53 protein-coding genes and 1 tRNA gene (2 of these 54 cut by a window edge) are annotated in these 57,671 nt (G+C 37.5%); 43 read left to right on the top strand and 11 right to left on the bottom strand.

Annotated elements, in window-relative coordinates; genetic code table 11:
* From FC19_RS07235 to whiA, 9 genes are all read left to right on the top strand, one after another.
* Positions 1 to 995, top strand: the 3' portion of a protein-coding gene (locus FC19_RS07235) for a phospho-sugar mutase (RefSeq protein WP_057876319.1). Its footprint begins 733 nt before the window's first position; only the last 995 of its 1,728 coding nucleotides appear in the window; its start codon lies off the left edge, out of view; its stop codon occupies positions 993 to 995.
* 110 nt (positions 996 to 1,105) lie between these two features.
* Positions 1,106 to 1,621, top strand: coding sequence for a transcription repressor NadR (locus tag FC19_RS07230; protein WP_083488400.1), 516 nt, complete (start codon positions 1,106 to 1,108; stop codon positions 1,619 to 1,621).
* 85 nt (positions 1,622 to 1,706) lie between these two features.
* Positions 1,707 to 3,140, top strand: a complete 1,434-nt coding sequence (locus tag FC19_RS07225) for a nicotinate phosphoribosyltransferase (RefSeq protein WP_057876318.1) — start codon at positions 1,707 to 1,709, stop codon at positions 3,138 to 3,140.
* Positions 3,141 to 3,263: 123 nt separating this feature from the next.
* Positions 3,264 to 5,267, top strand: coding sequence for an excinuclease ABC subunit UvrB (uvrB, locus tag FC19_RS07220; RefSeq protein ID WP_057876317.1), 2,004 nt, complete (start codon positions 3,264 to 3,266; stop codon positions 5,265 to 5,267).
* A 33-nt stretch (positions 5,268 to 5,300) separates the two neighbouring features.
* Positions 5,301 to 8,144 carry an excinuclease ABC subunit UvrA gene (gene uvrA, locus FC19_RS07215; RefSeq protein ID WP_057876316.1) on the top strand — a complete coding sequence of 948 codons (2,844 nt, stop codon included), beginning with the start codon at positions 5,301 to 5,303 and terminating at the stop codon, positions 8,142 to 8,144.
* A 60-nt stretch (positions 8,145 to 8,204) separates the two neighbouring features.
* On the top strand, positions 8,205 to 8,678 hold the full coding sequence (locus FC19_RS07210) for an S-ribosylhomocysteine lyase (RefSeq protein ID WP_057876315.1): 474 nt from the start codon (positions 8,205 to 8,207) through the stop codon (positions 8,676 to 8,678).
* A 171-nt stretch (positions 8,679 to 8,849) separates the two neighbouring features.
* Positions 8,850 to 9,734 (top strand): RNase adapter RapZ, encoded by an 885-nt coding sequence (gene rapZ, locus FC19_RS07205; protein WP_057876314.1) that lies wholly within the window; start codon positions 8,850 to 8,852, stop codon positions 9,732 to 9,734.
* Entirely contained in the window at positions 9,734 to 10,759 is a 1,026-nt protein-coding gene (locus tag FC19_RS07200; RefSeq protein ID WP_057876433.1) for a gluconeogenesis factor YvcK family protein, read from the top strand. The genes rapZ and FC19_RS07200 overlap by 1 nt, the downstream gene beginning before the upstream one ends.
* A gap of 17 nt (positions 10,760 to 10,776) precedes the next feature.
* Entirely contained in the window at positions 10,777 to 11,715 is a 939-nt protein-coding gene (gene whiA / locus FC19_RS07195; RefSeq protein WP_057876313.1) for a DNA-binding protein WhiA, read from the top strand.
* Between the two features lie 185 nt (positions 11,716 to 11,900).
* On the opposite strand, the gene clpP is transcribed toward whiA, so the two are convergent.
* Positions 11,901 to 12,494: an ATP-dependent Clp endopeptidase proteolytic subunit ClpP gene (gene clpP, locus FC19_RS07190; RefSeq protein ID WP_057876312.1), complete on the bottom strand. Its 594-nt coding sequence runs from the start codon at positions 12,492 to 12,494 to the stop codon at positions 11,901 to 11,903.
* A 322-nt stretch (positions 12,495 to 12,816) separates the two neighbouring features.
* Positions 12,817 to 12,888 (bottom strand) — tRNA-Arg (locus tag FC19_RS07185).
* A 66-nt stretch (positions 12,889 to 12,954) separates the two neighbouring features.
* Here FC19_RS07185 and rpoN point away from each other — a divergent pair.
* The 9 genes from rpoN (at position 12,955) to smpB (ending at position 23,872) form a co-directional block, all read left to right on the top strand.
* Positions 12,955 to 14,298: an RNA polymerase factor sigma-54 gene (rpoN, locus tag FC19_RS07180; protein ID WP_057876311.1), complete on the top strand. Its 1,344-nt coding sequence runs from the start codon at positions 12,955 to 12,957 to the stop codon at positions 14,296 to 14,298.
* Positions 14,299 to 14,619: 321 nt separating this feature from the next.
* Complete coding sequence (locus FC19_RS07175; protein WP_057876310.1) at positions 14,620 to 15,648, top strand: sugar-binding transcriptional regulator; 1,029 nt, start codon at positions 14,620 to 14,622, stop codon at positions 15,646 to 15,648.
* A 61-nt stretch (positions 15,649 to 15,709) separates the two neighbouring features.
* Entirely contained in the window at positions 15,710 to 16,723 is a 1,014-nt protein-coding gene (gene gap, locus FC19_RS07170) for a type I glyceraldehyde-3-phosphate dehydrogenase (RefSeq protein WP_057876309.1), read from the top strand.
* Between the two features lie 117 nt (positions 16,724 to 16,840).
* Entirely contained in the window at positions 16,841 to 18,031 is a 1,191-nt protein-coding gene (locus tag FC19_RS07165) for a phosphoglycerate kinase (RefSeq protein WP_057876308.1), read from the top strand.
* 70 nt (positions 18,032 to 18,101) lie between these two features.
* On the top strand, positions 18,102 to 18,857 hold the full coding sequence (gene tpiA, locus FC19_RS07160; RefSeq protein WP_057876307.1) for a triose-phosphate isomerase: 756 nt from the start codon (positions 18,102 to 18,104) through the stop codon (positions 18,855 to 18,857).
* Between the two features lie 105 nt (positions 18,858 to 18,962).
* Complete coding sequence (gene eno, locus FC19_RS07155; protein WP_057876306.1) at positions 18,963 to 20,288, top strand: phosphopyruvate hydratase; 1,326 nt, start codon at positions 18,963 to 18,965, stop codon at positions 20,286 to 20,288.
* A gap of 378 nt (positions 20,289 to 20,666) precedes the next feature.
* A complete protein-coding gene (secG, locus tag FC19_RS07150; protein WP_057735804.1) occupies positions 20,667 to 20,903 on the top strand; it encodes a preprotein translocase subunit SecG in 237 nt (78 codons plus the stop codon).
* 117 nt (positions 20,904 to 21,020) lie between these two features.
* Entirely contained in the window at positions 21,021 to 23,366 is a 2,346-nt protein-coding gene (gene rnr, locus FC19_RS07145) for a ribonuclease R (protein WP_057876305.1), read from the top strand.
* 38 nt (positions 23,367 to 23,404) lie between these two features.
* Positions 23,405 to 23,872 (top strand): SsrA-binding protein SmpB, encoded by a 468-nt coding sequence (smpB, locus tag FC19_RS07140; RefSeq protein WP_057876304.1) that lies wholly within the window; start codon positions 23,405 to 23,407, stop codon positions 23,870 to 23,872.
* A gap of 146 nt (positions 23,873 to 24,018) precedes the next feature.
* Here smpB and FC19_RS07135 read toward each other — a convergent pair whose 3' ends face one another.
* The 3 genes from FC19_RS07135 to FC19_RS07125 are packed head-to-tail and all read right to left on the bottom strand — an operon-like array spanning position 24,019 to position 26,037.
* A complete protein-coding gene (locus FC19_RS07135; protein ID WP_057876303.1) occupies positions 24,019 to 24,585 on the bottom strand; it encodes a GNAT family N-acetyltransferase in 567 nt (188 codons plus the stop codon).
* 28 nt (positions 24,586 to 24,613) lie between these two features.
* Complete coding sequence (locus FC19_RS07130) at positions 24,614 to 25,129, bottom strand: LURP-one-related/scramblase family protein (protein ID WP_187327541.1); 516 nt, start codon at positions 25,127 to 25,129, stop codon at positions 24,614 to 24,616.
* A gap of 41 nt (positions 25,130 to 25,170) precedes the next feature.
* Positions 25,171 to 26,037, bottom strand: coding sequence for a Cof-type HAD-IIB family hydrolase (locus tag FC19_RS07125; RefSeq protein ID WP_057876302.1), 867 nt, complete (start codon positions 26,035 to 26,037; stop codon positions 25,171 to 25,173).
* 165 nt (positions 26,038 to 26,202) lie between these two features.
* Between FC19_RS07125 and FC19_RS07120 the strand changes: the two genes are divergently transcribed.
* From FC19_RS07120 to tsaE, 3 genes are all read left to right on the top strand, one after another.
* Positions 26,203 to 26,892, top strand: a complete 690-nt coding sequence (locus FC19_RS07120; protein WP_057876301.1) for a uracil-DNA glycosylase — start codon at positions 26,203 to 26,205, stop codon at positions 26,890 to 26,892.
* Between the two features lie 35 nt (positions 26,893 to 26,927).
* Positions 26,928 to 27,908, top strand: coding sequence for a phosphate acetyltransferase (pta, locus tag FC19_RS07115; protein ID WP_057876300.1), 981 nt, complete (start codon positions 26,928 to 26,930; stop codon positions 27,906 to 27,908).
* Positions 27,909 to 28,062: 154 nt separating this feature from the next.
* Complete coding sequence (gene tsaE / locus FC19_RS07110) at positions 28,063 to 28,545, top strand: tRNA (adenosine(37)-N6)-threonylcarbamoyltransferase complex ATPase subunit type 1 TsaE (protein ID WP_057876299.1); 483 nt, start codon at positions 28,063 to 28,065, stop codon at positions 28,543 to 28,545.
* A gap of 162 nt (positions 28,546 to 28,707) precedes the next feature.
* On the opposite strand, the gene FC19_RS07105 is transcribed toward tsaE, so the two are convergent.
* Entirely contained in the window at positions 28,708 to 29,283 is a 576-nt protein-coding gene (locus tag FC19_RS07105) for a TIGR01440 family protein (RefSeq protein ID WP_057876298.1), read from the bottom strand.
* A 275-nt stretch (positions 29,284 to 29,558) separates the two neighbouring features.
* On the opposite strand from FC19_RS07105, the gene nrdD reads away from it, so the two are divergent.
* Complete coding sequence (gene nrdD, locus FC19_RS07100) at positions 29,559 to 31,730, top strand: anaerobic ribonucleoside-triphosphate reductase (protein WP_057876297.1); 2,172 nt, start codon at positions 29,559 to 29,561, stop codon at positions 31,728 to 31,730.
* Positions 31,720 to 32,310: an anaerobic ribonucleoside-triphosphate reductase activating protein gene (gene nrdG, locus FC19_RS07095; protein ID WP_057876296.1), complete on the top strand. Its 591-nt coding sequence runs from the start codon at positions 31,720 to 31,722 to the stop codon at positions 32,308 to 32,310. Before nrdD ends, nrdG begins: the two co-directional genes overlap by 11 nt.
* A gap of 269 nt (positions 32,311 to 32,579) precedes the next feature.
* On the opposite strand, the gene FC19_RS07090 is transcribed toward nrdG, so the two are convergent.
* On the bottom strand, positions 32,580 to 33,137 hold the full coding sequence (locus tag FC19_RS07090; RefSeq protein ID WP_057876295.1) for a M15 family metallopeptidase: 558 nt from the start codon (positions 33,135 to 33,137) through the stop codon (positions 32,580 to 32,582).
* 107 nt (positions 33,138 to 33,244) lie between these two features.
* Positions 33,245 to 33,724: a hypothetical protein gene (locus FC19_RS07085; protein WP_057876294.1), complete on the bottom strand. Its 480-nt coding sequence runs from the start codon at positions 33,722 to 33,724 to the stop codon at positions 33,245 to 33,247.
* A 97-nt stretch (positions 33,725 to 33,821) separates the two neighbouring features.
* Between FC19_RS07085 and FC19_RS07080 the strand changes: the two genes are divergently transcribed.
* From FC19_RS07080 to pepF, 5 genes are all read left to right on the top strand, one after another.
* Complete coding sequence (locus tag FC19_RS07080) at positions 33,822 to 34,562, top strand: MBL fold metallo-hydrolase (protein ID WP_057876293.1); 741 nt, start codon at positions 33,822 to 33,824, stop codon at positions 34,560 to 34,562.
* Between the two features lie 369 nt (positions 34,563 to 34,931).
* Complete coding sequence (gene spxA / locus FC19_RS07075; protein ID WP_057876292.1) at positions 34,932 to 35,330, top strand: transcriptional regulator SpxA; 399 nt, start codon at positions 34,932 to 34,934, stop codon at positions 35,328 to 35,330.
* A gap of 187 nt (positions 35,331 to 35,517) precedes the next feature.
* On the top strand, positions 35,518 to 36,237 hold the full coding sequence (locus FC19_RS07070) for an adaptor protein MecA (protein ID WP_057876291.1): 720 nt from the start codon (positions 35,518 to 35,520) through the stop codon (positions 36,235 to 36,237).
* A gap of 148 nt (positions 36,238 to 36,385) precedes the next feature.
* On the top strand, positions 36,386 to 37,390 hold the full coding sequence (locus tag FC19_RS07065; protein ID WP_057876290.1) for a competence protein CoiA: 1,005 nt from the start codon (positions 36,386 to 36,388) through the stop codon (positions 37,388 to 37,390).
* Between the two features lie 77 nt (positions 37,391 to 37,467).
* Entirely contained in the window at positions 37,468 to 39,270 is a 1,803-nt protein-coding gene (gene pepF / locus FC19_RS07060) for an oligoendopeptidase F (RefSeq protein WP_057876289.1), read from the top strand.
* Between the two features lie 354 nt (positions 39,271 to 39,624).
* Here the strand turns inward: pepF and FC19_RS07055 are convergent, their stop codons facing one another.
* Positions 39,625 to 40,248: a DsbA family protein gene (locus FC19_RS07055; RefSeq protein WP_235809348.1), complete on the bottom strand. Its 624-nt coding sequence runs from the start codon at positions 40,246 to 40,248 to the stop codon at positions 39,625 to 39,627.
* 199 nt (positions 40,249 to 40,447) lie between these two features.
* Between FC19_RS07055 and yjbM the strand changes: the two genes are divergently transcribed.
* The 4 genes from yjbM (at position 40,448) to mgtE (ending at position 44,309) form a co-directional block, all read left to right on the top strand.
* The gene (gene yjbM / locus FC19_RS07050; RefSeq protein WP_057876287.1) at positions 40,448 to 41,080 is read left to right on the top strand and encodes a GTP diphosphokinase; all 633 of its coding nucleotides are present in this window, start codon (positions 40,448 to 40,450) and stop codon (positions 41,078 to 41,080) included.
* A 153-nt stretch (positions 41,081 to 41,233) separates the two neighbouring features.
* Complete coding sequence (locus tag FC19_RS07045; RefSeq protein WP_057876286.1) at positions 41,234 to 42,040, top strand: NAD kinase; 807 nt, start codon at positions 41,234 to 41,236, stop codon at positions 42,038 to 42,040.
* Positions 42,030 to 42,923: an RluA family pseudouridine synthase gene (locus FC19_RS07040; protein WP_057876285.1), complete on the top strand. Its 894-nt coding sequence runs from the start codon at positions 42,030 to 42,032 to the stop codon at positions 42,921 to 42,923. Before FC19_RS07045 ends, FC19_RS07040 begins: the two co-directional genes overlap by 11 nt.
* Before the next feature lie 15 nt (positions 42,924 to 42,938).
* Positions 42,939 to 44,309 carry a magnesium transporter gene (mgtE, locus tag FC19_RS07035; RefSeq protein ID WP_057876284.1) on the top strand — a complete coding sequence of 457 codons (1,371 nt, stop codon included), beginning with the start codon at positions 42,939 to 42,941 and terminating at the stop codon, positions 44,307 to 44,309.
* Positions 44,310 to 44,554: 245 nt separating this feature from the next.
* Here mgtE and FC19_RS07030 read toward each other — a convergent pair whose 3' ends face one another.
* A complete protein-coding gene (locus tag FC19_RS07030) occupies positions 44,555 to 45,580 on the bottom strand; it encodes a lactonase family protein (RefSeq protein WP_057876283.1) in 1,026 nt (341 codons plus the stop codon).
* A gap of 332 nt (positions 45,581 to 45,912) precedes the next feature.
* On the opposite strand from FC19_RS07030, the gene FC19_RS07025 reads away from it, so the two are divergent.
* Entirely contained in the window at positions 45,913 to 46,269 is a 357-nt protein-coding gene (locus FC19_RS07025) for a PTS glucitol/sorbitol transporter subunit IIA (RefSeq protein WP_057876282.1), read from the top strand.
* A 207-nt stretch (positions 46,270 to 46,476) separates the two neighbouring features.
* On the opposite strand, the gene FC19_RS07020 is transcribed toward FC19_RS07025, so the two are convergent.
* Positions 46,477 to 47,454, bottom strand: coding sequence for a GMP reductase (locus FC19_RS07020; RefSeq protein WP_057876281.1), 978 nt, complete (start codon positions 47,452 to 47,454; stop codon positions 46,477 to 46,479).
* Between the two features lie 206 nt (positions 47,455 to 47,660).
* Here FC19_RS07020 and FC19_RS07015 point away from each other — a divergent pair, with 206 nt between their 5' ends.
* From FC19_RS07015 to FC19_RS06970, 10 genes are all read left to right on the top strand, one after another.
* The gene (locus FC19_RS07015; RefSeq protein WP_057876280.1) at positions 47,661 to 48,158 is read left to right on the top strand and encodes an aminoacyl-tRNA deacylase; all 498 of its coding nucleotides are present in this window, start codon (positions 47,661 to 47,663) and stop codon (positions 48,156 to 48,158) included.
* 22 nt (positions 48,159 to 48,180) lie between these two features.
* On the top strand, positions 48,181 to 49,041 hold the full coding sequence (locus FC19_RS07010) for a methyltransferase domain-containing protein (RefSeq protein WP_057876279.1): 861 nt from the start codon (positions 48,181 to 48,183) through the stop codon (positions 49,039 to 49,041).
* A 209-nt stretch (positions 49,042 to 49,250) separates the two neighbouring features.
* Positions 49,251 to 49,763, top strand: a complete 513-nt coding sequence (gene trmL, locus FC19_RS07005; protein WP_057876278.1) for a tRNA (uridine(34)/cytosine(34)/5-carboxymethylaminomethyluridine(34)-2'-O)-methyltransferase TrmL — start codon at positions 49,251 to 49,253, stop codon at positions 49,761 to 49,763.
* A 148-nt stretch (positions 49,764 to 49,911) separates the two neighbouring features.
* Positions 49,912 to 52,248: a DNA translocase FtsK gene (locus FC19_RS07000; RefSeq protein WP_057876277.1), complete on the top strand. Its 2,337-nt coding sequence runs from the start codon at positions 49,912 to 49,914 to the stop codon at positions 52,246 to 52,248.
* 253 nt (positions 52,249 to 52,501) lie between these two features.
* On the top strand, positions 52,502 to 53,761 hold the full coding sequence (yfmF, locus tag FC19_RS06995; RefSeq protein ID WP_057876276.1) for an EF-P 5-aminopentanol modification-associated protein YfmF: 1,260 nt from the start codon (positions 52,502 to 52,504) through the stop codon (positions 53,759 to 53,761).
* Positions 53,761 to 55,062: an EF-P 5-aminopentanol modification-associated protein YfmH gene (gene yfmH, locus FC19_RS06990; RefSeq protein ID WP_057876275.1), complete on the top strand. Its 1,302-nt coding sequence runs from the start codon at positions 53,761 to 53,763 to the stop codon at positions 55,060 to 55,062. The genes yfmF and yfmH overlap by 1 nt, the downstream gene beginning before the upstream one ends.
* Positions 55,063 to 55,066: 4 nt before the next feature.
* Positions 55,067 to 55,792 carry an elongation factor P 5-aminopentanone reductase gene (gene ymfI / locus FC19_RS06985; RefSeq protein ID WP_057876274.1) on the top strand — a complete coding sequence of 242 codons (726 nt, stop codon included), beginning with the start codon at positions 55,067 to 55,069 and terminating at the stop codon, positions 55,790 to 55,792.
* A gap of 99 nt (positions 55,793 to 55,891) precedes the next feature.
* Positions 55,892 to 56,803: a helix-turn-helix domain-containing protein gene (locus tag FC19_RS06980; protein ID WP_057876273.1), complete on the top strand. Its 912-nt coding sequence runs from the start codon at positions 55,892 to 55,894 to the stop codon at positions 56,801 to 56,803.
* 27 nt (positions 56,804 to 56,830) lie between these two features.
* Positions 56,831 to 57,418 carry a CDP-diacylglycerol--glycerol-3-phosphate 3-phosphatidyltransferase gene (gene pgsA / locus FC19_RS06975; protein ID WP_057876272.1) on the top strand — a complete coding sequence of 196 codons (588 nt, stop codon included), beginning with the start codon at positions 56,831 to 56,833 and terminating at the stop codon, positions 57,416 to 57,418.
* 92 nt (positions 57,419 to 57,510) lie between these two features.
* Positions 57,511 to 57,671, top strand: the beginning of a protein-coding gene (locus tag FC19_RS06970) for a competence/damage-inducible protein A (RefSeq protein WP_057876271.1). 1,084 nt of this gene lie beyond the right edge of the window; 161 of the gene's 1,245 nt are visible here — the first part of the coding sequence; it begins with the start codon at positions 57,511 to 57,513; its stop codon lies beyond the right edge, outside the window.

Here is a 57,671-nt window from a genome sequence, read left to right as displayed (position 1 = left end):
TGCTTGGAGAGAAGGCCTTGAAACAGGCTGGATTTGCTAACTTCACGATGGTACCAGAACAAGCTAAGGCGGATCCTGAATTTTCAACGGTCACGAAACCTAATCCGGAAGACCCAGCAGCTTTTGATCTTTCAATTGCTCTAGGTAAAAAAGAAGATGCCGATCTTTTAATAGCTGTTGATCCTGATGCTGATCGTTTAGGTGCGGCTGTGCGACAACCTTCAGGTGAATATCAACTACTAACGGGAAATCAAATAGCTGCATTGATGCTGGATTACATTTTGACTGCACGTCAAAAAAACAATAAACTTCCTAAAAATGCAGCAGTTGTTAAATCAATTGTATCAAGTGAATTTGCGACAGCAATTGCTAAGAATTACGATACACAGATGATCAATGTTTTGACGGGCTTTAAATTTATCGCAGAACAAATCAAACACTTTGAAGAAACTAATGAACATACCTTTGTTTTTGGCTTTGAAGAGAGCTACGGTTATTTAGTTCGACCTTTTGTGCGTGATAAAGACGCTATTCAGTCACTCGTGATGTTGGCTGAAGTAGCAGCTTATTATAAAGAAAAAGGAAAGAATTTGTATGATGGCTTGCAAGCTTTGTTCGAGAAATATGGGTATTTTGCGGAAAAAACAATTGCACTGACTTTTGATGGTGTTGAAGGTGCACAGGAAATCAAGGATTTGATGACGAAGTTCCGTAAGCGCGCCCCTGAAAGTTTTGCAAACGTTGAAGTTTCGGCTATGGAAGATTTCTTAAATTCTGAAAAACATGCCAAAAATGGTAAAATAAGTCAGATTGATCTGCCAAAATCAAATGTGCTTAAATATTTGTTAGCTGACGGATCATGGATAGCCGTTCGACCTTCAGGAACTGAGCCTAAGATCAAGTTTTATATTGGAACTCAGGCCGATTCACAAACTGTAGCCTTTGAAAAAAGGCAAGCTTTTGAGGATGCAATTAACGCATTTATTCAAAAGTAATTTAGTTGTGGTAGTCGATCTGTCTATGCTTAGAAGAGGAAAACGAATTAAAGTTCGCATTTCCTCTTTTTGTTTGTATTTGAAAATGCTGAAAGAAGGGAAGTTAAAAATTGAATACTATCCAGAGAAGAGTAGCGATTAAAGACGAGTTGCATAACCAAAAGTTGCTTAGTGCTAATCAATTAGCACGAAAATATGGTGTTAGCCGTCAGACGATTGTTGGCGACATTGCGCTTTTACGGGCTCAAGGAGAACCAATTGTATCAACTGTAAACGGTTATAAGTATCAAGAAGAGAGTACATCGTACCATGGTGTTGTTGTGTGCCAGCATACATTTGATCAAACAAGGGAAGAACTGGAAGGCATCATTTCCTTGGGTGGCGAAGTTGTTGATGTGCTGATTGAACACAGCGTTTATGGGCAAATTGTTGGAACATTAGGACTAGCAACTCAATCGGATATCAATGATTTCATGAGCCGTGTAAAAAATGAGAACCATCGGTTGCTTGCAAGTCTGACTAATGGAATTCACTTGCATAATATTAGCTGCAAGGACGAAGAGACATTTAATAAAATTCAACTTCGACTGGATAAGCTGGGTTTCTTATACCATGACAAGACTTGACAAAGGTTAAATGCAGGTTTAATTTTAAACTAATTAATGTCTTGACACCCCTTTTTAGAAAGGGGCATGTTATTGGAGGAAATCGATGAAAACGAGAAATTTGTCTTTACTACTGGATTTGTATGAGCTGACAATGGCTAATGGCTTTTTTAGAGAACAGCCGGAAAAAATTGGTTATTTCGACTTGTATTTTCGCAAGATTCCTGATAAAGGTGGACTAGTGGTTTATGCAGGATTGGCACAAGTTATCAAGTATCTAAATGAACTTCATTTCAGTAACTCTGATATTGAATATTTGAAAGATTTGAATATTTTCGATGATGCTTTTCTAAAGTATCTTGGTAACTTTGATTTTAAATGTGATGTATGGTCAGTTGAAGAAGGAACTCCTGTTTTTCCGAATGAGCCGTTGGTAACTGTAAGAGGGCCTTTAGCGCAGGTACAGTTGCTAGAGACAATGTTGTTGAATATTGTCAACCATGAATCATTGATCGCAACAAAGGCACGGCGAATCTGTATGGTTGCGCGGAATCGGCCTGTTATGGAATTCGGTTCACGCCGCGCTCAAGGAGCGGATGCAGCTACTTATGGCGCTAGAGCAGCCGTTATTGGCGGTTGTTCAGGCACGGCTAATGTCTTAAGTGCTAAGCTATTTGGATTAAAACCACTTGGAACAATGGCACATAGTTGGATTCAATCGTTTCCAAGTGAACGTGCAGCTTTTGAAGCATGGATGAAGGTCTATCCACACAATTGTTTATTGCTGGTTGATACTTATGATGTTCTGAAGTCTGGTGTACCTAATGCTATTCGAATTTTTAAGAAATTAAAAGAAATGGGAATAAATGATCATCTTGGAATACGCATTGATTCGGGCGATATAACTGTATTAACACAGAAAGCACGTAACATGCTTGACAAAGCTGGTTTCAAAAACGCAACAATCACAGTTTCCAATGCGCTGGATGAAGATGTTATTCAAAATGTTCTGGAAGAAGGAGCATCAATTGATAGTTTTGGTGTTGGTGAAAAATTAATTACAGCATCCTCGGATCCAGTTTTAAGCGGTGTTTATAAATTAGTGGCCACGCAAGAAAAAGGTGTAGTAACACCTAAAATAAAATTGAGCAATACAGTTGAGAAAACAACTATTCCTGGTTTTAAAAGGCTATATCGACTATATGATGAGGAAAAAAGAGCACGCGGTGACTTAATGTGCTTGGATTCAGAAGCGGTAAAAGAAAGCAGCAATATTTATAATTCTGATCCGAATAAAACTCAACATGTTAAGCAGCTTCATTCATGGCAATTAAAGCCATTACAGGTACAAGTTTTTAAAGAAGGTAAGTTGATCTATCAAGCTCCTGAAACAATGGAAATTCAAACATTCTCAAAAAAAGCAATCGCTGAATTACCAACATCTTGTTTGCGTTTAAAAAATCCAGACATTTATGATGTTTATTGGACAAGTCAACTTAAAGATTTACGGTTGAAGATGATTGAGGAGTTCTCTTATTAGCAGCGTACACGAAACGTGCGAAAGTATGTTCGCTGTGTTAAAATGAATGAGCGAGTAAATAGGCCGTGGCAGTCAATTGTCGTGGTCTTTTTGTGACTATAAAAAGAGCACGGGGGCCAGAATATGATAGAGAGACAAGTAGATCGGCGTTTTGATTTGGTTTCAGCATATCAACCAACTGGTGATCAGCCGCAGGCTATTAAAAAGTTATCAGAGGGCTTGAAAAACGGACGTAAGGAACAGATTTTACTAGGAGCAACTGGGACGGGAAAAACATTCACTATCTCAAATGTGATAAAAAATGCGAATAAGCCGACGCTTGTTTTAGCTCATAATAAAACTCTGGCTGGGCAGCTATATGGGGAATTTAAAGAGTTTTTTCCCAATAATGCAGTTGAGTATTTTGTCAGCTATTATGACTATTATCAGCCTGAGGCGTATGTCCCTTCCAGCGATACTTATATTGAGAAAGATTCAAGCATCAATGATGAGATAGATAAATTACGGCACTCAGCGACGAGTTCTTTACTGGAAAGAAATGATGTAATTGTTGTCGCATCTGTTTCATCAATCTTTGGATTAGGAGATCCTCATGAATACAAAGAACACACACTCTCACTAAGAGTCGGACAAGTGTTAGATCGAGATACGCTACTGCGTCAGCTAGTTGATATTCAATTTGAACGCAATGATATTGATTTTCAGCGTGGACGTTTTCGCGTACATGGTGACATAGTTGAGATTTTTCCTGCTTCACGTGATGAGCGAGCTTTACGCATCGAATTTTTTGGTGATGAAATTGATCGAATACGTGAAGTTGACTCATTGACAGGGGAAATTATTGGCGACCGCAGTCATGTTTCTATATTCCCAGCAACACATTTTATGACTAATGATAATATTATGGACAAGGCAGTTGCGGGGATTCAATCCGAATTGGAACAGCAGCTGGGGAAATTTAAAGATAGAAACAAACTTTTAGAGGCGCAGCGTTTGGAACAGCGTACAACTTACGATATTGAAATGTTGAGAGAGATGGGTTACTGTTCGGGAATAGAAAATTATTCCCGTCATATGGATGGTAGAAAAGAAGGCGAGCCTCCCTACACTTTACTGGACTTTTTCCCTAAAGATTTTTTAATTGTTGTTGATGAATCACATGTGACGATGCCTCAGGTTCGCGGGATGTATAATGGTGATCGTGCACGTAAGCAGATGTTGGTTGATTATGGTTTTCGCCTTCCAAGTGCGCTCGACAATAGGCCATTAACAATAAGTGAGTTCGAAAAACATATTAATCAAATAGTTTATATGTCTGCGACTCCAGGACCTTATGAACAAGCCCAAACAGATGAGATCGTTCAACAAATTATTCGACCAACAGGTTTGCTGGATCCTATAATTGAAATTCGGCCGATTATGGGGCAAATGGATGATCTTGTGGGTGAAATTAACAAACGTGTTGAACGTAATGAACGTGTTTTTATAACAACACTTACTAAAAAGATGTCTGAAGATCTGACTGATTATTTGAAAGAACTGAGAATCAAGGTTAAATATCTGCATTCAGATATCAAAACATTGGAGAGAACTAAAATCGTGCGCGATTTGCGTCTAGGAAAATTTGATGTTCTCGTAGGAATCAATCTGCTGCGAGAAGGAATCGATGTGCCAGAGGTATCATTAGTTGCAATTCTTGATGCCGATAAGGAAGGCTTTTTACGCAGTGAGCGTTCGCTTGTCCAAACAGTTGGACGTGCTGCACGTAATGAGAATGGACGTGTTATCATGTATGCTGATAAGGTTACTGATTCAATGAAAGCTGCAATTGATGAAACTAAACGTCGTCGTAGTATTCAAGAACGATACAATAAAGAACATCATATTGTTCCAAAAACTATCAAGAAAAAAGTTCGTGATTTAATTTCGATAACCAAACCTGTTAAAAATGGTAGAAAAAAAGAATCATTTACAGAATTAGAATTTAACGATTTGGAGCGCGATGACCAAAAAGAAATGATTGGCAGATTAGAAGATCAAATGAGAGCTGCGGCGAAAAAGCTTGATTTTGAAGAAGCTGCAACATTGCGTGATACGATTATGGAACTGAAGGCGCAAATTGAATAGAGCTTAGCTTGCAACGAAGGAAGGAAATGAAGAGTGGTACAAAATAAGATCGTGATCCATGGCGCTCGCGCGCATAATTTAAAAAATATTGATGTTACAATTCCTAAAAATAAGCTAGTTGTAATGACAGGTTTATCAGGTTCTGGCAAGAGTTCCTTAGCTTTTGATACGTTATATGCCGAAGGACAGCGGAGATATGTTGAAAGTTTGTCTGCATATGCGCGGCAATTCTTGGGACAAATGGATAAACCGGATGTTGATTCAATTGATGGTCTCTCGCCAGCAATTTCGATTGATCAGAAAACGACCTCCAAAAACCCACGGTCGACTGTCGGAACAGTTACTGAGATAAATGATTATCTTCGCTTACTATGGGCTAGGGTAGGGACTCCGATCTGTCCTAATGATGGGCATGAAATTACCAGCCAATCTCCTGAACAAATGGTGGATCGAGCTTTAAAGTTACCAGAAAGAACTAAAATTCAAATCTTGTCACCGATTATCCGCCAGAAAAAAGGGCAACATAAAAAAATTTTTGAAAAGATAAAACGTGAAGGCTTTGTTCGGGTCCGTGTGGACGGTCAAATTTATGATATTGAGGATAAACTGGAGCTAGATAAGAATAAAAAACATTCAATTGAGGTTGTAGTTGATAGAATTGTTGTTAAAAGGGGAGTTCGCTCACGTCTTTTCGATTCTTTCGAAGCGGCTTTGCGTCTTTCAGAAGGATATGCGAGTGTTGATATTATCGGTGGAGAACTATTGCAATTCTCAGAAAACTTTGCATGCCCTTATTGTGGATTTACCATCGGTGAACTTGAACCACGTTTATTTTCTTTTAATGCGCCTTTTGGAGCGTGTCCTGATTGTGATGGTTTGGGCGTAAAACTGGAGGTAGATAAAGATCTGGTAGTTCCTGATCTCCATAAGACATTGAATGAGGGGGCAATCGAGCCGTGGAATCCAATAAGTTCTAAGTATTATCCAAGCTTGCTTGAGCAGATGTGTGCAGCTTTTGGGATCGATATGGACACACCCTTTTCAAAGCTAACTTCTTCAGAACGAAAGACGATTTTATATGGTGCTGAGTCTAAGACTTTTCATTTCCACTATGAAAATGATTTTGGCGGCGTTCGGGACGTCGATGTGCCGTTTGAAGGTGTCATTCCGAATATCGAGCGGCGTTATCATGAAACAAACAGTGATTTTACACGTGATGTTATGCGTAAATATATGACGAGTCTGACATGTCAAACTTGCCAAGGTTATCGCCTTAATCAAAAAGCATTGGCTGTTAAGATTAATAAAAAACATATTGGCGAAGTTTCAGATGATAATATTGCAGAAGCACTGCATTTTTTTGAAAAAATTACTTTTAATGAACAGGACGCAGCAATTGCACGTCCAATTTTGAAGGAGATCAAAGACCGATTGACTTTTTTAATTAATGTTGGTTTGGAGTATCTGACTTTAAGCCGCTCCGCACGTACTTTGTCTGGAGGTGAGGCGCAGCGAATCCGCTTAGCAACACAAATTGGTTCTAATCTGTCAGGGGTTTTGTATATCTTAGATGAACCCTCAATCGGGCTACATCAAAGAGATAATGACCGTTTGATCTCATCTCTTAAGAAAATGCGCGATTTAGGCAACACATTGATTGTCGTAGAGCATGATGAAGATACGATGCGTGCTGCAGATTATGTAATAGATATTGGTCCTGGTGCTGGAAGCGATGGGGGAAAAGTTATGGCAGCAGGGACCCCCAAGCAGGTAGCACGTTCGCGCAAATCTATTACTGGGCAATACTTATCAGGACGGAAGTTTATTGCTGTACCGGAAGAACGGCGACCTGGAAATGGAAAGTATTTGTGTATTAAAAGTGCAGCCGAAAACAATCTAAAAAAAATTGATGTTGACTTCCCTTTAGGTGAATTTATAGCAGTGACCGGTGTTTCTGGTTCAGGGAAATCAACACTTGTAAATATGATTTTGAAGCGAGCATTGGCGCAAAAATTGAATGGCAATTCGGAAAAACCTGGAAAATTTGAAGGAATTGAGGGTGTTGAGAACCTTGAAAAGGTGATCGATATTGATCAGAGTCCAATTGGGCGAACACCACGAAGTAATCCAGCCACCTATACAAGTGTATTTGATGATGTGCGCGATCTATTTGCGCAAACTAATGCTGCAAAAATGCGTGGTTATGGAAAAGGCCGGTTTAGCTTTAATGTTAAAGGTGGGCGTTGTGAGGCATGTAAAGGCGATGGGATAATAAAAATTGAAATGAATTTTCTGCCGGATGTGTATGTACCGTGTGAAGTTTGTCATGGAGCGCGGTATAACTCTGAGACTCTGGAGATTCAATACAAAGATAAAAACATTGCGCAAATTTTAGATATGACTGTTTCAGAGGCTTTAGAATTTTTCTCTGCTATCCCCAAAATTAGACGCAAACTGCAAACAATTGTTGATGTAGGGCTTGGATATGTGAAATTAGGACAACCAGCAACAACATTGTCTGGGGGTGAAGCACAGCGAATGAAATTAGCATCTGAGCTGCATCGTAAATCTAATGGAAAAACATTTTACATCTTGGATGAACCGACTACCGGCTTGCATACTGATGATATCAAGAATTTATTAAATGTTCTGCAAAGGCTTGTTGATAAGGGAAATACAGTTCTGGTAATTGAACATAATTTGGATGTTATAAAAACTGCAGATCATTTGATAGATCTTGGACCTGAAGGTGGAGACGGCGGTGGAACTGTTGTTGCTGTTGGAAAACCAGAAGAGGTTGAAAATGTTGCAGCGAGTTACACTGGCAAATATTTACATGCTGAACTAGTGCGGGATCGTGAACGAGCACATCGTTGAGGACTTGCTTTTTTGTTTCAAAGTGCTTAGAGTAATGATATAGATTGGAGTGGATAGTGAATGGCAAAAGTTGAAAGTTTTACATTGGATCATACGGCAGTCAAAGCTCCGTATGTTCGCCTTATCACGGTAGAAGAAGGGCGTAAAGGCGATAAGATCTCTAATTATGATTTGCGATTGGTACAGCCAAACGAGAATGCAATTCCGACTGCAGGGCTGCATACAATTGAACACATGCTTGCTGGTTACCTGCGAGATCGTTTGGATGGTGTAATTGATTGTTCTCCTTTCGGTTGTCGGACAGGATTTCATTTGATTACATGGGGCGAACATGACATCGTTGAAGTTGCTAAAGCTTTGAAGGGTGCATTGCAAGATATCGAGAATTCAACTTGGGATGATGTTCAAGGAACTGATATTAAAAGTTGTGGCAATTATCGTGATCATTCTCTTTTTTCAGCTAAAGAATGGTGTCACAAGATTTTGAATGAAGGTATCTCTTCAGATCCATTTGTTCGTAAGATAGTTGAATAACCGTAGTTTTTGTTATTGATGATATTTTAATCATTCTGCAAAACAAAAGCCAAAGCAGAGTCCAGGTCTATTTTGCTTTGGTTTTTGTTTTGCAAAAAATTTTACGATAAAACTATTTCGAAACACCCGGTATGTTATAATGTTCAGAAGGTATAAATTGGAGGAATTGTAATGAAAGAACCATTAAAATTGGTCGTTATTACCGGTATGAGTGGTGCCGGTAAGACTGTGGCAGTCCAAAGTTTTGAGGACTTAGGTTATTTTTGTATTGATAATATGCCACCTACTCTGTTGCCAAAATTTTGGGAATTAGTCCGTGAATCTGGAAAGGTTAATAAAGTAGCATTGGTAATTGATTTACGTTCCCGCGCTTTCTACGATGAAATCATTGAATTGTTAAATAATCTCGGCAGTGATAATTTCATTGACACGAAGATCCTATTTCTTGATGCTTCTGACGGTGAACTAGTTGCCAGGTACAAGGAGACAAGGCGTTCTCATCCTTTAGCGATGGAAGGACGGCTGATGGATGGAATTAAATTGGAACGTGATTTGTTGTCTGATATACGTGCTAAAGCACAGTTAGTGGTAGATACAAGCAAATTAACTCCAAGACAGCTTCGAGAAGAGATTTTTCATAACTTTGAAACTAGCGAGTCAACAGCTTTTCATGTTGAAGTTTTGTCCTTTGGTTTTAAATATGGTTTACCAATTGATGCAGATATCGTAATGGATGTCAGATTTCTACCGAACCCATATTATATTCCAGAATTGAAGCAGGAAACAGGACTAGATAAACCTGTATATGACTACGTAATGAAGTCTGCCAAAACAGAGTCTTTTTATCAGCAATTTATCGCACTTTTAAACAATGTGATTCCTGGGTATAAAGAAGAAGGCAAGTCGAGTGTCACGATTGCGATTGGATGTACAGGGGGACAGCATCGATCCGTAGCACTGGCTAAAAGAATAGGTGACAGTTTGGCATCAATTTACCCAGTGAGAATTTCTCATCGGGATATCAAGCGGCGAAAGGAGTCTATCAATCGATCATGATGAATAACATAACGAATAATCGAAGGCAAAGGCCCCATATAGTCGTTATTGGCGGCGGGACAGGACTGCCTGTCATACTGCGGGCTTTGCGTAAAAAAAATGCAGATATAACAGCGATTGTCACAGTTGCAGACGACGGCGGGTCTTCCGGTGTTATCCGCGACTATATTAATGTTGTTCCGCCAGGAGATATTCGCAATGTCTTGGTGGCGTTGTCCAATACACCAGAAATTTATAAAAACATTTTTCAGTATCGATTTAAATCTAGTGACCAGTTTTTTTCAGGACATGCAATTGGTAATTTGATAATTGCTGCATTGTCAGAAATGAATGGTGATGGTATTTTTAATGCTGTTCAGGAACTTTCTCAACTAATGAAGATCGATGGTCACGTTTACCCTGCCGCAAATGATCCGCTTATCTTAAATGCTGAGTTTACGGATGGGACTTTACTGGCTGGTGAATCTGAAATTTCTGCTGCTGATAAGACAATCAAACGTGTTTGGGTAACCAGCGTTGATGGAGAAAAGAAACCGCATGCTGTCAAAGAGGTTGTGGATGCTATTATGCAGGCGGATCAGATCGTGCTAGGCCCAGGAAGCCTTTTTACAAGCATTTTACCAAATCTGATGATTTCGAATGTTGGTAAAGCTGTCTGTAAAACTGAGGCTGAAGTTATTTATATTTGTAATATTATGACACAAAAAGGCGAGACCGAACATTTTTCTGATGCTGATCATGTGCGTGTTCTCAATAATCATCTTGGTCAAAAGATTATTGATACTGTTTTAGTGAATACGCAACCTGTTCCAGATAACTACATGGATCATCAGAAATACGGAGAGTATCTCTATCAAGTTAAACATGATTTTAATGGGCTGCGTCAAGAGGGGTGTCGAGTGATTTCAGATAACTTTCTTGAGTTGCGGAACCGCGGAGTATTTCACAACGGAAACCAAGTAGTCGACGAACTGATGCGGCTGACAAGCCGTCCTTTGTCATGGATAGATAATGAATTTAACTAAGTAGAGGAGGGGTGTCAGTGTCCTATGCAAGCGAAGTAAAGAAAGAATTAACAACACTTGATGTTCATTTTGCAAATGCCAAAGCGGAATTAATGGCTCTTATTCGCATGAATGGGTCACTAAGTATTGCACAACACCATTTTATTTTAAACATTCAAACCGAAAACCCCGCTATTGCCAGAAGAATTTATACGCTTTTGAAGAAATTTTATGAAGTTGAAAGCGAACTGCTGGTTCGTCGCAAGATGAAACTAAAAAAGAACAACCTTTATATTGTAAGATTAAAAAAGGGCAGTGAAATGGTGTTGAATGATCTGGATATTCTCGATGGTTTGCAGATAAAAAATAGTATCCCCCTACATTTTTTAGATGATGATTCAAAAGTGAGATCATATCTGCGAGGAGCTTTTTTAGCAACAGGATCTGTCAACAATCCTGAGAAGAGTCGTTATCATCTTGAAATTTATTCCCTATATGAGGAACAAAATGATGTTATTTGTCGATTGATTAATCGCTATCATTTAAATGCACGCAAAACTGAAAGAAGAAGCGGCTATATAACTTACCTAAAAGAAGCAGAGAAAATAGCCGACTTTTTATCGTTAATTGGTGCAACAAATGCAATGTTGAAATTTGAAGATATACGGATTATTCGCGATATGCGAAACTCAGTCAACAGGATTGTTAACTGTGAGAATGCTAATATGAATAAGATTGCTGATGCAGCTAAGAAACAGATTGAAAGCATTCAGTATATTGAAGAAACAGTCGGTATAAATAAGCTACCTCCTAAGTTACAGAGCGTAGCGCATGCACGTGTTTTAAATCCAGAAGTTAGTCTAAAGGAACTTGGGGAAATAGTTTCAGGTGGTCCAATCTCTAAATCAGGGATAAATCACAGGTTGCGTAAAATAAATGAACTTGCACAGAAAATACGTAGCGGTGTAGGAATTTAATATGACTCGTCTTAAAGGTACCGTTTAAGGATTAAAGCGATGTTTTTATCATTTTTGTCTAGTTCACCGATGTACCTGAGGGATGATTTGGTTGTGATTAATTCAAAATTTCGTTTTTTATTTTCTAATATGTATATGCACAAAAAAATGATGCCCTGAATGGCATCATTTTTTTACACATATAATTATTTAATTTTTTTCTTGTTTTTCATAATTCCGTCAATCAAGCCGTAATCAACCGCCTCTTGCGCTGACATGAAATTATCACGTTCGGTATCACGATTAATAACTTCAATGTCTTGACCAGAACCATCAGCCAAAATCTTATTAATCAATTTACGTGTTTTAAGAATATGTTGAGCAGCAATTCCAATCTCTGTTGCTTGTCCTTGAGCTCCACCAAGAGGTTGATGGATCATGACTTCAGAGTTAGGCAATGCAAAACGTTTGCCCTTTGTACCAGCAGTCGCCAAGACGCTGGCCATTGAGGCAGCCATTCCCATTACGATTGTTTGAACATCAGCAGTAACAAAGTTCATTGTGTCATAAATGGCTAACCCAGCAGTCACACTTCCGCCGGGAGAATTGATATAAATATAAATATCTTTTTCAGAGTCTTGTGCATCTAAGAAAAGCAGTTGTGCAATGATGGCATTAGCCATGTCATCATTAACCTCACCTGAAAGCATGATGATACGATCTTTTAGAAGTCGTGAGTAGATATCATAGGCACGCTCGCCTCTGGATGATTGTTCAATAACTGTAGGAACTAAATTCATCTGTAGTACCTCCTAACTATTTTAACGTCACTAATTTTAGCATTCATAGGTCTATGTTGCTAGTTTAAACTATTGGTCAAAAAAGGTCAAATAAAGAGCAACAAATTTTAGCCTTATTTGAGTAACGTTACTTTCGACTAACTAGGTACTTTAATGTTAAAATACATATTGGAATTTGTGAATTACATTACAATGCTTATTTATAGGGAAGCGTATATAGTGGAAACACTGCAAAAGTAGACATAATATGAAAAAAGCTGAGTCAGAGTTATTTCTGACCCAACTTCTAAGATGAACAAACTCAGATGTTAAACTATCTATATGCGCCACGTGGGAGTCGAACCCACATTACAAGAACCGGAATCTTGTGTGCGATCCATTACACTAGCGGCGCAACACTCTTCCTATTTTAACGGAAATATATATAATTGACAAGTAAAAAAAGTCAGGTGAAATAAAAATGCCTCTTGAACAAACATATGGCCAAGAACAAAAACAAGTCCAAAAACTCGCAATGACACAGCAAATGCAGCAATCTATTCAAATCTTGAGATATAGCATTGAAGATTTGCATGTTTTCTTATCTCAAAAACAGTTAGATAACCCATTTATAAAAATCAGCGATCGCATGAACTATGCAGGAAAATTAATCAATACGACTAATAGCATCGAGGACAAGGGTGACTGGATCTCACAAACGGCGGAGCATAAGCAGCAGTCGCTGTATGATTATCTTTTATCACAAGTTCATTTGACAATGAGAAAATCAGTTCTTAGGGGTTGGGTGGTCTTTTTGATAGATCATCTGGATACCAATGGTTATTTGAGCGTTGATTTTGCGGAGATCCTAAAAAAAACCAAGGTTGATGAAACAACGTTACTAGATGCACTGACGTTGTTGCAGCGCTTGGATCCACCGGGTATTGGAGCAAGAAATCTGCAGGAATGCCTTTTACTGCAGATTGAAAATAGTGATAATGTTCCTAAATTTGCATATGAAATCGTTGATGAAGCTTTTCTTCAGCTTGCCGATCGTAAATGGACAGAGATAGCACGCAGATTTGCTATTTCATTAGAAGAGATTCAGAAAGTTTTTGATTATGTGCGGACGTTGTCACCCGCTCCGGGAGCAGCTTTTGGTCAAGATGATATTGGATATGTGTATCCTGATCTTTTAGTCAAAGTTGATAAAAATCAGCAGAAGGTCGAACTGAAAATTACAAAGCAAAGCAAACCGCTAGTTGTTTTTAAACAAGACTATTTTGCAGAGTTTTCACAGCTGCCAGATAAGGATGTTAAAGATTATTTACGAGAAAAGAAAGCAGATTATCTTAATATTGCACAAAATCTTGAAAGACGAGGATCTACTATCGAACGTGTTGGGCAAGCTATCATTAACCATCAAGCTAACTTCTTTCTCAAAGGGGATCATCCTCTTAGTCCCTTACTTTTGCGGGAAATTGCGCATGAATTACACTTGCACGAGTCAACTGTGAGTCGTGCGGTCAATGGTAAATATTTAAAATGTGATTTTGGTGTTTTTGAATTGCGACATTTCTTTACGAAAACAGTCAATAGTAACAGAGAAGATGAGGAATTAACAGCGGATGCGGTTCAATCTCAGATAAAAGCACTGATTGATGCGGAAGATAAAGTAAAGCCATTATCGGATAGCAAGATTGAAAAGCAGCTTAGTCAAAATGGAATTGAGATTTCACGCAGAACGATAGCAAAATATCGTGATTCAATAGGTATTCCTTCTTCAAGTAAACGCAAAAGATTTGATGAGAAAAGCAAAAAATAATTTTTTAAGCAAAGTGGTTAAAGCTGAGAAAGAAGATTATTGTTCGCTATTATAAAGGAAAAAATTAAAAATATAATAGATTATTCGCAAATTGTAAATTCTGAAAAAAATTTTAATGCTTGAGTACGGATTTTGAATACTTTTTAGTTTTGTGTTCACCGCTTGCAATAGGTGATAATTATTGCTATAATGCAAACTGTGATGAGGTATGGGAACAATTCAAGAAGAATATAATTGTTGTTGTGCTTTGTTTTTTTTATCTTGATGGGTCGCTTTGTGACACCGCTGGACAGAAGCAGTCCCGCTAGGAAGGGTCGTAAAATGCGCCGAGAATTAGAGTGGATAGAAAAGATCGCACCTGACATGGTAGAGATTATGGTGCAGAGATTTATGATAATGCGTCATATATACTGGTCAGGACCTATCGGAAGACGTTTGTTGGCGCAGGAAATTGGAGTTACTGAACGAGTCCTACGGACTGAAACTGATTTTCTTAAACGGCAGGGTTTGATTACTTCAACGAAATCAGGAATGATAATAACGGATGAAGGTAAGAGCGTTATTCGCAAATTGCGTGGCTTGATGGATCAACTCGCTGGAGTTCAGCAGCGTGAAAAAAGGCTCAGTGAATTTTTGAAAATTGATCGTTGTTTGATTGTTTCGGGAAATTGTGATGAGCAAGTCAAAGTTATCGAGACAATGGGTAAACTCGTCAATGATACCTTGCAGGTTTTGCTGCCTGAAGGTAAAAATGTAATCGCAGTTATGGGCGGTACAACGATGGCGAGAATTGCAGCTTGTTTAACACCAAAAGTTGCCGAAAAAAGAGATTTACTCTTTGTTCCGGCACGAGGAGGAGTTGGAGAGGCTGTTGATATTCAAGCCAATAATGTGAGTGCTCAGATGGCATTGCGTACGGGTGGAAAACATCGTACATTATATGTGCCAGAGCAACTCAGCGAGAAGGCTTATGCACCTTTGATGCAGGAACCGAGCATTTTAGAAGTTGTTCAGCTTATCCGAGGCAGTAATGCCGTTATACATAGTATCGGGGAAGCTATTACGATGGCTCGGCGGCGTGATATGTCGGAGGAAAGTGTAGGTGAACTTAAGCGTGAACGTGCTGTGGGAGAGGCCTTCGGGTATTTTTTCGATGAAGATGGCCGAGTAGTATATAAGATTCCACGAATCGGATTACAGCTTGAGGATCTCGCTAGTATGAAAAATGTAATTGCAGTTGCTGGAGGCACGTCTAAAGCTAAGGCAATTGTTGCTTACATGAAATTGGCCCCTAAACAAACCTGTTTAGTGACAGATGAAGGGGCAGCTAAGATGATTTTAAAAGAGTAGTGTTTAACTGACATTGCTTTTTAAAATAAATTTTTTATTTCCTAAAGGAGGAAATTTTAGTATGACTACTAAAGTAGGTATTAATGGTTTTGGCCGCATTGGTCGTTTAGCATTCCGTCGTATTGCTGAAACTTCAGAAAGTTTGGAAGTTGTTGCTATCAACGATTTAACTTCCCCAGCTATGTTGGCACATTTATTGAAATACGATACAGCTCATGGCCAGTTTGACGCTGAAATCTCTGCTACGGATAACGCTCTTGTTGTTAATGGCAAGACAATCCCTGTTTATGCAGAAGCAGATGCACGTAATATTCCTTGGGTTAAAAATGATGGTGTTGAATTAGTTCTTGAATCAACTGGTTTCTACACATCAAAAGAAAAAGCTTCAGCACATATCGAAGCAGGCGCAAAACGCGTTTTGATCTCTGCTCCAGCTGGCGATGTTCGTACAATCGTTTACAGTGTTAACGATGACACATTGACTCCAGAAGACAAGATCGTTTCTGCTGCTTCATGTACAACAAACTGCTTGGCACCACTTGCAAAAGCTGTTAATGATGCATTCGGTATCAAAGCTGGTACAATGACAACAATCCATGCTTACACAGCTACACAAAAATTACAAGATGGTCCAGATCGTGGTGGCAACGTTCGTAACGCACGTGCTGCTGCACAAAATACAATTCCTCATTCAACAGGGGCTGCTAAAGCACTTGGTTTAGTTGTTCCAGAATTGCAAGGTAAATTGGATGGACATGCACAACGTGTACCAGTTATTACAGGTTCATTAACAGAATTAGTTACAACTCTTGACAAAGAAGTTACAGCTGACGAAGTTAATGCAGCAGTTAAAAAAGTTACTGAAGGCAATGCATCATTCGGTTACAACAATGATGGTATCGTTTCTTCAGACGTTATCGGTACAACATTCGGTTCTGTCTTTGATCCTACACAAACACAAGTTGTTGGTAAAGGTGAAGGACAAGTTGTTAAGACTGTTGCATGGTATGATAATGAATCAGGCTTTACTGCTCAAATGATCCGTACATTGGAAAAATTTGCTAGTTTACTTTAAGATTTAGCTTTTAGCGCTAAGTTGATGAACTGAACTAATTGCAAGTCATCGAGGCGGGGGGAGGCAATACTCTCTTCGCCTTTTGTTTTTAAATTATAAATTGGAGGATTGCTTTTTATGGCTAAATTAATTGTTTCTGATTTAGATGTTAAGGATAAAAAAGTTTTGATCCGTGTTGATTTCAATGTTCCTATTAAAAATGGTGTGATTGGTAACGATAATCGAATCGTTGCTGCATTGCCAACTATCAAGTATGTTGTCGAAAATGGCGGTAAAGCTATTCTCTTCTCACATCTTGGTCGTGTAAAGAAAGAAGAAGACAAGAAAGAGCTCTCTCTTCGTCCTGTTGCAGAACGTCTTGCAGATTTAGTTAAAAAACCTGTAACTTTTGTTCCTGCAACTCGTGGTGCGCAACTCGAAGATGCTATCAACAAAATGAATGATGGCGACATCCTCCTTGTTGAAAATACACGTTTCGAAGATTTAGACGGCAAAAAGGAATCAGGAAATGATCCTGAACTTGGTAAATACTGGGCATCACTCGGTGATGTTTATGTAAATGATGCTTTTGGTACTGCTCATCGTTCACATGCTTCAAATGTTGGGATTGCAAGCAACATGGATCAGGCTGCAGCTGGTTTCTTGCTTGAAAAGGAAATCAAGTTCTTAGGTAATGCTGTTGACAATCCTAAGCACCCATTTGTTGCAATTCTTGGTGGGGCTAAGGTTTCTGATAAGATTGGTGTTATTGACCATCTGTTAGGTAAAGCTGACAAAGTTATCATCGGTGGTGGTATGACTTATACATTCTACGCTGCTAAGGGCATGAAAATCGGTAACTCATTAGTTGAAAAAGATAAGGTTGAATTAGCTAAGACAATTATTGAAAAAGCTGGCGACAAGCTTGTTTTACCAACTGACTCAATTGTAGCTGAAAAATTTGATAACGATGTGCCAAGTAAAGTTGTGGATGGTGACATTCCTGATGGATACATGGCACTTGATATCGGACCAAAGTCTGTAGCATTATTCAAAGATGTTTTGAAAGATGCAAAAACAGTTGTTTGGAATGGACCTATGGGTGTCTTTGAAATGAGCAATTATGCCAAAGGAACACTTGAAGTTGGTGAATTCTTAGGTACTTTAAGTGAAGCAACAACAATTGTTGGTGGTGGAGATTCTACAGCTGCCGTTCAACAATTAGGTGTTGCTGACAAGCTTACTCATATTTCAACTGGTGGCGGAGCATCACTTGAATATCTTGAAGGAAAGACTTTACCTGGAATTGCAGCTGTTTCTGATAAGTAATCCTTGTTAAACAGAACTGTTGCCAGCGTGATTATTAATTGCTAAATCAAGATTTGAAAGGATGATATACGTGCGTACACCAATTATTGCAGGAAACTGGAAAATGAACATGAACCCAGAACAAACTGCTGAATTTGTAAAAGCTGTTAAAAATAATTTGCCAGCAAGTACAAAAGTTGAAGCTGTCATTGCAGCTCCTGCTGTTGATTTATCTGCATTGCTCGAAAATGCTAAGGGTTCTGAATTGAAAGTAGCTGCTGAAAACTGCTACTTTGAGGACGAAGGGGCTTATACTGGTGAAACTTCACCTAAAGTTTTGAAAGAAATGGGCGTTGATTACGTGATTATTGGTCATTCAGAACGACGTGATTATTTCCATGAAACTGATGAGGACATCAACAAAAAAGCACATGCTATTTTCAAAAATGATTTGTTGCCAATCATCTGTTGTGGTGAAACACTTGAAACTCGTGAAGCCGGCAAGGCTGAAGAATGGGTTGAAGGACAAGTAACTGCTGCACTTGAAGGCCTTTCAGCAGATCAGGTTTCAAGCTTGGTTATTGCTTATGAACCTATTTGGGCAATTGGAACTGGTAAGACAGCTTCTTCTGATCAAGCAGAAGAAATTTGTGCCGTTGTACGTAAGACGGTTGCAAAATTGTATGATCAAACAGTGGCTGATAAAGTTCGTATTCAATACGGTGGTTCTGTTAAACCAGCAAATGTTAAAGAATTAATGGCAAAAGAAAATATTGATGGCGGTTTGGTTGGAGGAGCTTCATTAGTTCCTGATTCATACTTGCAACTTGTGAATTACAAAGGCTAGTAAAATTTTGTATCATAAGTGATTGAAACTGGATGTCAAAACCTTTAAAATATGGTTGAGGTAATTAAAAAACTCAACCCAAACAAACTCAAAGGAGAGTGTATTATGTCTAGTATTACAGAAATCTATGCACGCGAAGTCTTAGATTCACGTGGTAACCCAACAGTTGAAGCAGAAGTTTACACAGAAGCAGGTGCTTTTGGTCGTGGAATCGTTCCATCAGGTGCTTCTACTGGTGAACATGAAGCTGTTGAATTACGTGATGGCGACAAATCTCGTTTCATGGGTAAAGGTGTTACAAAGGCTGTTGCTAATGTTAACGATGTTATTGCAAAGGAAATCGTTGGCTATGAAGTAACAGATCAAGTTGCCATTGATAAAGCTATGATTGCTTTAGATGGTACACCTAACAAAGGTAAATTAGGCGCAAATGCTATCTTAGCTGTTTCAATTGCTGCTGCTCGTGCAGCTGCAGATGAACTGCAAATTCCTTTATACAACTACTTGGGTGGTTTCAATGCGCATGTATTACCAACACCAATGATGAACGTTATCAATGGTGGTGCACATTCAGACAACAAAGTTGATTTCCAAGAATTTATGATCATGCCTGTTGGAGCTTCAACAGTTAAAGAAGCAATCCGTATGGGTTCTGAAACTTTCCACAATTTGCAAAAATTATTGGCAAATGCCGGCAAAGTAACATCTGTTGGTGATGAAGGTGGTTTTGCTCCTGATTTTGCTAACAATGAAGAACCATTGAAGTTCTTGATTGAGGCTATTGAAGCAGCTGGCTACAAACCAGGTAAAGATGTTGCAATTGCAATCGATGTTGCTTCATCAGAACTTTGGGATACTGAAACAAATAAATATAAATTACGTTGGTCAACAGGTGAAGAATTCACAACAGAAGAATTCGTTGACTACCTTGAAGATTTGACAACTAAATATCCAATTATTTCAATCGAAGATCCAATTGACGAAAACAATTGGGATGATTGGAAAGTAATTACTGACCGTCTTGGTAAGAAGGTTCAATTAGTTGGTGATGACTTCTTTGTAACAAATACTCAATACCTTGAAAAGGGTATTAAGATGGGTGCTGCAAATTCTATTTTAATCAAGGTTAACCAAATTGGTACTTTGACAGAAACTGTTGAAGCAATCGAAATGGCTAAAGAGGCTGGTTATACAGCTATTGTTTCTCACCGTTCAGGTGAAACAGAAGACACAACAATTGCTGACTTAGTTGTGGCAACTAATGCTGGTCAAATTAAGACAGGTTCAATGAGCCGTACAGATCGTATTGCTAAGTATAACCAATTGATGAGAATTGAAGATCAATTAGGTAAGAGTGTAGCACAATACAAGGGTATCCAATCATTCTATAACTTGAGTGCACAAGCTCGTCAAGAAATTGAAAGCAAATAGTTTAATTTTTTGATTAATTGAATATTAATTGAAGGGTCTGTGACGAAACTTTAGTTTTGTCACAGACTTTTTTTGATTGGATTATAATCAGAATTGGAATTTGCTTATTAAAGTGATCTAAAGGACAATACTTTCTTTTACTCATAATTAAAAGTAAACTATAATTAGTAGGGTAAGAGTTGGCAGGAATTCTAAGTCTATTTTGTTATTTTGAGTAGTTACTAGTGATAATTTCAATTAAGTCTGTTGGGAATAACTGCTAAGCAGAGCAATGTGTGCAGAGTTTGACGCATACCTGAAAATGAAACTGGAAAAATATTTGAATTTATGCTAAATTATAGAAGATGTAGGTTGCCTAAAAGGCAAGGAGGTAGAAGCTTGTACAATTTACTCTTAACTTTGTTAATGATCGATTCAGTGTTAATAATTATTGCTGTGATGATGCAGCCTGCTAAGACTGATAATGCATCGACTGCGCTCTCAGGGGGGGCAGCTGATCTTTTTAGTAAACAAAAGCCGCGTGGCTTTGAAGCATTCATGCAAAAAGTGACAGTAGTGTTAGGTGTCATCTTTTTTGTACTTTCGTTGGCGATGGTTTACGTTTCATCACATTGATCAAAAGTAAGACCTCCTGCTGATGTTATTGGGAGGTCTTTTATTTGTTTTTGTGCAGTTATTAGTTGAAATGTGTTACGCTTAAGTCACTAATCAATCAATCGAATGAGGAAATAGATGGAAAAAAATAAGATTAAAGACAGTTTATTAGAAATTTTAAGAGCAACACCAGATCAAGCCTTTACAGTCCAAGCGTTGGCTGAATCAATCAAGATGACAGATGCTGGAAGGTTTAAGTTTGTTGTGCAGGCGCTTGCACAATTAGAACATGATAAAGTAGTAAACTTGAATCAGAATGGGACTTTTACAATTGCAAAGGACGACAGTTTGCCAATCCTTGAAGGTGTTTTTCATGCCAATGATCATGGTTATGGTTTTGTAACTGTTGATCCAGAAACACCAGATTATTTTATAAACCCCACGCAGACGCTTTCTGCTTTAAATGGAGATGAAGTTGAGTTAGTAATGCTTCATCCCGCAGATAAAACGACTGGAAGAGGCCCTGAGGGAAAGATTACAGGGATAGCACATCATTCACTGGAACAAGTTGTTGGAGAGTTCCAAGTCGATGAATCTGAGAATTATCCAGAAGGAGTTATTGGTAAGATTAGGCTGAAGGATCGCAAGTTAGCCAACTATAAATTTCTTGTAGAAGATAAAGGCTTGAAGCCTGTACCCGGAGAAGTGGTTTTAGCTGATATCACAGCATATCCTGATGCTCATCTACCAGGCATTTTAAAAGGGATAATAAAAAAGGTTATTGGCAATGTCAATGATCCAGGAATGGACATCTTGCAGGTCGTTTATCAACATGATATCCCAACTAAATTTCCAGATGATGTTATGAAGGAAGTCGAAAATATTCCTGACCATGTCACGGAAGCAGAAAAAGTTGGTCGTGAAGATCTAACGGAGCAGGACTTGGTTACAATTGACAGCATTGAATCTAAGGATCTTGATGATGCAGTGACGGCTTGGAAGCTGGACAATGGAAATTATCATTTAGGGGTCCATATTGCGGATGTTTCGCATTATGTTGTTCCAGGAACAGCATTGAATGATGAAGCGTATGAACGAGGGACTTCTGTCTATCTAACAGATCGAGTTATACCAATGCTGCCACACAAGTTGTCAAATGGAATATGTTCATTAAATCCGCGTGTTGAAAGACTAGCGATGAGTTGTGAGATGGAAATTGATTCTATGGGTCAAGTTGTCAAGCATCGTATTTTTCCAAGTGTTATAAAAACAACTGAACGCATGACTTATGTGGATATCAATAAAATCTTAGAATCACATGATGAAAAAACAATGAAACGTTATGCGAATTTAGTACCTATGTTTCAAACTATGGGCGAGCTGCATAAAATTTTGCTTAAAATGAGGAAACGGCGCGGAGCAATTGAATTTGAAGACACAGAGGCCAAGATCATTGTTGACGAAAAAGGCCATCCGATCGATATTCAATTGCGTGACCGCGGAGTCAGTGAACGAATAGTTGAATCTTTTATGTTAGCTGCTAATGAAACAATAGCTGCACATTTCAATAATCTAAAAGTACCATTTATTTACCGTATTCATGAAAAACCTAAAGCAGAAAAAATGCTTTCCTTTTTCGAGGCGTTATCTGGTTTAGGTATTGAGTCTGCAGGTAGCAGCAGTGATGTTAAGCCAAAAATGTTACAGAATATTTTAAAAAAGGCTGCGGGGAAACCTGAAGAAGCAATGGTTTCCACAATGTTGCTGCGTTCGATGCAACAAGCAAAGTATGCTGATCAACCATTAGGTCATTTTGGATTGGGAGCGGACGATTATACACATTTTACTTCCCCAATTCGGCGTTATCCAGATTTGTTAGTGCACCGTTTAATTCGTTTTTATAAAGAGAACGGAATTAGCACCGAAACAAAAGAAAAATATAAGGATGAAATTCCAGAAATAGCAACACACAGTTCTCAAATGGAACGTCGTGCCATCGATGCTGAACGAGATACTGATGCTATGAAGAAAGCAGAGTATATGGCTGATCATGTAGGTGAAGAATTTGATGCAGTGGTTAGTTCAGTTACTAAGTTTGGGATGTTTGTTTCGTTGCAGAACACAGTCGAAGGTTTGATTCATATTAGTGAAATGAAAGATGACTATTATGAATACCTTGAAAAACAAATGGCATTAGTTGGGCGCCATACAAAGCGAACATATCGAATAGGACAGCCGATTAAGGTTAAAGTGATTAATGTTAACGTTGACCAGAAGGAAATTGATTTTACACTTTTGAATCCGGAGAAAACACCTAAAACAGATTTATTGAAAAATAACGGTGGTTTTAACCGAAATGAACGTAATGGTAAAAAAATCACACATGGCGGCAAACGTTATAGCAAATCTAAGAACAGTAATAGTGAACACAAAAAATTTCACGGCAACCGTCCGTTTAAAGATAAGTTTAAACGACATAAATGATGTAGGCATATTTTAACTACTGCAGGGGGTGTTTATAATTGACCAAGGGAAAGCACAACGAGCGTCCATTAGCTCAAAATAGGAAGGCTGGCCATGATTACTCGATTATAGATACTATTGAAGCTGGAGTTGTTCTAACGGGGACTGAGATCAAATCAATCCGCAATAGACGTATTAATTTGAAGGATGGTTTTGCTCAAGTTCGTAATGGAGAGGTTTGGTTAATGAATGTGCACATTTCCCCTTATGATCAAGGAAATCAATTCAACCATGACCCGTTACGTAAGCGAAAATTATTGCTGCACAAGAAGCAGATACAACGGCTGATGAATGAATCGAGCAATAAGGGAATAACGATAGTTCCATTGAAAGTCTATCTAAAGGGTGGTTTTGCAAAAGTTTTGCTGGGAATAGGCAAGGGAAAAAGGGCCTATGATAAGCGTGAGTCAATCAAACGCAAAGACCAGGAAAGACAAATCCAAAGAACTCTAAAAAATTATAGTTAACTTTTTTATGATCTGATTCAGAGAATTTTTAAAATTAATTAGCTAGACGGCAGTAAATTTTTGGGTGCAGTTAAAAAAGGTCTAAGACTCAGTGAGAGATGTTTCTCATTGAGTCTTAGACCTTTTTAGGTATCAAAAAAATGCAATTATACTCTTAATTGCATGTGATGATAATGATGATGACTGATGACTGTTGTCCTAACTTTTTTGTAGCCAATTCGTGAATATAGTTTTTCAGCTAAGGGATTTTGAAGATCAACGCTCAATCCTACACACGGTTTATTAGAATTAAGTGCTATCTTAGGAAGAGTGGTTAGTAACTTTGTTCCAACACCTTTTCCGCGAAAAGCAGAGGAAACGGCTATTGAATCTAGATACCATTCATTGGGAAAAGTTTCGTCATCAGTAAAAAGACTTATTTTTTCAGGAAGTTCGACAGCAGAAACAGCTCGTTCCCAAATGTCATTGATGGATTTCTCCATTTCATCAGGATATCCAAAAGCAAACCCAGCAATCTGACCATCTATTTCGGCCACAATTGTTTTGCCCATGCTAAAGCGAATAGCTTCCGTTTCAAAGGCAAATTGAATGATTTTGTCTAATTTTTTTTCAGGGATCAGTTGCAGTGCTGGAAGCTCCATTTCGTTGAGAATAATCTTAAAAAGCGGAACTATCTGTAAGGCATCTTTCTTTTGGGCAGTTCTGATTAACAATATAATTGATCCTTTCTTAAATGAAAAACTAATTGTATCTGATACGCAAATTGTACATGTGTGCACGTTTTTTTGATAGCGAACGAACAAGATGATCTAAAATAGCAACGATGCAGATGCATAAAGCCTCGTTTTCTTCATTGTCAATTGACAGTTCGAGGCAGTCTCCAAACGGGAGAGTAACCTCTTGGAGCGTCATAATAGTGTGACGCCCATGGAAGATACGATAACGAGAAGTATATAAATCCCCGACAATGAACCAATTTAGTCCACGCACAATCAGAATATCTTTTTTTCCAAAATGGTAGCGTCTAAGTGTGCCAACATGTTCATTATGTTTGAACAAATCAAAGTGGGGTAAGAGACCAAAGCCGTGCTGCTTTATTTCGGCTAAAAGAGTTCCAGAAATTGCATAAACTGAAAGGACATCTTGGTGGCGCCCCCACTTACCGACAACTAAGTAGATTTTTTTTCGATTTATATCGCTTATTGTTGAGGCCCCTTGTTCCGCAAGCCGCCCTTTCTGAACATATAACTTACGCAATTCAATCCCTCCTTAAACTAATAGCTTCTTTATGAATACTGTTAGTCCTCGTTTAAAAGTTCATCAATTGCTTTGCCAACACCATCTTCAGTATTAGAAGCTGTTAACCTTGTAGCAAGTTGCTTAACTTCCGTAATAGCATTTTTCATTGCATAACTGACACCGGCAACTTTCAACATTGAAATGTCATTATTATTATCACCAATGGCCATCACATTATCCATTGGCACGTTTAATTTATCAGCATAAGCTTGAAGTGCGGCACCTTTTTGCGCATTAACATGGTTTATTTCAATGTTAGAGCTTGAAGAAGAAGTAACGATCAAATTTTCGTACTGCTGAATTTCTCTTTTGATAGGGTCTAAAACTTTATGACCTTCATTGCTAAAAGCAACGACCTTAAAAATATTGATGTGATTATCGTCAACTAATTTTTGATAGTTGTCTATATAATTTATATTCATTAATTCCATTCGTGCAGCAGCCATTGTAACCGCGAGTTTGTACGGTGTTTCTGGGCTCACATTGGTTAAAAGTTCAGCAAAGTTTTCAATTCGTTTTGCTTTGTTATCTGAAAAAATGCCCTTTGATGTAACAACTTCAAAGTATAGCTTCTTTTTTTTCAAATAATGAATTATCTTACTTGAAAGTTGATCGTGAATTGGGGATGAGCTTAATATACGTCCATTTTCATCAAATATTTGTGCACCGTTCAAAGTAATCAAAGGGCAATTAATACCAGCATCTTTGAGCAATGGCTTGATTTCTGTGAATCCTCTACCTGTTGAAACGATGAAGTGCACGCCAGCGGCCTGTGCACGTTTAATTGCAGCCGCATTTTCTTTAGAAATAACCATCTTATCATTTAATAAGGTTCCATCCATATCTGAAGCAATAATTTGAATCATAACGTTTCCTCCACTTAATTGTACATATTTACCTGTATTCTACCATGAAAAACTTATTTTTTTTAGTAAGTCGATTGATCTAGAGAATAAACTATTTTCTGTTAATTACAGATAATAGTAAAAAGAATATTTAAAATATGGTAAAATATGTGCGAGGTGTCGATAATGAAAACGCTTATTAAAAATGATTGGCAAGATGTTCTAGGACCTGAATTCGAAAAGGCATATTACTTAAAGCTGCATGACTTTTTAAAAGAAGAATACACAACACAACTTATTCATCCAGATATGTATCATATTTTTGAAGCTTTTGAATGGACGCCCTTTTCAAAAGTTAAAGTATGCATTTTAGGGCAAGATCCTTATCATGGACCTAATCAGGCGCATGGATGCAGCTTTTCAGTATTGCCGGGAGTGAGAATTCCGCCATCCCTCGCAAATATTTATAAAGAGTTGCAGAGCGATTTAGGAATCAAGCCTGTTAAACACGGTTATTTGGAAAAGTGGGCCAAACAAGGGGTTTTGTTGCTGAATACTGTTTTAACAGTGAGAAATGGGCAGGCGTTCTCACATCGAGGCAAAGGTTGGGAGCAACTGACAGATGCTGCAATAAAAAAGTTGTCTGAGCGTTCGCGTCCTGTAGTGTTCATTCTGTGGGGAAAATCAGCGCGAGACAAAATAAAATTGATTGATACTAACAAAAATATTGTGCTGCAATCTGCTCATCCAAGTCCCTTATCGGCTCACCGTGGTTTTTTTGGGTCAAAGCCTTTTTCTAAAACGAATGCAGCTTTAGTCGCAATGGGTGAAGAACCAATTGATTGGCAGTTGCCAGAGGAAGTTAATAGAAGTTAACATCAGAGTATAAAAATTTATTGGAGGCGTGTATTATGGATCTATTTGAAAGTTTAATTGCCAAGATTAAGGGAGAAGACAAAAAAATTGTTTTTCCAGAAGGAAATGATGAACGAGTAGTTGGAGCAGCTATTCGTTTGGCTAAAGATGGCTTAGTTCGGCCAATTATCCTTGGAACGGTGGATGAAGTCAAAAAAGTAGCGGCTGGAATAGGGCAAATGATTCCAGATTCAGTGACTATTGTTGATCCAGAAAACTATCCAGTTGAAAAATTTGAAGAAATGGTCAAAGCCTTTGTTGCAAGACGTAAGGGTAAAAATACTGAAGAACAAGCATATAAAATGCTGAAAGATGCAAACTATTTTGGAACAATGTTTGTTTACATGGATCTTGCAGATGGACTTGTTTCAGGAGCCGTTCATCCGACTGGTGATACTGTAAGACCCGCTTTGCAAATAATAAAAACAAAACCTGGTATCAGTCGAACAAGCGGTGCTTTCATAATGACACGTGGAGAAGAGAAATATCTGTTTGCTGATTGTGCAATTAATATCAATCCTGGGGCTCAAGAGCTAGCTGAGATTGCAGTCGCAAGTACTAAAACAGCACGCCTTTTCGATATTGATCCTAAGGTAGCGCTCCTCAGTTTTTCAACCCAAGGTTCTGCTAAATCAACTGAAGTAGAAAAAGTAGCTGAGGCAACCAAAATCGCACAAAAGTTGGCACCAAACGAGAATATTGATGGTGAATTGCAATTCGATGCAGCATTTGTTCCATCTGTGGGGCAACATAAAGCGCCAAAGTCAAAAGTGGCAGGTCAGAGCAATGTCTTTGTATTTCCAGAATTAGAGGCTGGAAACATCGGATATAAAATTGCACAGCGATTAGGAAATTTTGAGGCGATCGGTCCAATTCTGCAAGGCTTGAATAAACCGGTATCAGATTTATCGCGTGGGGCGAATGAAGAAGATGTATATAAAGTAGCGATTATTACAGCTCTGCAAGCGACTAATTAAAAATGATTAAGGATAAAAATTAAGGCTTCGTCAGGTTTAACTCTCTAGTCTCAGTCCAAGTTCTAAGTCAAAAGTCTTTTTTGGTGCTTATTCTCTGAGCAAATATTGTATAATTGATCAAGGCGATTTTTTGATCAATAAAAGGGGTGTTTGAATGGAGATTATAGTCAATACTGCTGCTGAAACGAAGCAGATTGCACAAATGTTGGCTGTTTACATCAAGCCGAATGATGTTATCTTACTGGATGGCGATTTAGGGGCTGGAAAAACTACTTTCACAAAAGGACTGGCAATAGGTTTAGGAATCAAAAACAACGTTAAGAGCCCAACTTTTAACTTGATCAGGGAGTATCATCAAGGAAGGTTACCGCTTTTTCATATGGATGTTTATCGCCTTGAGGGTGTTGGCGGTGATGATCTTGGGCTAGAGGAATATTTTAATGGCGGTGGAGTAAGTGTTATTGAATGGTCTGAATTTGTTCAAGATGAAATACCACAAGAACATTTGCAGGTTCAGATCGTAAAAGATGAACAAGATGATCAGCGGCGTATTTTGAAGTTCAAGGCAAAGGGAGACCACTTTGAGAACGTTATATCATTGTTGGGTGAAAAATGGACTAATTCTGATCAGCACTAAGGAATTTGTGGAAGTATGTCTTTAAAAAGATAATAATTGTCAATTTACAAAAAAGGTACTCTGTAGAAATTTGAATTCTGCGGTGTTCCTCCAAAAGTTAAATCTACTTCATGGGGGGGCGCGGTAATCTTCAAATTACAGGGTACTATTTTTTGCGCGATATTATCTTAAATCGTTTTTAGGAGCATGCCACTCATATTGTGCGCGTTGACCACCAATTAATTTTGGTCGGCTTCGCAAGAAAGTCGTATGCGCGCCACCAATTTCTTTAATAGAAGTTCTGACCGGTATCTGGACAAATTTAACATGCATTCCAATAGATGTGTCACCAATATCCATCCCGGCTTGGGCGATAACATGTTCAATCTCAACAGGTTTATCAAAGGCCTCAAATGCAGCTACCTGTGCCGCACCACCGGCATGAAGAGATGGGTAAACGGTAACTTGCTCAAAACCGTGCTGTTTGGCAACGGTACGCTCAATTATCAATGCGCGGTTGAGATGCTCACAGCCTTGAACTGCAAGATGTAGTTTTAGAGGTTTTAGAACAGACAGAGCAGTTTTTATGACGGTTCGACCAATAGCGAGATTTGAATTCTTCCCGATTTTTTCTCCCTGGATCTCACTAGTGCTGCAGCCTAAAACAACAATATCCTCGGGGTCAAGGTCAGCAACTTTTAATAGTTCTGTTAATCCTTGCTTTACATGTGTTGCTATATCATTTAAATCTTCGACCATTAATTTTACCTTCCTTAATTAGAATATTCTAATTATAACGCAACTGTTTAAAACTACAATATAAATGAGCAGACGCTATATATAGTTTTTTAAGATCTGGCTAAAAAAATGAGAAAAAACTTTTTTAGAGGTAGAAATAGCGTGGGAAGTGGCTTTTTGCTTGGTGAGTTTTACACAATATATAGGCATCAGTTTTAAAAAGCACACAATAGATTGTATTTAGGGGCTTAAAGTAATAGAATATATACAGAAGAAAGAAACAGGGGGAATTAGTAATGGCAACGACAGAAACCAAAATAAATACAAAAAATTTAACAAGAATCCCGACACTTTTTATTAAACGGGATGGATACAAGATGCCGTTTGCTGTTTACAAGCTTGAATTAGTTCTTGATCAGCTAGGTTTAAGTGCTGAGATACAGCCTTTGCTTAATGCAATTTTAAAGCAGCTTGAAGACAAAACAGAGACAAATGCGGATAATGTTCACCGTGCCTTTATAGTTGCGTTGAATGATTTGGGCTTTCATGAGGAAGCTATAAAGTACATAGCTGTTCATAAGGAACGCACGGTCCAATGGGAAGAACAAACGGATCCGACTAAGCGTTTGCAGAGATTACAAGCCAAGGACCCGAGTTTGGTACATGAGAATGCGAATAAGGATAGTAATGTCTTTAACACCCAACGTGACCTAACTGCAGGAACAGTTGGCAAGACACTTGGTTTACGAATGATGCCAGAGCATATTGCAAAAGCACATTTGCGTGGAGATATTCATTATCATGATTTGGATTACACTCCTTGGAGCCCGATGACGAATTGCTGTTTGATAGATTTCAAGGAAATGCTGACAAATGGATTTAAAATTGGTAATGCCGAAGTTGAAAGCCCACATTCTATTCAGACTGCGACTGCACAAATGGCACAGATTATTGCTAATGTGGCATCTAGCCAATATGGCGGATGTTCTGCAGATCGGGTAGATGAATTGCTTGCTCCCTTTGCAATGCGCAATTATGATAAGCATTTGAAGGATGCTGAAGAATATATTGACGATGATGATAAGCGAAAAGAGTTTGCAAAAAAGCGTACAAAAAAAGATATTTTTGACGCAATGCAGGGACTGGAGTATGAAATCAATACGTTGTTTTCATCACAGGGACAGACACCCTTCACAACTTTGGGGTTTGGTTTGGGAACGACCTGGATTGAACGTGAGATTCAACGATCGATCTTGCGTATTCGGATTCAAGGCTTAGGCCGTGAGAAACGGACAGCAATTTTTCCTAAGTTAGTATTTACATTGAAAAAAGGGTTAAACCTTAGATCGAATGATCCAAATTATGATATTAAACAACTGGCAGTTGAGTGCGCTACTAAGCGGATGTACCCTGATATTTTAATGTACGATAAAATTAAAACTCTAACTGGAAGTTTTAAGGCTCCTATGGGATGCCGCAGCTTTTTGCAGGGATGGAAGAATACCGAGGGTGAAGAAGTAAATTCAGGGCGGATGAACCTTGGTGTTGTTACTGTTAATTTGCCGCGTATTGCTTTACAGGCGCATGGAAATAAAAAGTTATTTTGGGAAATTTTTAATGAGCGGATGCAAGTCTGTAAAGAGGCCCTTGTTTTTAAGGTTAATCGGGTCAAGCAAGCTATTCCAGAGAATGCTCCTATCTTGTATCAATACGGAGCTTTCGGGAAACGACTGAGTCCAGAAGACAATGTTGATGAACTCTTTAAGCATCGTCGTGCGACGGTCTCACTTGGCTACATTGGACTATATGAGGTTGGTACTTCTTTTTACGGATCGAATTGGGAGCAAAATAAAGAAGCACATGATTTTACGCTATCGATTGTCAAAGCATTGAAAGAAAATTGTGAAAAATGGTCAGATGAGTACGATTATCATTTTAGCGTTTATGGAACACCTAGCGAATCTTTGACTGATCGCTTTTGTGTTGCAGACCGCAAAAAATTTGGTAAAGTAGCAGATATCACAGCAAAGGATTACTATACTAATAGTTTCCATTATGATGTCCGTAAACATCCATCTCCGTTTGAAAAATTAGCTTTTGAGATGGCATATCCTAAGTATAGTTCCGGCGGATTCATTCATTACTGCGAGTATCCTAACTTACGTCAAAATCCCAAAGCTTTAGAAGCAGTATGGGATTGGGCTTATGATAAGGTTGGTTATCTAGGTACGAATACACCGATCGATCATTGTTATAAATGCGGTTTTCAAGGTGAGTTTAAGGCAACAGAACGTGGTTTTGAGTGCCCAGACTGTGGTAATCATGATCCAAAGAGTTGTGATTGTGTCAAAAGGACGTGCGGATATCTAGGTAATCCATTACAACGTCCAATGGTTCATGGACGTCACGTTGAAATTGCTTCAAGAGCTAAGAATATGTTCAATGGGATGGATCAAAATGCAGAATAGAATAAAAAAAGAGCGCAAGCCTCGCGATCCTAAACCGGAAGAATGGCTTGCTAGAGATTTAAGCCAAGAGTACATTGCAGATTATAAACCATTTAATTTTGTAGATGGTGAAGGTGTAAGATGCAGTATCTATGTTAGTGGATGTAAGTTCGCTTGCCCGGGTTGCTACAATAAAGTTGCGCAGAGTTTTCATTATGGAACACCTTATACGAAAAGTTTAGAAGACACTATTATTAAAGACTTAGGTGAGGATTATTGCCAAGGCCTCACACTTTTAGGTGGTGAACCTTTCCTTAACACGCAAGTATGTCTGCGCTTAGTTGATCGCATGCATGCGGAGTATGGTAATACCAAAGACGTCTGGTCTTGGAGTGGGTATCGTTGGGATGAATTGCTGAGAGATTCTGAAGATAAGTTAGAGCTTCTGTCTAAAATTGATATTCTGGTGGATGGACGTTTTGAGTTACCTAAAAAAGATTTAACCCTTCAATTTAGAGGAAGTTCCAATCAAAGAATAATTGATGTTCAACGCTCCTTGAAGGCAGGTAAAGTTATACTGTGGGATAAACTATTACGATGAGATACAGAACAATTTAATGGTTTATTTACTGAAAAGATTGATTACTACCAGAACATGATACAGACGTTGCAGAACAAGACAATGGGACTAGCTCAAACTAATGTTTGACTTAGCCCCATTTTTTAATCCAGTGTTACATTGGATCAACATATTCTAAAAGTTTAAAAGCTACTGGAATACTCCTAATTAGTTGAATTAAAATTGAAAAAGTATTCTTTTTGATGTGTTATTAATGAAAAAATATTGATGAGTAAGCAACTCAGAAATGGTTACCGATAGTCATTTGGGTCAGCTGCTGCCGGTTGATAGAGATCACTCTCAGTATCGCGATAATCCCACCATTCATTGGAGTAACCAACAAATCCGGCAGCAATCATTGCCTGGTTTAAAATTTGATAATTTTTTTCCTGTTCAGCAGTGCGAAAGCTATCACGCTTAGCAGATTTGGAAAAATCATCAAAACCAGTTTGCATTTCCATTTCAGTACCGTTCAAATCAGTAAGAGTTAGATCGAAGGTCACACCTTTTTGATGACTGAAATTAGGGTTAGGAGGTGCAACGAAAGTAGGATTAGGATAAACTTCAAACAATTTTTTTTGTGCACTTACAGGACGATAAGCATCCCACACTTTTAAACGGAATCCCTCCCTAAACAGTGCCTGGCTTGCTTTACTCAGCTTTTGAGCAGTTCCAGTTCTTGCAATCGCGGTTGTGAAGTTATAGATTATTTTGTGCGTGAAGTTATTAGTCGTAGCGTACCGAAGTTCTACAATGATCGACGGGTCTAATTTTTGAATGTTACTGAATTCAGTTTGTTCCTTTTTCATTAGGCTCCTCCTTAGTAAATAAAAGTAGTTGTAAGAAAATGATTTGAAACATGGATTATATAGCTATTGTAACTGTTTTCTTTGGAGTCGGTCAATGTTCATGGTTACTAAGCCATAAATGAATCAGCTTTGGATTGGTAGATAGCTGTATGTGCTTGATACGCAGGATTCCTTAAATATTTTTGACTGAACAAGAGCGGACTGGTATTACTCCAAAGAAGAAAGTCCTCTTGCTTAGTCCATGTTGATAGTAGAAGAAAATTGAAATTGTGGTTCAGTGAACGTGCAAGCACTATATTGCTGCTATTTGATTGGTTGAGTAGAGTCAGAAAAACTTTCTGCTCCTCAGTGTTTAGAGTGAGATAGGAAAAAACATAAAACTGATTGATCTTTTTTGAAAAAATCCCACTGACTATTTCAAAAGAAATACCGCTATTAAAAGAATTTTTGCCATTAGATAAATCTAAGAGAATATCATTTTCATTTTTTGAAACAGGATGTAATTGTACTAATTCAAGGTTTTTAATTTTTTTGCGTAGCTGTGATAGGACAACTTCAGAGCCAAAAGTCATATTCAATAATTTCAAAACAAACACCTCCGTATCGATTATAACGCTTACTGAGGCATGTGTTATAATTTTTACTAGTAAAAGGTCAAGAGTATATGGAAAGGAGCTAGTGATAATGAAAATTACAATATTAGGTTTTTTAGGAGGATATCCGTATAATGGTCAGGCAACTAGTTGTTATTTAATTCAAAGTAAGGGGTACAACCTGTTGCTTGATTGTGGGAGTGGGGCGTTGTTAAATTTAGAAAAACATCTTGATCCATTGGACCTTGATGCTGTTTTACTTTCACATTATCATAATGATCACATCGCTGACATCGGTGTTCTACAGTATTATTGGCAATTAAACAATTCACGTATTGATGGAAAAGTTTTGCCGATATATGGACACAAACAGGATAAGAAGCATTTTGATGATTTAACATGGGACAAGGCAACAATTGGACAAGCATATGAACCTAGCAAAAAACTTTTACTAGGACCGTTTGAAATTAGTTTTCTTAAAACAAAACATCCAGTCACTGCTTATGCTGTTAAAATAGAGGATACTAGTGACAAAAAGATCTTTGCTTTTACGGCAGATACAGATTATATTCCAGAATTGACTGCTTTTGTGCGTGGCGCCGATGTTTTAATGACAGATACAAACTACAGCGCTGGAAAAAAAGAACCCAAATGGCACATGACATCTACTGAATCAGGAAAACTGGCTAAAGATGCAGCTGTGAAAAAGCTTATTCTGACTCATCTTCCACAAAAAGAGGATTTAAACCTGTTGCTTGAAGAAGCAAAAGAAGCAGCAACGAAATCGATCGAGGTTGATATAGCCGAAACTGGTAAGATAATAACTTGTTAGTATTTTAGGACGGTCTTTTTAGTTAACCTAAATTTATGTAACTATAGTGTAACCGCTTTTTGTTTTATACTCTGCAGACTATGGTTAACGCTTTCTTTATTAGCTTATTTCTTGGTATATAACTTATATCGTATGAATACTATAAAATAAATCAAACTAAAAATTAATATGTCATAAAATTCAAAAAAAGCAAGGTTAAAAAAGCAAAGAAATACTAGCATAATAGGCTTTTAAATGAATATTTTTTGCTAATTTGTTTGTTTTTTTTAATAAAAAAGGTATTAATTTTTTGATGAAAGTAGTATAATAAGCTTGTGGGCGATATTAATTATAGTTAGCAGGTTCAATGGAGAAAAGGAGCGAAAAAATATGGTTACTCTATATACATCACCAAGTTGCACTTCTTGTCGAAAAGCACGTGCATGGTTGAAAGAACACGATATTTCTTTTAAAGAGCGTAATATTTTTTCTGAGCCGTTGAGTATTAACGAAATTAAACAAATATTACAGATGACAGAAAATGGAACAGAGGAAATTATCTCCAAACGTTCGAAAGCATATCAAAAGCTGAATATTGATCTGAATGACATGCCATTACAGCAGTTGTTCAGCCTTGTTCAAAAAAATCCTGGTTTGTTGCGCAGACCGATTATTTTGGATGAGAAGAGATTACAAGTCGGTTATAATGAAGATGAAATACGACGTTTCTTACCACGTGAAGTTCGAGCATTGGAATTACAGCGTGCACAAAGAATGGCTGGGTTTTAGTAATTTAAAAGATTGTTTTTAAAACTTAAAGGTTTTATAAGTCTTTTTTTAAGAATTGATACAGAGGTTGAGACAATATTCGTCCCGACCTCTGTATTTTACTTTTTTTAAGATAAAGTGCTTTACAATTTCTTATTTTTAGTTATCATTAAGCGAGAGGGTAATACTGGAAAGGTGGGTGACCTAGATGGAGATGGAGAAAATCAATGATAACACAATACGTGTGTTACTTGAAACCGAGGATTTAACCGAACGCGGTATTACTGTCCTTGACCTACTTGGGAACCATAAAGAGATTGAAAGTTTCTTTTACAGTATTTTAGAGGAAGTTGACGTTGATCATGAGTTTCGTGAAAATGATGCCGTGACATTCCAGTTGCTTCCAAATAAGAATGGTCTTGAACTGTTTATCAGCAAAGTTGATCCTAAGGAATCTGAAAAGGATCAGAATAATAACGATAGTTCCGACGAAGGGGATTTCTCTCTTCTTGGAGCAAACGAAGATGTTTCAGAATATATTCGTCAAGAGTTATCTACTTCTAAATCCAAGAATAAGAAAAAAGCATTAGAGAATGATGGTGATGGTGTTTCAGAATATTTAAAAGACAAAACAATTAAGCAGAGACATGTTGTGGTTGAGTTTGAAGATTTTGAAAACTTTGTTCAAGCCGCAAAAATCTTGCATAATGAAGAAATTGCATCTACTTTGTATTTGCTTGGTGGTATGTACTATCTTGACTTGATTTTCTTCGTTGGTCAAACCAGTGATAGTCAAGTTAGAGATACTCTTTCTTTAGTTGTTGAATATGGTAGAAGAGCAAGTATTTCACCAGATGTTTTGCAAGAACGTGGGAAAAAATTATTGAGTAGCTCAGCACTTGAGTTGGCTCGTTATTATTTCAAGTAATAAAAGCCAGTAAACCCTTAAATAAAATGATAGCTGATAGCCCTAAATCAAACCATATAGTTTGATTTGGGTTTTTTTTGTACATTTTTATTATATAAAAAGCTACGAGTTCAGTCTGCGTATCTATCTAGGGATGGGGGTGGGACTGATGCTAGTAGCAGAATCAAAAAACGGCTCGATTTTGGCAGGCCATGCTAAACAAGGGGAATATTATTGGTGTCCTGGATGCAAAGCAGAATTAATTTTGAAAAAAGGAAATTTTAAAATAAGTCATTTTGCGCACAAAAAAAAGACATGTCAAATTTTTTCTGAGGGAGAGACGTCAGAACATTTAGCGGGAAAAAAAGAAATCTTTGCGGCATATAAAAATGCAGGTTATACGGGTGCACTAGAACAACATATTAAAGTACTAAATCAAAGACCTGACATTTTAATTAGATTTAGAGATGAAAAAACTATTGCAATTGAGTTTCAATGTGCACCATTGAATTTAAAAAAACTGTATTCACGGTCAGAAGGTTATCGTAACAGTGGGCTAAAATTCTGCTGGATATTGGGGCAGCGTTATAAAGTTGGAAGAAGGCTAACACAGCAAATTGGGCAGTTTATGCAATGGACAAAAAAACTTGGTTTTTATTTGCTGTATTTTGACACTTTAAGTTCACGATTTGAATTGATCTATGGAATTCAGCAGATCGATTTTTTACCAGTACGTTATTATCGGTTTTGTACTGGTAACGTAGATAAGTTAAAGGAATTCATGTCAAAAAATCATAAAATAACATATCATACTCTTACAAGAGAGGAATGTTTTAGACAAAAAAACAATTTTTTTAAAAGTTGCTCTCGTTCTCTGGGTAATTTTAGAAGGCTGCAGGAGTATGTCTACCAAAAAGGATTCAGGCTTCAAGAATTAGAGCCACTGATTTTGAAGAAAAAATACGGGATTCCGTTGTTTTATGAAAAAGAACTTTATTGGAGAACTGAGACTTTACTTCAACAAGGAGAAATACCAATGGGTAATAAAAAAAGATTAGATTATCTACAGAAAATTGATAAATATTTATTTAAGGTGCCCTTCATCGACCGCAAGAGATTTGAGGAACAATTAATCATAGAACTTCAAGGAAAGACCTCGCAGCAACTAAGTTAATCAGATCCCATCATTGCAATTTATAATAGGCTATGCTTTGATAAAGAGAGACAGAAAGAGTTTAATGGAGGGATAATATGAAAGAGGAAAGTATAAAATTACCGTTACGTGAAGAAATCCCAGAAAAATTGACATGGGACCTGACTTTGATTTTTAAAAATGATGGGGAATGTGAAAAAGAGTTAAAAAATATTGATACTCAAATTGCAGAGGTTGCAACATATAAGGGTCTGTTGTCAAAAAGTGATAGCGCTTTTTTAGAAGCTTTGAAGACGATTTTAAAATTCGAACGTCGAATGGAAAGGCTTTTTGTATATGCTAATTTGAAAAATGATCAAGATACGAGTAATAAGTACTACCAAGGTCTTATTGCAAGAGCTAGACAATTATATGCAAAAGTTGGAGCAAGTGTTTCCTGGTTTGAACCGGAATTATTAGAATTGCCGGCAGATAGGTTAGAAGAATATCTTGTTCAAAATACTGAATTGGCAAAGTACCGGCATTTAATTGAGAAAATAACTTCACAAAGAAAACACATTTTATCAATGAAAGAAGAAGAACTGCTGGCGGGAGCTACAGACATTTTTTCGACAGCTGAGAATTTTTTTGGTGTTTTAAACAATTCTGATTTGAAGTTTCCTGAAGTACGAGATGCACAAAATAATTTGATTCAGTTATCACATGGAAATTATGGTAAGTTGTTGGAAAATCCACAAAGGAGTGTTAGACAAGCTGCTTTTGAAGGTATGTATCACGTGTATCAGCAGTTTCAAAGTACTTTTGCACTGTCTCTTTCATCGCATGTGCATACGCACAATTTTTTAGCACAGAAACGTCACTATACAGATGCTCGCAGTGCATCACTTGCAAAGAATGAAATACCTGTTTCTGTATACGATACACTTGTTGAACGTGTGCATCATCATTTGTCTTTATTGCATAGATATGTTGCGTTACGAAAGAAAATTTTAAAAATTGATCAAGTTCACATGTATGATTTATACACTCCAATAACCAAAGTCCCTAGTAAAATCTACAGTTATGAGGAGTCACAGAAAATAGCAGTCAAGGCCTTGAATATTTTGGGAGATGACTACACAGCAAAAGTAAAAGAAGCTTTTAAGAGCAGATGGATTGATGTTGTTGAGAACAAGGGGAAGCGCAGCGGAGCATATTCTTCAGGAATGTATGATACTGCACCGTACATTCTTTTAAATTGGCAAAATAATCTCGAAAGTTTGTTTACTTTGGTTCATGAAATGGGTCATAGTATGCATTCATATGCCAGCAACACTAATCAGGACTATCACTATAGTGATTACTCGATTTTTGTCGCTGAAATTGCATCAACTACTAATGAGAACTTGCTGACACAATACTTGTTGGATAATACGTCAGATCCGCAATTAAAAGCATATATTCTTAATCATTATTTGGATGGATTTAAGGGAACTGTTTTTCGTCAGACACAATTTGCAGAGTTTGAGCAATGGATTCACGAACAAGATGCCGGACAAAAAGCTTTAACAGCTAAAGAAATGAATGAGTACTATATGTCCTTGAACGAGCATTATTACGGATCAGATATTTTTAATGATCCTGAAATAGCTTTCGAATGGGAACGTATTCCCCATTTTTACTACGATTTTTATGTCTATCAATATGCAACAGGATTTGCAGCAGCATCGGCGTTAGCACAAAAAATTATAACACAGGGCCCGAAAGATTACCTCGCATTTTTGAGAGCTGGAAGTTCCGACTTTCCAATCGAAATCATTAAGAAAGCAGGAGTCGATATGACTAAAGAGGCTTATCTTGATTCAGCATTTGATCTTTTTGAAAAGAGGTTAAGTGAACTAGAGGCGCTGGTACTTAACTAAATTAACAATATAATTCAAAAAAAGTATGGCAGAAGGTATCAGTTTTCGTGGGAAATTGCCAGTTCAATTTAAGTGAACGGTTTAGCGCGATTTTAATGGATTCCACTAACTACAAAATAACTGAAGTGTTGCGAAGAAGTGGTATTTGTCCGCAAATTACGTAGAAATAGCGATCTTATTCCAATCAAGGATAAGGTCGCTATTTTGAATAATATTAACAATTTGCAATATAATCAGTCTCAAGTTTCATTTTCAGCAGAAATAAAAAAACAGTCAGGATTGATTTGTAGTCAATTCCTAACTAGATCTAATTTCAACTTATTTGAATTCTAGATGGCATTCAGCTTGCAGATATTACAGAATGTGCAAAGAAGTATAATTGTGTTTTCGGGTAGATGATTTGTGTTTCAAAACAATTTCTTCGTTCAGCTGTCCTGTGCATAGCTGTTTTAATAGCTCATAAGAATCGCAACCAGTAAATGAAACACCACAGTCCATACCATCCAAATTATAAACTACAACGGTTGGATGTTCATGGACATTCATTTCAGCGGCCATTTTTTGGTCTTGTTTGAATGAGTTGATAGTAAATGATGAATGACGATCATCATTAAACATATCACAGTCTAAATCGCTAGCTTGAGCAACCTTTTGGGCAACTTCTTCATTGTACTCGTTTCCAAAGTCAACAACTTGTTCCTGAAGTTTTAATAAATAATTACGACCACAACGTTTTCCTTGGAATGAAGCTGCTTTGTAATCAAGTGATGCTTGATAAATATTATTGAAGATTTGGTTGCGTGCTTGCAGGTCATTTAGAGGGATGTTTTCTCTCCGCATAATTGAGCTTACTGTTTGTAAATTCAAAAATGGAATGAAGCTAAAACGAACTTCTACATCTAACTGATCTACTAGTCTTAGTATGTTCTGCTCTGAATGGTAGCACTTGCCACCTATTGGGTTGATAAACAAATACATTTCTAACACTAATCTTTCCTCCGCTTAGTAAAATTTTCTCTCTTTTCTATATCTAGTTAATTGCTAACTATACTTTAACAAATTTTTTTTTTTTTTCAATGTTTCTGCCTTATTTTTATGAGTCTTTTTTTGGAATTACCTTACGTTGTTGAGTATGTTAAAATAATGGGGTATATGATACAGATCAGAGGAGACCGTTGTGACAAAAACTTGGGACGATTTTTTATTACCATATGAACAAACTGTTTTGGAAATCAAAGCAAAATTTTTGGCATTGAAAAATCAATTTGAAAGATCGCAAAAACATGTTCCAATTGAATTCGTAGTGGGGCGTGTTAAGCCAGTTGATAGTATTGTTGAGAAAATGCAGCGTCGCAAAATAAGTAAAGAACGTTTAGCAATTGATATGGAAGATATCGCGGGAGTTCGCATCATGTGCCAATTTGTTGATGATATTTATCAGATTGTTAAACTTATAAGAAAAAGAAAAGACATGCATATTATAGATGAAAGAGATTATATTTTGAACAAAAAGCCAAGTGGCTATCGCTCATATCATATTGTTGTCGAATATCCAGTGCAAATGCTCGAAGGCCAAAAACGGGTTTTGGCTGAAATTCAGGTTAGAACGTTAGCGATGAATTTCTGGGCAACAATAGAACACTCGCTGAATTATAAATATCAAGGTGAATTTCCAGAAATATTAGAAAATCGCTTGCAGCGTGCTGCAGAAGCAGCTTTTCAATTGGATAAGGAAATGACTGCAATTAGAGGAGAAATTCAAGAGGCCCAAAACTTATTTTCTTATAAACGTGGTCATAAAAAAGAATGATCAAGTGTCAGTATGCTATAGTTATATTAGAAAAGATAATTTCAAAAGTGCAACAATATTTTGAAACAGGCTTGAAAATTAAGCAACTATGTATACTATACTCGGTTAATAGTATTAAATAAACGGTTAAAATGTAAATAAAAGAGGTCAGTTATGAAAATAGCCATTTTTGCTAATGAGGGCCGCAAATCAATGATGATCAGTCGAAAGCTGCATCAGAAATTTAAGGATACACATTTTGTTTTAGACAATGATAACCCTGATATTGTTGTAACAGTAGGGGGGGATGGAACGCTGTTGGCAGCTTTCCATCAATATAAAAATATTCTAGATAGGGTGCGCTTTGTCGGAGTTCACACAGGTCATTTAGGCTTTTATACAGACTGGAGAGATGATGAGATCGATGATCTTGTCATAAGTTTGCAATCAGACAATGGTCAGTCTGTTAGTTACCCGCTGTTAGATGTTAAAGTCAGCTATGTTGATCAACTGAGACCGGAAGTCTTTTTGGCGCTGAACGAAGCAACTTTAAAGCGAAACAGTGCTACGATGGTAACTGATGTTTACATTGGTGGAGAAATTTTTGAAAAATTTCGCGGAGACGGACTTTGTATTTCGACTCCAACTGGATCAACTGCGTATAACAAATCCTTAGGTGGGGCTGTTATTCATCCCAATCTAAGGGTTTTACAAATGACAGAAATCGGATCGATCAATAATCGTGTTTTTCGTACTTTGAGTTCACCGATGATAATCGCTCCCAATGATTGGGTCACATTATATCCAAATCGTGAAAGTGATTATATTTTAACGGTTGATCAGAATAGTTATCATGGTCGTCAAATTAAACAAATTACCTTTAAAACGTCAAAAAAAAGCATCCACTTCGCCAAGTATCGCCACATGCAGTTTTGGCAAAGGGTCCAAGATGCGTTTATTGGGGCGGAATATGCAAATTAGCTGGGAGTATGTAGAAAGTTCACCCATCAAGATTCGAACCTTTTTAAAGTTAAAGGGAGTTTCACGCCGACTTTTAACAAAGGTAAGATATCGAGGTGGCCATATCTTATTGAATGGCAAAGAGGGACGCAAGACTGATAAAATGTGTACAAATGATAGGCTAACGCTTATTTTACCTCCTGAAAATTCAAAAAATTCGCTGATTCCATCATATGTTCCACTCGATGTCCTTTACGAGGATCGTGATTTTTTAATTGTGAATAAACCACCAGGCGTTGCCTCCATTCCCTCACCTTTGCATCCGACTGATTCTCTTGTGAACCGTGTTTGGGGATATTATCAACTTAAGCAATATCGGGGAATTATCCCTCATATTGTGACGCGTTTGGATCGAGATACATCTGGGATAGTTTTATTTGCCAAACACTGCTATGCGCATTCCTTATTGGATGTGCAGCTGAAGTGTCATCGCGTCCAGAAATACTATCTTGCGATTTTGACAGGTCAGTTAAAGAATCAACACGTATTGATAAACCTTCCCATCGATCGAGATCCTTCGTCAATCATAAAAAGACAAGTCACCGACAAGGGCGTTAATGCGAGCTCGGAGATACAGCAGGTGCAATGCTTACGCGAAGCTTATACTCTTTGTCGAATTCAACTTCATACAGGAAAAACACACCAGATTCGCGTTCATTGTTCATATCTTGGACACCCGTTAGTTGGAGACAGTCTGTATGGGGGACAAAGGCATGTACCCGTACAACGTCAAGCACTTCATTGTGAACAGCTTATATTTAAGCATCCTTTTTTGGATAAGGTAATTAATATCAAGTGTAACTTGCCCCGTGATATGCAAATATTTATTCAAAAAAATAATTAAAGAGGTAAGCCGATCATGGCCGAAAAAAGAAATACAAATTATGAAAAAAAACAAGAAATAATTTTTCTTTTAAATGAACAAAAAGCAACGAAATTTAGAGAACTTTTTTTAAATTTGCACGTTTACGAACAAGCACAAATCTTTACTGGTTTAGATTTAAAACAGCGAGCACGTATATATCGCTATTTAACTCCAGATGAACTTGGTGACACTTTCGATGCAATTGAGGAAGATCCCGAGAGCATTGTCGATTATTTTAAGGAAATGGAACCCGAGTATGCTGCCAAGGTAATTACCCAAATGTATACCGATAATGCCGTTGATGTTTTGGCTTTTGCAGATAAGAAAGATCTACCGAAATATTTACGGCTGATGTCGCGCGAAAAAGCAGATGAAATAAAAGAACTGCTGCATTATGAGGATAAAACAGCTGGAGCTATCATGGCGACAGAGTATGTTAAAATTGTCGGAAATCAAACTGCACGTTCTGCGATGCATGTTCTGAAACGAGAGGCGGAAAAAGCTGAGACGATTTATTATACCTATGTTGTTGATGATGACGATAGGCTGATTGGTGTAGTCACTCTGAGGGATCTATTGGTTAGTGGCGACGATATGCTTATTCAGGAAATCATGAACGATCAAATCATGTCTGTCAAAGTTGACGAGGATCAAGAAGATGTAGCTAAGACAATTCGTGACTATAACTTCCTAGCAATTCCTGTCACTGACTATGATGATAAAATGATTGGGATTATTACAGTTGACGATATTATCGACGTTATTGATGAAGAGTCAGCGGAAGACTATTCAGGATTAGCTGGTGTTGATATTGAAGAGAGTCCAGATAATCCAATTAAAGCTGCCGCTAAAAGATTGCCTTGGCTGATAACATTGCTTTTTTTAGGGATGTCGACAGCAAGTCTTGTGTCGCATTATGAACATCTTGTCAGTGAAGCCAGTATTTTAGCTGTTTTTATCTCTTCTATAACGGGAACGGCTGGAAATGCCGGAACACAAAGTTTGGCTGTGGCAGTCAGAAGCCTGGCTTATAAAGATGATGATGACAAAACGTTGTTCCGAACAATTATTTCCGAAATTTTTACGGGATTCGTAATCGGAATAATTACTGGGACAACAATTATGGTTATTGTAGGACTTTGGAAAAATAACTTTGTTTTAGGTTTTGTAATAGGCTTGGCGATGATGTGCGCTATTATTGTGGCGAATTTGGCTGGGAGCCTCATTCCAATTTTAATGGACAAAATTGGAGTCGATCCAGCAGTTGCTTCAGGACCGTTTATTTCTACTCTTAGCGATTTGACCTCAGTACTGATTTATTTTAATATAGCAAAACTATTTTTAGCTTTCATAATAGGTAATTGAATATGCAAGGGATAAAAGGCAAAATTTTTTTTGAATATTTTTAATGTACAATTGAGCTGAACTTGCACCTTGTCTTATTTAAAAAGGCAGGACATTGAAAATCAATTTTGATTTTCGATGTCCTGCCTCTTTACTACAAATAACTAAAGTCAGCGAATTTGTAGGAGATGTCGTTATGATTTGCGATTACTAAATCAGAAATTTTTAAAATGTTAACTGGCGGAAGGAACGAACGTAGATACTAGTTACTTGAAGTGTACACAAACCCCCTCCGGGACAGGAATGTTCTTCTGAAGACATGTCAGAGTGCCATTTTCAGTATTTCGACTGAATAAGGTGGCATTATCGGTATTTTGATTTGCTACAATGATAAATTTTTCGCTTGGATCAAGCATAAAATCACGCGGAAACTCTCCTTCTGTGGATGTATATTCGATGAATGCCAACTGGGGTTTTTCTGAATCAAATTTAAAAACTGCAATTGAATCGTGACCACGATTTGAGACGTAGACGAACTTTCCGTCTGCAGATACTCGAATCGCAGCTGCACCATTGTGCTTGTCCCAAGTAGAAGGAATAGTAGATAAAGTTTGAAGATGTGCAAATTTTCCTGTTGTTTGGTTATAAGAAAGTAGAGCGAGTTGACTGCTCAATTCACCAGCAAGAAAGGCATAGTTGCCATTTGGATGGAAAACAAGATGTCGAGGTGCAAACCCAGACGCCGTGGAGAATTCGGCTACGAGTTTCAGTTTACCCTCGGGAGTTACATCATACGTATAAAGTTTGTCAGCCCCAAGGTCGCAGACGGCAAGCCTTTTATCGGGAGTTAGATCAGTATAATGAATGTGTGAAGCTTCTTGTTCAGGTCGGGGACCGTTACCTTGATGGGTTATTTTGTCAGTCTCATTCAGTGTTCCTTGATTGTCTGTTTTAAAGACTGTGATTGTACCCTGATGGAAATTGGCTGTGAAGACGAGTTGTCTTTCCTCGTCAAGGCTAACATAACATGGTGGTGCACCGGCGGCTAATTTTTCATCACAAAAAATTGGAGCACCAGAAGCTAAGGAGTAACTAGTTATCCCACCCTGGTCTTCCTTTTTTGAAATCGTATACAAAAAATCATTTACTGAACTGCTCATATAAGTCGGATTTTGGATCTGAATAAATGTTTCAGGGCAGGTTATCTCGTTTTGTTCTGTGTCAAGAACTGCGCGATAAATACCCTGTGAACTTTTTTTAGTATATGTGCCAAATAAAACTGTTTCTTTCATGAAAAAACCTCCTATTGCTCAATTCAAAGATAGTATAACACATAATACATGGTAGCTTGCTGCGGTTACATTTAAAGATATATTTTCACACCTGGGAGAGGGTAGGGTCAAGAATATCGTACTTAGGGTTTAATTTTAGTTCTCGGGTTCAGGTACTTATCTCTGTCAGATAGTAATTAATGGATTTTTTGATTATTTTAAAATATTCAGCAGAAAGAGAACCCTATTTTGTTTGACAAACCTTCATTACAGAACACTTTACACTAAGTAATGTCTGAAGACATATGATACAATGTGTGTATTCTAAAAATATTTGAAGGAGTTAGACGAGTATGTTAAAAGCAGAAGTTATTGAAATCGGTCCAGAAGCTATTTCAGAAAATGATCCTTTGCTGATCCTTTTTGATGAGACAGCGTCTACTCAATTGAGACGAGTTTCAATCGTTCAACGATTTTCCAAAACAGAAGATGCTGATTATGATTTTTCAGCAGGAGACAAAATAAGTATTGATGATCAGGAATATGAAGTGGCGTACGTTGGTCAGCTTGTAAAAAGCAATATGGAAATGATTGGACATGCGACGCTTTGTTTTGAGAAAACACCTGAGAACCCCCAGCATAACGGAATTTATCTTAAACCGTATACTTTTCCTAAAATTCAGGTTGGTAGCGTAATTAAATATTACTGAAAACAAACATATTCAATCTTTAAAATAGTAAAAAGGCTTGGGTCAAAAATCACATTTGAAGTGCCCCATAATTGTTAGACATAGAAACTAACAATTATGGGGCACTTCAATTTTGATCCAGGCCTTTTTAATTTTTTATTTCAGCTTTAGCCGTTTTGAAAATTATAATTATTTTTAGGAGCACAGGTAACCGTGTGCCCAGAATATCTAAATATTATCACCATTGAAAATCGAGTTTTTCACGATAACATAATCAACCTTACGTAAAGCTGACAGGTTTCGTCCGCCTGCGTATGAAATAGATGATTGAAGATCTTCATGCATCTCTCTTAAAGTATCTGCGATACTGCCACGATAAGGTACTAACATCTTTTTACCTTCAACATTCTTATACTGCCCTTTTTGATACTGTGAAGCTGAACCAAAATAAGTTTTGTATTTTTGACCGTTTTTTTCAATAATGTCTCCAGGGCTCTCTTCGTGACCGGCAAAGAGTGAGCCAATCATACACATGGAGGCACCGAAGCGGACAGATTTAGCGATATCACCGTTGTAACGGATACCCCCGTCTGCAATGATCGGTTTACTTGCAGCTTTACTGCAGAGACGAACAGCAGCGAGCTGCCATCCTCCAGTTCCAAAACCAGTTTTTAATTTTGTGATGCAAGCTTTACCAGGGCCGATTCCGACTTTAGTCGCATCTGCACCGGCGTTTTCTAATTCACGAACGCCTTCAGGGGTGCCGACATTTCCAGCAATTACAAAAGTCCCAGGTAATTTTTTCTTGATATGTTTGATCATATCGATGACGGTATCTGCATGTCCGTGAGCGATATCGATGGTAATATATTCAGGGACTGTTCTTTTCAATGATAGAGAATCAATAAAATCGTATTCTTGGGGTTTGACACCTACTGAAATAGAGGCGAAAAGTCCTTCTTTGTGCATTTTTTGGATAAAACCGAGTCTCTTGTTTTCGTTAAAGCGATGCATAATGTAAAAGTAGCCATTACGTGCAAGCCATTTAGCCAGTGGTTCATCAACAATAGTTTGCATATTGGCAGGAACAACGGGAATCTTGAAGGTCATTGGACCAAATTTAATTTTGGTGTCGATTTCAGAACGACTTTTAACAATACATTTATTGGGAACTAATTGGATATCTTCGTAATCAAAAACAGGCAATATAAAGACCTCACATTCTAAATTAACAAATATTATTCGTTGATTGACGACTTTTATTTCGCAAACACTGTTAAATCTACCCTAAACAATTTAAAAAGTCAAATTAAGCGCTGATAGTTTACTAAATTGTTCGCTTTTATAAAGAAATGACTAATTATTGGGTGCAGGTTATAATATAAGAGAAGATTAACAAGGAGTGAGACATAATGGTTAAAAAGGCCAAAATAAAAAAGACCAATGATGAAAGGATACTTGATCAACATCATATTGATTATCAGGAAGTGCAGTTCGATTGGCTTGCAAATGGCAAAAACGCATTAGCAGAGGCAGAATCGAGTGGTATCTCACCCACAAGTATTTTAAAAACAATTGTTTTAAAAGGCAACGATGATGAGCATGATTATCTAGTTGTTTGCTTGCCGTTAGAGTATGAAATAAATTTGAAAAAGATTGCCAATGAACTTGGCAGAAAGCAGATTCATTTAGCTGATAATAAAAAGCTGATCAAGATTACGGGATATATCCATGGTGCAAATACGCCAATTGGAATCAAGATACGCAAGGGTTTTCCAATTTATTTTGATGAGAGAATAAAACCGTTTGAGCAAATTTCAGTTTCAGCAGGAAAAGTTGGCAGGTCAGTACGCTTGAAGCAAGTGGATTTAGTAAAATTGGTTAGTGGCAAGTATCTTAGAATCGAATAAACGTTTCAGGTGGAGGAAAAGTGTGAAAAAAATTGAACGTGGAATGGCTTTTGCCAGTAGGCATGTAGATATTTTTAAATGCCCTGTTTGTGGCGAAGGCTTTGAAGAAGTTATGAACGGAAGTTTTAGCTGTTCTAAAGGGCATCAGTTTGATTTTTCAAAAAAAGGGACGCTTTATTTTTTAAGACATGGTGTGAAAAGTGATTATGATGATATTAAAATGTGGGAAGCACGACGTTTTGTCCTCAAAGCTGGACTGTTCCAACCCATTATTGATGAAATATTAAGCTTAATCCCTGAAAAAAATTACTTGCGGATAGTTGACGTTGGGTGTGGTGAAGGCTCGACATTGAAGTATGTCGAAGAACAGCGTACGAATAGGGAAGATGCTTATGTCGGCTTTGATATTTCAAAAAAGGCGATTAATTTGGCAACCAGAGATGAAGGGAGTGCATTTTTTTGCATCGCTGACCTGGCCCAGTTGCCATTTGCATCCAAGTCATTCGATGTGATTCTTGACATGTTTTCTCCGTCAGCTTATGGAGAATTTGATCGTATTTTGAAGAGTAAAGGCTTATTATTTAAAGTCATTCCGAATGCGAATTATTTAATTGAACTAAGGCACATGTTATATGAGGAAAATGATCCTCAGTATTCATACAGTAACGATAAAGTCCTGACTTTATTTAAACGGCATTATCCGCACGCGAAGATTAAGAAAATTACTTACGAATTTCCACTTTCGAAAACATTTTTTGAAAGCTTAGTGTACATGACACCGCTTCATTGGGGCGCTGCTGCTGAAAAAATTGATGCGGCATTAGCGAAAGGTTTGAATAAAATAACGATCGATGTGTTACTCTTAATCGTTGAAAACAATTGAAAAACAAATGTTTTTTGAAAATAACTTGTAAATCCAAAGCAGTGATGGTATTATAACGTAGAGAAATCGGTTGTTAACAATTAACGGAACAGTCGTTAGTTGTTGAATGATTGTACTTCATTAACGTAGCTGTTCGCCGTGCCCACACCGAATGGCTGCGCTTTTTTTGTTTAAAAAAATAATAAGTAGTAAAGAGGGAAAAATAAGTCATGGCAAATCATATTGTTTTGTTTGAACCATTGATGCCGGCTAATACTGGAAACATTGCTAGAACCTGTGCAGGAACCAATACAGAGTTACATCTGATTGAACCATTAGGTTTTTCAACTGATGATAAGTATTTAAAAAGAGCTGGTCTAGACTACTGGGACAAGGTAAAAATAACCTATCATAAAAATTTGCAAGCTTTTATGAAAACGTTGGGTAGAAATGATGATTTGTATCTTGTTTCCAAGTTTGCTGAGCATGCATATACGCAAGTTGATTATAGTCATGAAGATCGAAACAATTATTTTATTTTTGGTAAAGAAACGACAGGGCTGCCAGAACCATTTATGCGGCAAAATTCTGAAAAATGTATTCGAATACCACAAAATGATACACATATTAGAGCGTTGAACTTATCTAATACTGCTGCAATTGTGATTTATGAAGCATTAAGGCAACAAGACTTTCCGGAATTAGAGAAAAGTCATATCTATGAGAATGATAAACTGAAATAAATTTTGTTCTTAAAATATGTTGATAAAACAGTAAATTATTTGATAGAGCGAATAGACTCCTTTTCGTGTTCGTGTAAAGATAATGCCTCATAATATAGTTATGTTATAATCAGACCGAAGTAGTTAACTGTGAGAGGGGTATCGTGTTTTGGCGCAACGCAAGAGAAAAAGGCGAACAACTAGCAAGAAATCTGAATTTATATCTAAGCGTACGAGCGGTGGTCTTTTTATTCTGGTTGGTTTGTTAGGATTGTTGAAACTTGGATATGTTGGTATTTTATGTATAAACATCTTTCGTTTGTTTATTGGTGATGCTTATGTTGTAGGTGAAATTGCTCTTATTGTTTTTGGTGTTTACCTGCTTTTAACAGATGAAGAGCCTCATTTCGAAAAGCATTATTGGGGTGGCGCAAGTATTGTTTTAGCCAGTGTGCTGCTTTTTTTGCACAGCCTTTTTTTTCAGCAATTGGATCTTCATTCTAATTTTATAAGTATTACATGGCAGTATCTTCGTGCTGATATCGCTGCTGGTAGCATTGGAAGCCGTATTGGTGGCGGGTTGTTAGGAGCATTGTTATATACGCCATCTTATTTTTTGTTTGCACAAGTTGGAACATATATAATCGTTGGGTTGCTTCTAGTAATAGGTATTTGTGTTTTCAGTGGTTTTCCTCTTAGCCGTGTTCTAGAATTTTGTGGGAAAGTACTTTATCAAGTGATGGCTTTTGTAAGAAGTGTTTTTGCGCTTTTATTCAATTATATTCACAGAATGTTTTTCAAATTGTATAAGAAAATGGTTGGGTTGCGAAAGAGACGTGTCGGTAAAAGTAGAAATAAAAAAATAATTGAAAAACCTGACATTATTAAACCTCAAAAAGCACAGAAAGAAAGCTTAACTGAAAAGCCTGTCGAGATTGCGAGAGATACCGAAGCCATAAAAACTAATACGTGGAACACAGGCATGGAACAAGCTGAAAATATGCGTGACAGTCAGGAGACCGCTCCAAAGGAACAAGGTAAAAAAGCGGGAGTAACATTCACTGATAATCCAGTGAATGATGACTATGAATTACCGCCAACAACGCTTCTTCAAAGGGTCGAACCGACTGATCAGAGTGATGAATATCAGAAAATCGAAAAAAATACTCAAGTCCTGAAAAAAACTTTTAATAGTTTTGGAGTTGATGTAGACATCAAAAGTGCTATTTTGGGACCGGCAGTCACAAAATATGAACTTCATCCAGCGATTGGAGTAAAAGTCAGTAAAATTGTAAATCTTGCGGATGATTTAGCACTTGCTTTGGCTGCGAAGGATATTAGGATTGAAGCGCCTATTCCAGGTAAATCATTGATTGGAATTGAAGTTCCAAACCAAAAAGTTTCAACTGTTTCTTTTAGAGATATCATCGAGGCGCAGAAGAAGCAAAAAAGCAAACCATTGGAAGTTCCTTTAGGCAGGGATATTTCAGGAAAATTAGTAACGGCTGATCTTTCAAAAATGCCACATTTATTAATTGCAGGTTCGACTGGAAGTGGGAAATCCGTTGCTATCAATGGGATCATTACAAGTTTATTGATGAACTGTCCGCCTCATTTAGTAAAGTTGATGTTAGTTGATCCTAAAAAGGTTGAATTAGGTGTCTATAATGGAGTGCCGCACCTTTTGACACCTGTTGTGACCAATCCTAAAAAGGCATCTAAGGCTTTGCACAAATTAGTTGCCGAGATGGAAAGAAGATATGAATTATTTGCTAACACTGGTCAAAGAAATATTGCTGGTTACAATGATATGATCCAACGGCAAAATAATGAGACGGGGTCGGAAGAACCAGTATTACCGTATATCGTTATTGTGGTTGATGAATTATCAGATCTAATGATGGTTGCTGCAAATGAAGTTGAAGATGCAATTATCCGACTAGCTCAAATGGCACGTGCTGCTGGAATCCATATGATTCTTGCAACACAACGTCCTTCGGTCGATGTCATTACGGGGCTGATCAAGGCTAATGTTCCTTCACGGATTTCTTTTGCCGTTTCGAGTGGTACGGATTCAAGAACAATTATTGATACTAATGGTGCTGAAAAACTGTTAGGACGGGGAGATATGCTGTTTTTGCCCATGGGACTTAATAAACCGATTCGTGTTCAAGGAGCATTTATTTCTGATAATGATGTTGCAAGTGTTGTAGATTTCGTTAAGCAACAGCAAACAGCTGAGTATGATGAATCTTTGATTGTCTCCGATGAGGAGACAGCACAAGACGAAGGTGAAGATTCAGATGATGAGCTTTTCAGTGAGGCTGTCCAGTTGATCGTTAAAGAACAAGCATGCAGTATTTCAATGCTGCAGCGCCGTTTTCGAATTGGGTATAATCGTGCAGCAAGACTGGTTGATGAGATGGAGGCTAAAGGAATGGTTGGTCCTTCTGAAGGCAGCAAGCCGAGAAAAGTTTATCTTAACAACGATGATCCTTCCCAATAAAAAAATGGTCTATGAAAAAATTGAGGTGTGCTCCTGATGTTTTAAGGGAGTACACCTCATTCCGGTTTTTGTTCTCTGTATGTGGGAACCGCAGGAAATTTTGATTTGAACAGCTAAAAATATAGTTTTTAGCAATAAGATCTACCTGATGGGTATCATTGTCGGAGGGAGTTTAAAACAAAAGCTGTATTTGTAATTTTTATTTTAATCAATTATGATATTGTACATAAGCAAATTTGAGGGGGAAACAAAAGTGCGTACCGAAATAAGATCTGGTATGGGCTTAACGGTCACACCAACTAAAAAATTCAAAACGACAAGAATCGCGATTGCACTAATTGAGCCTCTTGATAGTAAATCACTGACTAAAAGAATGTTGTTGGCAAATGTCCTAGAAGCTGCTAGTGAACACTTTCCAACGCAAAAAGCAGTTGCAGAAAAACTTTCAAAGATGTATGGAGCAGGTTTTGGAATTACTGTTGAACGTCGGGGAAATGTACATATTTTGAACTGTGTATTTGACTGTGTTAATGAACGTTATCTGGATGCTGAGGAGGGATTGCTCGATGAAGCTTTTGCATTTTTAAAACAATGCATTTTTGAACCATTAGTCTCTAATGAGGAATTTGATCAAGCTACTTTTGAACGTCAAAAAAAGAACCTTGGCTTCTACATGCAAACAGTTCGAGATGATAAGCAATTATATGCTGCGCTTTCTTTACAAAAAATTTATTTTGCCGATGAGGCTCAAAGGACACCTTCATTCGGAACTTATGAGCAACTAAAAAAAATAACACCTAAAGCCTTGTATTCTTACTACACTGAATGTATTCGAAATGATCAAATTGAGATAGTGGTTTCTGGCAATGTGGATGAGAAAAAGTGTGAAGAATTGGCTCGCGCTCTGCCGTTTACAGAACGGCAAGAGTTTAACGGCTCGCTTTTTTATAATCAGCGTCAGAATTTTGAGATTAATGAAGAAGTCGAACACCAGACTGTTGTACAGGGTAAGTTAGACTTAGCATATTCCTTGCCTGTTTACTATCGTACTGCTGACTATTATGCGGCTTTGGTTTTTAATGGTATTTTTGGGGGACTTCCGCTTTCAAAATTATTCATGAATGTACGGGAAAAAGCGAGCTTAGCCTATTACGCGAATAGTTCATATGATAGTTTTCGGGGCTTTGTTTCTGTCCAAACAGGTATTCAGGCTAAAAACAGAAATGCGGTTCAGACTATAATAAGTAAGCAGCTCGAAGATATAAAAAATGGGCAGATTACGCAAAGAGAATTTCAAGATACAAAAAAAGCTTTGCAGAGTTCGTTTTTAAGCCGCTTAGATAGCCCGACGAATAACCTAGATCAAAAATTGGTAAATGTTTTAACGAGAGAAGAGATTTCTGTACAAGGATGGCAGACGGCTTTGGAAGCTGTCTGCTTTGAAGATGTTGTTGAAGTAGCTCAAAAAACAGAGCTGCAGTCGATTTATTTTTTAGATGGAGAAGTTAACTAATGGAGATAGTACAGTATCCGCAGTTTGATGAAAAATTGTATAAGGAAAAATTAGATAATGGTTTGGAAGTTAATGTTCTTCCAAAATCAGGGTATCATAAAACATATGGAATTTTGACAACTGACTATGGATCGCTTGATAACAAGTTTGTTCCGCTTCATAAGGAAAAAATGGAGACTGTTCCTGATGGTGTTGCACATTTTTTGGAGCATAAACTGTTTGAGAAAGAAGATCACGATGCATTTGATCTATTCGGGCATTATGGGGCAGATGCAAATGCGTTTACTAGTTTTACGAATACTAGTTATCTTTTTTCAACTGCCAGTTTTCCTCAAAAAAGTCTAGAAATCTTGTTAGATTTTGTTCAGAGGCCATATTTTAATGCAAAGTCAGTTGAAAAAGAAAAAGGAATCATTGGGCAGGAAATAAAAATGTATGAGGACGACATTGATTGGCGATTTTACTTTGGAATGCTTAAAAATCTTTATCCTGATCATCCCCTCAGCGTTGACATTGCAGGAACAATCGACTCAATTGCAAAAATTACGGTTCAGAATCTCTATGATTGTTACTGGACCTTTTATCATCCCCAAAACATGAACTTATTTGTAACGGGTGCAGTAGATCCTGAGGAAACGTTAGATCTGATAAAAGAGAATCAATCTAAGAAAAGCTTTTCCCCAGCTAATGAGATTAAACGTGCTAGTTTAGACAATGATGAATCAGGGCAAGATATAATCCCCTATCGTATGCTTGAATTGGATACGCAACGTCCTAAAGCTGCCGTGGGTGTTAAAGGTTTGGACCAAGTTCCTGATGGCCGTGAAGGACTTGTTTACAAGCTGCGGATTGATATGCTGCTTTGGTTGTTATTCAGTGACACTTCTACAAACTATGTACGTCTTTATAATGAAGGTGTCATTGATGATAGTTTTGATTTCATGTTTCAACTTGAACGTGGATTTCATTATGTTTCAGTAAGCAGTGATACAAATGATCCGCAAAGATTTTGCCACGAGATAATTGCAGTTTTAGAAAAAGCAGAGCAATTATTAAAGGGCCAATATACACAGTTTAACTTAGCTAAAAAAGAACTGATCGGAAGACAAATTCACAGCATGAATTCGTTAGAAACGATTGCTAACCAATACTCAGGACACTTGTTTAATGGGGCAACAATTTTTGACAAAGTAGCTATTATTCAAGATATGACACTGGAGGAGATACTGACCACTTGCAAAGATTTTATCCGCTCGGAAGCGGTTAGTGTGTATCAAATTTTACCAAAAGAGGGTAATTAACAGTATGAAATGGGCTTTGATAGTTGGATCATCGGGAGATATTGGCAGTGAAGTAGCGCATGATCTTGCTGCACAAGGATGGTCGCTTTATTTACATTATTTCAGAAATAGAGAAAAAAATGACAAATTGTGTGCATCATTGCAGCAGACATATCCTAAGCAAGATTTCATTCAGTTACAGTGCGATCTGACTAGTAAGAAAAATTTGGATGAAATGATTGAGCAGCTTTTTGGACTGGATGCTGTTATTTTCGCACAAGGGACAACTTGCTATGGATTATTTCATGATTTGAAGTTTGCAGAATTGGATACGATGCTTTCAATGCAGCTCACGGCACCGTTATATTTGTTACAAAGAGTTGAAAAAAAATTAGCGCAAAATCATTTTGGCAGGATTGTTTTTATAGGTTCTGTTTACGGTGGGGCTGGGAGTGCGATGGAAGTTGGTTATAGTACAATTAAAGGTGCTTTGAGCTCTTTTGCGGCCGCTTACAGTAAAGAAGTCGGCTCTCTGGGAATTACAATTAATGTTGTTGCACCGGGAGCTGTGGATACACAGATGAATTCACTTTTTTCCAAGCAAGAAAAAGAACAAGTTAATGAAGCTATTCCACTTGGACGCTTTGCATCGACTTCTGAAATCAGTTATTGGGTTCGGACTATCATGAATGAACGGGCTTCTTATCTCACTGGTGAGACACTTTACGTTACTGGTGGATGGTTGAAATAAGCAATTCTTAATTAATATTTTTGTCGAGCTATGCTATACTAGATAAGGAATTTGCGTATTTTAAAAGTGTAATCGGATAATAATGGAGAGTTAATTGATATGACTGAAATTGGAAAAAATCTAAAAAATGCAAGAATAGAAAAGGGATACACACTAGATGATCTGCAACAGATAACAAAAATTCAGAAGCGCTATTTAATTGCGATTGAGGATGAAAGGTTTGAAGCTCTGCCTGGTGATTTTTACGTTAAGGCATTTATTCGACAGTATGCTGAAACAGTCGGTCTAAATTCAGAAGAACTCTTGGCTAGTATTGGAGAAGGCGAAACTAAGCAAGAGAGCAGTTCGGAGAAGATAGAAACGCGTGAAGACACGCGTAACAGAATAGAAGCTACACGTCAAAGCATGGCCAAGACAAATAGTTTCAATCGGTTTCTTTCTTATCTGCCAACAATTATTATTGTGCTGATTGTGGTTGCCATTTTAGGATCTATCTATTTTGTTGCTTGGAATAAGCATCAAAAAACAGCTGATTCTCAGCAAATTCAAAGCAGCAGTACGAAAGTATCTGTTTCGTCCGATGGTGCGAGCACGAAGCAAACTGAAAAGAAAAAAGTATCGACAAAAAACTCTAGCTCTAGTTCATCATCAAGTGAGAAGAAAAAGAGCAGCAGCAAAACTGGGAAAAAAGCTCAACTTAGTTTGGCTTCAAATTCAGGGTCGTCATTTATATATAATCTGAAAAATAGCTCAAAGACAAATACCGTCAAGGTAAGCGTTAAAGATTCGAGTGCGTGGACTGCTGTTTCCGCTGATGGAACGCAGCAGTGGCAAGGGACTTTAAGTTCTGGAGCAAATCATGAAGTCAAAATTCCTGAGAGTTCGAGCTCGATCACTATCAATTTAGGAAATTCAAAAGCAACAAAAATTTCGATTAATGGACGCAATTTTAATTTTCTGAAAGATAACAGTTCTTTAACAGTTAGAACATTGACAATAAACATTAAATAAAGAATACAAAAGAGAGGGAGCTTGACCATGAACTTGCCGAATAAATTAACAGTGCTTCGAATTTTCCTGATTCCAATATTTATTGTAGTGCTGACAGTTCCATTCCAGTGGGGAGAACTGAATTTTGGAGGCGCGGTGCTCCCAGTGACCCAGTTAATAGCTGCAATCATTTTTGCTGGAGCATCTTTAACTGATTTTGTAGATGGGCAAATAGCGCGCAGAGAAAAATTAGTAACAAATTTTGGAAAATTTGCAGATCCTCTGGCAGACAAAATGCTTGTTATGACCGCGTTTATAATCCTAGTTTCGATGAGCAAGGTTCCAGCATGGGTTGCTGCCATAATTATTTGCCGAGAATTGGCTGTAACGGGGCTGCGTCTTATTGTTGTTGAAAACGATGGTAAGGTAATTGCAGCTGCGATGCCTGGAAAGATAAAAACGACAACACAAATGCTGTCAATCATTTTTCTTTTACTGAATAATATTTTCTTTGCAGCTATCGGAATTCCGTTTGGTGAAATATTACTGTATATATGTCTGTTTTTCACAGTCTATTCTGGAGTTGATTATTTTATGAATAGCAAGCAGATTTTTGCCGATTCATTCGACAAGTGATTTTAAAGGAAACTGATTTTATTTTCAGTTTCCTTATTTTTGTGTAAAGATAATTAGTATTTTGCGTAATTTAGATAACGGAGGGAAATTAAGTGCATACAGAGATAATTGCAGTTGGAACAGAAATATTATTGGGGCAGATAGTTAATACTAATACAACTTTTGTTGCTCATCGGTTAGCGGATATGGGAATTGATGTATACTACCAAACAGTTGTGGGGGACAATCAGCAGCGCCTTATACAAGCAATCGA

This window comes from Liquorilactobacillus aquaticus DSM 21051 (genome assembly GCF_001436755.1).
GTDB lineage: Bacteria > Bacillota > Bacilli > Lactobacillales > Lactobacillaceae > Liquorilactobacillus > Liquorilactobacillus aquaticus.
The sequence above is the reverse complement of the archived record's forward strand: the minus strand, read 5'-3'. Positions and strand labels throughout refer to the sequence as shown.

Coding starts and splice junctions, on each gene's coding strand:
- FC19_RS07070 (WP_057876291.1), top strand. CDS start 35,518: ATGGAGATGGAGAAAATCAATGATAACACAATACGTGTGTTACTTGAA.
- rpoN (WP_057876311.1), top strand. CDS start 12,955: ATGCCTCTTGAACAAACATATGGCCAAGAACAAAAACAAGTCCAAAAA.
- FC19_RS07080 (WP_057876293.1), top strand. CDS start 33,822: ATGAAAATTACAATATTAGGTTTTTTAGGAGGATATCCGTATAATGGT.
- FC19_RS07055 (WP_235809348.1), bottom strand. CDS start 40,248: ATGTATTTGTTTATCAACCCAATAGGTGGCAAGTGCTACCATTCAGAG.
- uvrB (WP_057876317.1), top strand. CDS start 3,264: ATGATAGAGAGACAAGTAGATCGGCGTTTTGATTTGGTTTCAGCATAT.
- FC19_RS07225 (WP_057876318.1), top strand. CDS start 1,707: ATGAAAACGAGAAATTTGTCTTTACTACTGGATTTGTATGAGCTGACA.
- gap (WP_057876309.1), top strand. CDS start 15,710: ATGACTACTAAAGTAGGTATTAATGGTTTTGGCCGCATTGGTCGTTTA.
- FC19_RS07045 (WP_057876286.1), top strand. CDS start 41,234: ATGAAAATAGCCATTTTTGCTAATGAGGGCCGCAAATCAATGATGATC.
- yfmH (WP_057876275.1), top strand. CDS start 53,761: ATGGAGATAGTACAGTATCCGCAGTTTGATGAAAAATTGTATAAGGAA.
- FC19_RS07210 (WP_057876315.1), top strand. CDS start 8,205: ATGGCAAAAGTTGAAAGTTTTACATTGGATCATACGGCAGTCAAAGCT.
- FC19_RS07105 (WP_057876298.1), bottom strand. CDS start 29,283: ATGGTCGAAGATTTAAATGATATAGCAACACATGTAAAGCAAGGATTA.
- pepF (WP_057876289.1), top strand. CDS start 37,468: ATGAAAGAGGAAAGTATAAAATTACCGTTACGTGAAGAAATCCCAGAA.
- FC19_RS07090 (WP_057876295.1), bottom strand. CDS start 33,137: ATGAAAAAGGAACAAACTGAATTCAGTAACATTCAAAAATTAGACCCG.
- spxA (WP_057876292.1), top strand. CDS start 34,932: ATGGTTACTCTATATACATCACCAAGTTGCACTTCTTGTCGAAAAGCA.
- FC19_RS07125 (WP_057876302.1), bottom strand. CDS start 26,037: ATGATTCAAATTATTGCTTCAGATATGGATGGAACCTTATTAAATGAT.
- FC19_RS07165 (WP_057876308.1), top strand. CDS start 16,841: ATGGCTAAATTAATTGTTTCTGATTTAGATGTTAAGGATAAAAAAGTT.
- FC19_RS07025 (WP_057876282.1), top strand. CDS start 45,913: ATGTTAAAAGCAGAAGTTATTGAAATCGGTCCAGAAGCTATTTCAGAA.
- pta (WP_057876300.1), top strand. CDS start 26,928: ATGGATCTATTTGAAAGTTTAATTGCCAAGATTAAGGGAGAAGACAAA.
- FC19_RS07200 (WP_057876433.1), top strand. CDS start 9,734: ATGAATAACATAACGAATAATCGAAGGCAAAGGCCCCATATAGTCGTT.
- trmL (WP_057876278.1), top strand. CDS start 49,251: ATGGCAAATCATATTGTTTTGTTTGAACCATTGATGCCGGCTAATACT.
- FC19_RS07120 (WP_057876301.1), top strand. CDS start 26,203: ATGAAAACGCTTATTAAAAATGATTGGCAAGATGTTCTAGGACCTGAA.
- ymfI (WP_057876274.1), top strand. CDS start 55,067: ATGAAATGGGCTTTGATAGTTGGATCATCGGGAGATATTGGCAGTGAA.
- nrdD (WP_057876297.1), top strand. CDS start 29,559: ATGGCAACGACAGAAACCAAAATAAATACAAAAAATTTAACAAGAATC.
- FC19_RS07040 (WP_057876285.1), top strand. CDS start 42,030: ATGCAAATTAGCTGGGAGTATGTAGAAAGTTCACCCATCAAGATTCGA.
- clpP (WP_057876312.1), bottom strand. CDS start 12,494: ATGAATTTAGTTCCTACAGTTATTGAACAATCATCCAGAGGCGAGCGT.
- rnr (WP_057876305.1), top strand. CDS start 21,021: ATGGAAAAAAATAAGATTAAAGACAGTTTATTAGAAATTTTAAGAGCA.
- FC19_RS07030 (WP_057876283.1), bottom strand. CDS start 45,580: ATGAAAGAAACAGTTTTATTTGGCACATATACTAAAAAAAGTTCACAG.
- FC19_RS07175 (WP_057876310.1), top strand. CDS start 14,620: ATGCGCCGAGAATTAGAGTGGATAGAAAAGATCGCACCTGACATGGTA.
- nrdG (WP_057876296.1), top strand. CDS start 31,720: ATGCAGAATAGAATAAAAAAAGAGCGCAAGCCTCGCGATCCTAAACCG.
- rapZ (WP_057876314.1), top strand. CDS start 8,850: ATGAAAGAACCATTAAAATTGGTCGTTATTACCGGTATGAGTGGTGCC.
- mgtE (WP_057876284.1), top strand. CDS start 42,939: ATGGCCGAAAAAAGAAATACAAATTATGAAAAAAAACAAGAAATAATT.
- tsaE (WP_057876299.1), top strand. CDS start 28,063: ATGGAGATTATAGTCAATACTGCTGCTGAAACGAAGCAGATTGCACAA.
- eno (WP_057876306.1), top strand. CDS start 18,963: ATGTCTAGTATTACAGAAATCTATGCACGCGAAGTCTTAGATTCACGT.
- pgsA (WP_057876272.1), top strand. CDS start 56,831: ATGAACTTGCCGAATAAATTAACAGTGCTTCGAATTTTCCTGATTCCA.
- FC19_RS07015 (WP_057876280.1), top strand. CDS start 47,661: ATGGTTAAAAAGGCCAAAATAAAAAAGACCAATGATGAAAGGATACTT.
- FC19_RS06980 (WP_057876273.1), top strand. CDS start 55,892: ATGACTGAAATTGGAAAAAATCTAAAAAATGCAAGAATAGAAAAGGGA.
- FC19_RS07065 (WP_057876290.1), top strand. CDS start 36,386: ATGCTAGTAGCAGAATCAAAAAACGGCTCGATTTTGGCAGGCCATGCT.